Origin of the sequence: Mucilaginibacter terrae, assembly GCF_031951985.1 — a bacterium.
GTDB lineage: Bacteria > Bacteroidota > Bacteroidia > Sphingobacteriales > Sphingobacteriaceae > Mucilaginibacter > Mucilaginibacter terrae_A.
Map to the genome: position 1 here is coordinate 4,555,430 of NZ_JAVLVU010000001.1, position 56,043 is coordinate 4,611,472.

The following is a 56,043-nucleotide window of genomic DNA, read 5'->3' on the forward strand; positions in this document are numbered from 1 at the left end:
AGGTAAGCAAACAAGCCAAGGCTAAAAGATTAGAAGCAAAGCGTATGCAATCAGTGAAGAAGCAGTTACGTAAGGGCGGTATAGGCCATGAGTAAACAAAAAGGCTTACTTTAAGAGTAAGCCTTTCTATAAAATCAATAAATACTGAAATTAAATTTTTTCGGTAATGCTCCAGTCGGCAGGGTATAGCCAGTACACTTGTCCGTTAACTGAAACTGCAAATTTTATATCGAAGTAAAACTGAATATAACCTTCAAAGTTAAATTCGGTACCGTTGTAGGTACCATTAGCTTTGTAAGGTATTTGTGCCGATTGAATGCCCGTAGGTGTATAATAAAGGTCTTTCAGAGTAAAGTCGTTATACTGATCTATCACCTTTTGATCTCCGGTTTTACTGTTGTATTGAACGTGCGAAGTTTGCTTACCGTTAATAGTTACCACGCCAAAGCTACCCATGGCCACATAATCTTCTTTAACGGTCATTTCTTCGCGGGCTGCTGCGGTTTCTTTAACGGTGTGTATGCTATCTTTTAAAGCATAGCCGTTAAACACGTTGTTGCCGCCGCATAAATAGGTAAGTTTTAAAAAGCCCTTAACAGTTTGGGTAAGTCCATTTGCCGATATATAGCTGTTAATTATCGAGTCGGTAGTGGCGCCGCAAGCCGGGGGGACAGTACGTTCGGCATATGATAGGTTACCTTTAGTTGCAGTTACGGTTTTAGCACTGCCTTGTTTAAAGTTTTGGTATAAGCTTTTGCCTAATTGTAAAGCAAATTCTTTTTGGCTGAGCGTTGTTTTTTCGTTAGCCTGGTCGCCCTTTTTGCACGAAAAGTTAAATGAGATTATACCAGCAAGTACTGCTGTAAAGAGAAGTTTTTTTGTAATGTTGTACATGTTTGTGATAAGCAACAATTTGTGGTATAAAAATATAAAATAATATTCGGATGGTAAATGGTTATGTTCATTTTGCTTAACAAAATTACCTTCACTTTAAATTAATTAATATAGATTTCATCTTGTGCTAATTGTGTTTTTGATACGGCCTTATTTTACATGTTGTGATTTCATGGTTCGTGATGTAAACCAAATTGTCCTTATTATAATTCCGAAGACTTCAAGTAATCGGGTTTAGAAGATTTTTCGACACTCCACACACTTTCCACTTTTGCCGCGTAACGAAATGAGCGGGTTTACTTTCCAAACCTATACGCCACATTAATTGATCCCCACTGGTGGGTGTTGTAACGCTGCGTTTTAACGTCTTTGCTATGCACGGCCACTTCAAAACCCAGATTAACGCGCTTGCCCGAAAAGCCTACACCTATCTGGTGACTGATCATAATGGGTTCGGGTTTGCCGGTAACTTCCATGCCGGTCGGGTCGTCTTTTTTGTTGACCAGGGCACCTTGTACCGTTGCATCATATGCTATGTAGTTAAACATAGGTTTATAGTAAAAAAATAATTCCTTTTTGTGCAGCGGGGCAATGGCGTTGCGGGTGGCTGTGCTTTGGGTACTGTATGAGTTAAACAGCTGGTTAAAGTTACCCAGTCGTACCATAGGGCCAACGGCAATGTTATTAAAGGCAGTGCCCGCATTTAACATGCCCGATGCTGTTAAATCAATCCACTCATTGCGCGCCAGCAGGCGGTTATAATCGAGCGATAAGTTGATAACCGGAGTATTGCGTATCTGGTATTCCCAGCCGCTTAGCTCATAAAAGCCAAAGGTATCGTGTATCACCTGCTGGGCTTGCTCACCCTTTGCCGAGGGCCCAATTACGCCCACTTGTACGCCTATCTTAAAATTGCTCTCGTTACGGTAAAGCAGGTTGAGTGATCCGCCTGCATACAAATACCCGGCAAAAGGACGATCGATATAAGCCGGGTTGGGTTGACCATTAACAGTGATACTGCCCGATTGAGGATTAAATATCTTTTGCCCTACCTCAATGGTTAATACTTTATTTACCAGCTTATCTATACGTTTAATATCCATACCCCGGCGGTAAAAAACAAATAATCCGTTGGTGTAATACCGGTCTGAGCCTTGAGCGAGAAAAGAATCATTATCAGACTGAAAACCAAACTCCTGGGTACGTACCTGTGCCAGCGATTGGAGTGCTGCAATACCCAGTAAAACACTGAAAGCAAATTGTTTAAAGTTCATTGGGGCCAATTAAGGCTCTAAAAATAACAAAAGCCGGATAAACTACCCGGCTTTTGTTGTTTAATATTATTTATTAAAAAGTATAACCAAAACTCAACCCGAAATAGTAGGGGATAAAGTTGTTTTTGTTAAACACAGGGTTCAAGCTGGCTCTGAAGTTAAAGCCGCCATCAACGGGTTGGTAACGGTAGCCAAAGGTCATAGTGCCAATGGTGGTATTTACATCGTCAAAAACAAAAAAATCGTCTTCTTTATTGCTGCCATTGGTACTTATAAATGTTGCGCCCAAACCAACTTCAAAGTATTTGCCTTTTTTACCTAATAAGTAATTCACCTGAACCGGTAATGTTAATATTGAATTATCATCGGCCGATACATACCCGGCACCCGCGCGACCACCCCAGCCATTGCGGGCCTTGCCAAAGCGGGTGTCGTAATTTAAAGAGAATAGCAAACCAGGGCCTAACAGTTCGGCATAAACGTTTTGTGCCCTTGGGCCTTCTTCAATTTGAGCATGTGTACGGTTGCAAAAAAAGCACAGCGTTAGCAGAGTTGCCAGAGAAATTTTGGATAAGGTTTTCATTGAGTATTATTTATGCACTAAATATACTCAATGAAACCTAATACCCAATACCTAATTAAAATTGCAGGGCCGGCTTTTCGTCGGCTTTAACGGTTAAATCAAGCGGCTCGGCTACCAGTTCGTTCAGCAGGGCGAGGTTTATTACATCCCGCATTTCTTTTACGTAATGGAAACGCAGGTCTTTAATATAGTCTTCTTTAATCTCCAGTATGTCTTTCTGGTTGCTCTGGCAAAGTATGATGTCTTTTATATTGGCGCGTTTGGCGGCCAGTATTTTCTCCTTAATACCACCCACAGGCAGTACACGGCCGCGCAGGGTAATTTCGCCCGTCATGGCCAGATTAGGTTTTACCTTACGCTGTGTAAAGGCCGAGGTGAGGGCAGTTAACATGGTTATACCAGCCGATGGGCCATCTTTAGGGGTAGCTCCGGCAGGTACATGCACGTGTATATCCCACTGTTCAAACAGCTTTTGATCGATGTTAAAGTAAGCAGCATGAGCACGCAGGTAAGCCAGCGCAATAGTGGCCGATTCTTTCATTACATCGCCCAAACTACCGGTTAAGGTTAAACGCCCTTTACCCGGACTTAAACTGGCCTCGATAAATAAAATGTCGCCGCCTACCTGTGTCCAGGCCAGGCCGGTTACCACGCCGGCAACGTTGTTATCTTCGTACAAATCTTTATCAAATATTGGAGCGCCTAAAAAGCGTTCTACATCTTTTTTGCTGATCACAGCACTAAATTCTTCTTCCATGGCAATGCTTTTGGCAACACCACGTACAATAGAGCCTACCTGTTTTTCTAAACCACGCACGCCCGATTCGCGGGTGTAATCCTCGATCACCTTTTCCATTACATCATTTTTTATGGTAACGTCTTTGGTTTTTACGCCGTGGGCTTCGCGCTGTTTAGGTAGCAGGTGTTGTTTGGCTATCTCAATTTTTTCTTCGATGGTGTAACCGTTTACCTCGATGATCTCCATACGGTCTAACAAGGCCGGTTGTATGCTGCTTAACGAGTTGGCGGTGGCTATGAACATTACGTTACTCAGGTCAAAATCCAGCTCCACATAATGGTCGTAAAAGCTGCTGTTTTGTTCAGGGTCTAACACCTCCAGTAAAGCCGATGATGGGTCGCCACGGTGATCGTTACCTACCTTATCGATCTCATCCAGTATAAACACGGGGTTGGCTGCACCGGCTTTTTTAACCGACTGGATAATGCGGCCCGGCATGGCGCCAATGTACGTTTTACGATGACCGCGTATTTCGGCCTCATCGCGCACACCACCTAAAGCCATGCGCATATATTTACGGCCCAAAGCTTTGGCTATTGATTTACCCAGCGATGTTTTACCCACACCCGGAGGGCCAACTAAACAAAGGATAGGGGCCTTCATGTTATGTTTCAGCTTTAACACGGCCAAATATTCTATAATACGGCGCTTAACCTTATCTAAACCAAAGTGGTCTTTATCCAGCACCTTTTGGGCGCGTTTAAGGTCAAAGTTGTCTTTGGTAAACTCGTTCCACGGTAAACCTAACAGTAGCTCCAGGTAATTTATCTGTACAGAATAATCGGCCGCGGCAGGATTAATGCGTTGCAGTTTTTCCAGCTCTTTGTTAAAATGGGTGCTAACCTCTTTGCCCCATTTCTTTTTAAGCGAACGTGCACGCAGGTTTTCCAGTTCTAAATCGGGCGTATTACCACCCAGTTCTTCCTGTATGGTTTTAAGTTGCTGGTTTAAAAAGTAATCGCGTTGTTGCTTATCTAAATCAGTACGTACCTTGGTTTGTATCTGGTTTTTAAGTTCCAGCATCTGCAAATCGGTGGTCAAATGCTCTAACACAATATTGGCACGGTCGCGCAGGCTCGGGGTTTCGAGCAGGCGTTGTTTGGCCTCAATATCAGCATTCATGTTAGAGGCCACAAAGTTGATGAGGAACGAGGTGCTCTCGATATTGCGAATGGCTATACCTGCCTCGCTCGGTATATTGGGCGATAGTTGTATGATGCTCATGGCCATGTCTTTAACCGAAGATACCATGGCCTTAAACTCTTTGTCCTCTTTAATAACGGTATCCTTAAAAGGTTCAATGTTAGCCTTTAAATAAGGATCGCTTTGTACTTCATCTTTTAAAATGAAACGCCTTTTACCCTGTAAAATAACCGTGGTATTTCCATCAGGCATTTGCAGCATTTTAACAATTATGGCGGTGGTACCTACGCTGTGCAGCTGGTCAAACTCAGGGTCTTCAATATTTACATCGCGCTGGGCAACCACACCAATCAGGCGGTCGCCTTTATTGGCATCACGTATAAGTTTGATAGATTTATCGCGCCCAACAGTAATAGGTATAACCACACCCGGAAACAAAACAGTATTGCGTAAAGGAAGAATAGATAAAACTTCAGGTACTTGCTCATTATTCATCTCTTCTTCATCCTCTGATGACATCAGCGGGAAGAACTCTGAATCTTCGTTTATAATTGGTAATGCATTTTTAAAATCAAACGGATCGAAACTCATCAAATACCCTTTCTATATAATGGTAGTAAAAAACGTCAAGTTGTCAGCCTGAATATGAACAGGCTGGTAGAGGCATTGCAAAAGTACGCTTTTGAGCCTTAACGAGCTAATGTGGCAATACATATGCCAATAAAGTTGAGTATGCCAATTTATAGTAGATACGTGCATAAACAACAATTTGTATTGATAATTGTAGTTGAATTACTATACTTGCCAACGGTAGTCGTGAAAAAACGTCATGCCTGTTTTAATATAAGCATTCTGCCTGTTAGAAAAAAGTTTTACACATAAGAAAAAAGCACGCAATAAATAGCTTGCTTACAAGTTATTATATTGTTAAATTGATTTAGCAGCGTAATTAAATGATGAGACTGTCCGTCATATTGTCTTTCATGATTGTTTCTATGGAAACGTCGGCCCAAAACGCCTATCTTAAATTAGGATACCAGGCATTGATGGATAAAGACTTTAAAACCGCTATTAAGCAGCTGGAAAAGGCCTGTATTGTTGACTCGAACAGCACTAATGCCTTGTGGATGCTGGGCTACTCCTACTTCCACAGCGAAAATTATAAAAAATCGATTACTGCCTACTCTAAGGTAATTGCCATTGATAAAACTAATAAAGACGCATACTATTTCCGCTCAAAGGCTAAAAGCAATTTAGCTAAAGATGTACAGCTGCCTATCCCCGAGCGCGAAAAAATGTATTTAGGCGCTATATCTGATTTGGGGAAGGCCATCATCATCAAATCCGACGATGTGTATTTCCAAAGCCGGGGCTTGGCCTATCGGGATTACGCTGTGTACAAAATGCAGACGGCCGGGTATGATAAAAACCAGGTGGTAAATGGCCTCAAAGCCGCCATAGCCGATTTTGAACACGTATTGGCTAACAACGGCAGCCGCGGTGATATTGCCTCGCTGTTAGATGTTTGCAAAGAAAAAATGGCTACGGTTACAGGGCATCGCTAATAGCTCCAATCTCAACCTAAATTCTCTCGGGAGGGAGGACTTTTAAAAAACATCCCATCAAATTCAGGTCAAAAAATTTGTTACCCTAATTTTATTCGTTGGGGTAATTTAACTTTGGCCAATTTTTACAGATACATTATGGCATTTTTAAATCCGCGGATAGCACAGTTAAAGCAACAAATAGAGCCTTTAAGGGCACAACTTATCGGTCATCAACTGTATCAGCACATACAAACCCTTGATGATTTGAATGCCTTTATGGAGCACCATGCTTTTGCCGTGTGGGATTTTATGTCGTTGCTGAAAGCCTTGCAGCAAAAGCTAACCTGCACCAACGTGCCTTGGATGCCCGTAGGCAATGCCAATACCCGTTACTTGATCAATGAAATTGTAACCGGCGAAGAAAGCGATGTGGATGAGCAAGGCAACCGCACCAGCCATTTCGAGCTTTACCTGCGGGCCATGCAGCAGGCCGGGGGAGAGGCGCATGCTATAAAAGCGTTGTTTAATGAGCTGCAAAATGGTAAAAACATTGATGAAGCCTTAATTATTGCCGATATACCTCAGGCTGCCCGCAGCTTTGTACAGCATACTTTCGAGGTAATTGATACTAATGAGCCCCATATACAGGCAGCCGTGTTTACTTTTGGCCGCGAGGATCTGATACCGGATATGTTTATCAGCATGGTAAAAGAAATTAGCAGCCAGTTCCCCGGTAAAGTTGATTTACTGCTTTACTACCTTGAGCGCCACATTGAAGTAGATGGAGACCATCACTCACAACTGGCCTACCAAATGACGGCCGAACTTTGCGGTGAAGATGAAACTAAATGGACCGAAGCCACCCAGGCCGTTAAGTCAGCCCTGCAAGCACGTATTGCTTTGTGGGATGGTATTTTAGAGAGCATTAAAGTAGGGGTGGAGTAAATAGGGGAGCTTTTTACTCGTTGTCATTTCGAACGATATAGAGAAATCTTATACGTGTGTAAACTTATCGCACGTATAGGATTCCTCCTTAGGTCGGAATGACAGGTGGTGAATATATTATTAAAGAGTACAGCGTCTTGATTCCTGACTCTGTACTCTTTAATCTAAAATTAGATTTTCTCCAGTTCGCTTTTCACAAATTCAGCCAGATCTTTTACATACCCGGCACTGAAATCAAATTTCACACCTGCCGTTTCGTAAATCTCTTTAATGGTTTTGGTGTAGCCTAATTTCAGTGCATCAAGGTATTGCTGCAAGCCTTTCTCCGGGTTTTCTTTATAGTTTTTCCATACCGCAATAGCGCCTAACTGGGCCATGCCATACTCAATGTAATAAAACGGCACCTCAAATATGTGCAACTGCTTTTGCCAAAGGTTTTCTTCTGCCTCGGGGTGTTCGCTCCAATCAATAAAACCTGCGCCAAAGCGTTCATAAATTTGTGTCCAGGCTTCGGTGCGCTGGGCATCGGTATGATCGGGATTTGTGTATAGCCAGTGCTGAAACTGGTCTACCACGGCTACCCAAGGCAGGGTTTTCAGTACGTCGATAAGCTGGTCGCGTTTGGCGCGTTTCAGTTCTTCTTCGTTGCTGAAGTACACATCCCAGTTATCCATCGAGATCAGCTCCATCGACATAGAAGCCAATTCGGCTACCTCGCTTGGGCAATGCTTAAAATCGTTCAATTCCAATCCGGCGGTAAGGAAAGTATGCACAGCATGGCCGCCCTCGTGCACCATGGTGGTTAGATCGCGGAAGGTATTCGCCGAGTTCATGAAGATAAACGGTGCACCGGTTTCGGCCAGTGGGTAATTGTAACCACCCGGAGCCTTGCCTTTGCGGCTTTCTACATCAAACAAGCCATTGGCTTTCATGATCTCCAAACGTTCGCCCAAATATGGGTCGATATTATTAAAGCATTGAATTGATTTGTTCACCAGATCCTCGCCATTGGCAAATGGTTTTAAAGCTGGTTTACCGGTAATATCTACATCCATATCCCACGGTTTCAGTGCATCCAAATCTAAAGCTTCTTTACGCTTGTGGGCTTGCTCGCGCAAAATGGGCACCATCTCGGTTTCAATAGCGGCATGAAAATCGTAGCAATCCTGCGGGGTGTAATCAAATCTGCCCAGTGCCTGAAACATGTAATCTCTAAAATTTTCGAAACCTGCGTTTAAAGAAACCTTGTGACGAAGCACCATCAATAAATCAAAAAGCTCATTTAATGGCTTTTTATCCTGTAACCTGCGGGTAGTTATCTTTTCCCAGGCTTCCTGGCGTTTGGCGCGGTCGGTATCTTTTAAAATGGCGGCGGCTTGCTCCAAGGTAAATTCCTTACCCCCAATTTCAACCGACATGGCACCGGTTATTGATTGGTATTTCTGCTGCTCAAGCTGTATCTCGGTTTGCACCGGAATATTTTCCTCACGGAACAACTCCAATGATTTTTTAATGCTGCGCAAGTATACAAAATATTTGTCGTGGTCAAGCTGATCTATGAATTCACTATCAACCAGTTTTTTGTTCAACTCATTATTGTAAGGCGCAATTTTAGGTTCAATCTCCGTGGCAAAATACTGGAATTTTTGCAGAAGGTCTTCGTCGGCCGTGTTGCAGGTCATGCGTATGTAGCGCCATGCAAAATCCTCTTCCAGGGCAGCTTCCAGCTCGCTGCGGTCGCGCAACCATTGTTCCAATTCTTCAACCGAATTAATGTTGCGTGAGCTTAATTCTTTGTAAAGCGGTTCGAGGTTTTCCCATTTTATTTCTAATTGTGCGGGAATGTATGTTCTTTCTTTAGCGTTTATCATTTTCAAATATGCGTATGTGCAAATGTGCATATGTGCCGATGATAAAGCAAGTGTTGAGGTAAGAATTTACATAAAGCCGTATGTTGAACAAATTCAAGTCCGCTCACTAAACTTTTATTCAGTTAAACGATCTTCGAACTATATTTGGGAGTTCCCCTTTGGGTCGGGCTTTCCGTTGCAAGTCCTCGTTTCGCTACGCTGCACTCCGGGCTTTCCACTGCAATTCCTAACTCATTATTGCTTAAACAAAGTTTGCGACAGATGTTTTATGCCATCCTCGTAGCTTGTAGGCTTCACATTAAACGCCCGCTCAAACTTATCCGAATTAAAAATATAGTCATGGTCATACTGGTAATACATTTCAACCGTGCCCTGTATGGTTTTTTTGAAAAGGCCCAGGAGTTGCAGCATGAACTTATTCACCGCCGTGTAACCGGGTTTGGTATTAAACACCCGGGCCGCCAGCTCAATAAACTGTTTGCCTTGTAGTGGTGCAGCGGTAGGCAAATGCCATATTTGATTATCATGTTCGGGGTGCTGGCCTAACAAATACATGGCTTCGCCAGCATCGGGCACATAGGTAAAACTGTGTAAGGTTTGAGCGTTGCCCATCCACATGGCTTTTTCCTTTTTGGCATATTTGTCAAGCACCATCATGTCAAAAAAGCTGTTCATGCTTTCGGCACCATAAAAATCGGCAGCACGGGCAATAGAAGCCTGCAGATTACCGGTACTGACCTCGCTCATCAATTGTTCGGCTACCTTAGCCCTCACTTCTCCTTTTACGCTAATGGGGTTATAAGGCGTGGTTTCAAGCATAGGGCCGTTAACCAACCCGTACATGTATACATTATCAAAAAATATGAGTCGGGCATTGGCATTGTTTGCAGCATTAATGATGTTTTGCATAATTATGGGCCACTGCTGTTTCCAAACGTCTTTATCGTACACCAAACCGGCACACATGTAAATTACGGTTGCGCCTTTGGTTGCTTCTATAACTTCGGCTTGCCGGGTAAGGTCGGCCTTTTGCCAGGTAACGTTAGGGTTATTAAAATTCACCTCACTGCGGCTCACCAGCTTTACCGGCAAATTAGCTTGTATGAATTGTTTGGTAAGCGCGTTAGCCACCGGGCCGCCTGCTCCTAATATAATATGCATAGTTTTGAGTATTTGATAAGCCAAAGGTAGACCTGCGCTGATGCTCAAAACGTTAACAAAAGATAAGAATTTGGTTGAGTGGTGAGTAGTTGAATGGTGAGTGGGCAATTGTGAGTGGTGAGAGAGTGGTGTAGATTGGTGTTTTTTTAGAATTGAATTACTCATTAATCCAGGAGTGATAAATTCTGCAGTTCAATAAAATTCTTATAATTCCGGTTCAAAGAGATTTTTCGCCAACCAATATACGCTTGCGTATGCGCGATAACGACACATGGGTTACACCCAAAAAATGTGCAATATAATGTTGAGGAATGCGCTGTATAATATCCTTACCAGTACTGAGGAGCTTTAAATAACGCTCCTCTGGCGTTTGGGTAACAAAGGAGGCAATACGGTCTTCATAGCAGCAAAGGTAATGCTCGGCCAGCAGGCGGCCAAAGCGTTCCATTTTGTAAGCCAGTTGCGGGTTAGCCAAAAGTGTTTCCCACTGCTTGCGGGTAACTACAATCAGATCGGTATCTTCCAGAGCTTGAATGTAATTAATGCCAGGTTCGTGCTTCAAAAAACTTTTATAAGAACTTATAAATTCATGGTCGAAACAAAAATAGCCTGTAAACTCAGTGCCATCCTTAATGTAAAAAAACCTTACAGAGCCATTTATAATAAATCCCAAACGGTCTTCGATCTTTTCGGCAACGGTAAAATATTCTTTCTTTTTGAGAGTGAGATAACCAACATGTTGAGAGCATATCTGCCATTCTTCGTCGGTAAAATCAACAAAGCGCGCCATACCGGCCCTGAACTTTTGATTGGCTATCTGTGTATCCACAACCTGTCAATTAAAAAGAATACAGCAAATACTACACTGGCAATGCCGTTAGTAGTCATGAAGGCGAAGTTTACGCGGCTTAAATCATTTGGTTTAACCAAACGGTGCTGATATACCAGCATGCTGCAATAGACCGCAATGCCAATATAATAGGCAAAGCTAAACTCGTAAAAAACAGCCGGCAAAATGATAAATATGGCCGAGAGTACATGCAAAAAAGTAGACAAGTTTAAGGCCCTTACCGTACCTAAGGCACTCGGTATTGAGTGCAGGTTATTGCTGCGGTCAAAGTCTTCATCTTGCAGGGCGTAAATAATATCAAACCCGCTTACCCAGCACACCACCGCTAACGAAAAGAATACCGGCAGCATAGCAAACTCTCCGGTTACTACCAGGTAGGCACCAATGGGTGCCAATGATAACCCTAAGCCCAACACCAAATGGCAAAGCGCCGTAAACCGTTTAGTTGCGCTGTAACCCAGCACCACCAGCAATGCCACCGGCGACAGGTAAAAGCACAGTTTGTTAATAAATAAAGTAGTGATGATGAACAAACTGCAATTAACCAGCGTGAATATCAACGCGCTTGAAGGAGTGATTCGCCCCGCAGGAATATCACGCACTTTGGTGCGGGGATTCATCGCATCAATATCGCGGTCGAGGTAGCGGTTAAAGGCCATGGCCGAGTTACGGGCAAATACCATACACAATAGCATCAACAGTAGTTTTACCCAGTTAAAAGTATGCTCAGTTGTAGATACCGCCAAAAAAAAGCCAATAAAGGCAAACGGCATAGCAAATATGGTATGCGAAAACGTAACTAAGGAAAAGTATTTTTTCATTTTTATCAATCAATCTTTTTCCCCTCTTGAGAGGGGTAGGGGTGTGTCATGTACACATGCAAATCTCCCAACATGTTTCCCCTCTTGAGAGGGGTTAGGGGTGTGTCATTACATATACAAATCAAACCCTGCTTTTAAACTCTTCTAAATATGCTTCCAGCGTTTTCAAAACATTGAACATGTCATTTATTACTTCAAACTCACTAAATCTAATTACAGTCAAATTGTAAATACCTAACTCTGCATCACGTTGAGCATCTGCTTCGCTAATGCCCTCATGATAACGTCCGTCTATTTCAATCACCAAATCTAACTCAGCGCAGTAAAAATCGACAATATAATTCAGCAAGGGCTTTTGTCGTTGGAAATCATAGTTGTGAAACTGTTTGTTCCGCAACTCTTGCCAAAGTTTTATTTCTGCGGGAGTACTATTGTTTCTTAACTGCCTTGCAAGTTCCTTTAGGTGTGCTTTGTAGGGGATTATTTTGCGTGGCATTTTATATGCTAAATTAATTAATCACTTCGAGAAGACGCACTCTTAGTTTGTTAGCTGCTCGCTTTGAAGGACACACCCCTGCCCCTCTCAAGAGGGGAAAACTTCAGGCATACTGAAAAAATTAAAACTCACTAATCAAACCTCTTATAATCAGGCTTAACAAACGTTTTATTTATCTCATCAATAAAGCCCAGCACTTCATCTTTACCTAATTTATTTTCAGATGATGTGATGAAAAACGGAGGTGCTTCTTCAAAAGTTTCCAGTAACGCTTTACGGAAAAGTGCAACATTCTGGTCGGTTTTTAGTCCAGACTGTTTATCGGCCTTGGTAAATACCACCACAAACGACAAGCCCTTTTCGCCAAGCCAATTGCAAAACTCCACGTCTATTTTTTGCGGTTCCAGGCGGCTATCAATCAGTACCAGCACGCATTGCAAACTCTCCCGTTTATCAAGGTAGGTGCGGATAAATTTGTTCCAATCCTCTTTTTTGGTTTTTGATATACGGGCATAGCCGTAGCCGGGTAAATCAACCAGGTACCAATGCTCATTAATGTAAAAATGATTTATGAGCTGGGTTTTACCAGGCGTTTGCGACGTTTTGGCCAACCCTTTTTTATTGGTCAGCATATTAATCAACGAAGATTTACCTACATTGGAGCGACCAATGAAAGCGTACTCCGGTTTTTCGGGAGGGGGTAGTTTTGATATTTGCGTGTTACTGCAAATAAATTCAGCAGATTTGACAATCATGGTACAAAGGTAACAGTTGTATATCTTAAATTTGATGTTTAAACATATAATTACATGAGCTACACAATTCCTGCACAAACCCGTATTGGTCATGTGCATTTAAAAGTAAGTGATCTGCAACGCTCCATTGCTTTTTACTGCGGCCTGTTAGGTTTTGAACTGGTAATGAAATATGGCGAGCAGGCCGCTTTTATTTCGGCAGGGGGCTATCATCATCATATTGGGTTGAACACCTGGCACAGCTTAGGCTCCGAACCTGCACCTGATCGCTATCCCGGCCTGTATCATACCGCAATTTTATATCCCGAGCGCAAAGACCTTGCTGCTATAATGCAACGTTTAATTGATGTTAAGTACCAGCATATTACCGGCGCGTCAGACCATGGCGTATCAGAAGCTATTTACCTGAACGACCCCGATCTTAACGGTGTAGAACTTTACTGGGACCGCCCCAAAGAGCTATGGCCGCAAGATGAAGCCGGTAACTTAACCATGTTTACCCGCCGTTTAGACATTGATAACCTGCTGGCCGAACTGAAGTAATACCTAAAAAAACTTTTCGAGCTTAAGGCCGTAGGTAAGCAGCGTATTCTCGGCCTTGGTACGGGTAATTCTGTTGTAGGTTAACGAACTGTTTAGCGCCAGCCAGTTGGTGATCTTAAAACCTAAGGCAAAATTTGTGCGTATGATGTGATCATTTTTGCGGGTTAATGATGGTTGCCAAAAGTTGCCGCTATCAATGGTAATTAAATTATTAAATACAAAATGCATTTGCAGCCTTAATGAGTTTCGGTAGGTGTAATATAACTCGCGCGTGGTATCGCTGGTATTAATATCACTAAGGTCATAAAGTATACCATCGCTTAAATTAAGGTAAGCGTTGGGTTTATCTAAAATACTGTAAGCAATACCACCACCGGCCAGCAATTGGTTGTTTATTTTAAGCGAGTAGCTGGTATTATAATTAGCCAGCCCCCAATAATAAGCATGAGGTATGGCTTTGTACAAGTTAAAGTCTACCGATGAAGAATAATCATTATTGGTTAGCGCGCCGTTTGATTTGCCATACACCCAGGTGTTGGTAGCGTTAAGGGCGATGCTCTCCTTTTTCATTTCAAACCTTAGTCCGTTATTGAGCAAATAAGTATTGCCCTCGGGCGCCCGGTTGGCGGTTCCGGTGCCGTTAAAAACAACATGGTAGTTTGTAGTGTCGTTAAACTGAGCTCGGGCCGTAAACCCCGCCAGCAGTAAGAGTGGTATAATTATAAAAGTTTTTTGCATTCAAAAGCAGTTTTCAAACAACCGCTTTTAAAAGAATGGTGCTGTGGGTTGTGCGCTTCCCCTCTTGAGAGGGTGGAGGGGTGTGTCATTTTTAACCTGAAAAGTTTAAATGACACACCCCTGCCAATACTCAACCTTGCCCACCCCCTCTCAAGAGGGGAATACTTTAAAAGCGGTTTGGTAATCATTTAACCGACAACCAAACCGCCCTATTGTTTGCCTAACAAAAACCTTATGCTTATCCCAACATCAATGTATCATCGTCATCGGTAAGGCTCAATTGTATGTTCTCGCTACCGGCAATACCCTCAATGGAGCCCTGTATGTGTACCGCGCTTAATAATACTTTTTCCAGTTGCTTTTCGCGCACCTTCCATAGTTTTTCCATGGCTTCGCGCTCACGCTGAATAGACAGGCGCATACTGCCAAAACCCTCGCGCAGGGCTTTCCATTGCTCGTTAAATTCGCTGCTGGTGAGGTAATCGTACAGCAGGTGCATTTTATCGCCTTTACCCTCCTGTGCCTTTATAATGGCCGAAGTTTTCATTACGCCCTGGCGTAACACGTACGATACCGCCTTTACCTCGCTGAACGAACATATCCAAACGCCGTCTTTCTCGCCAAAGCATTCCATATCCTTAGGGTAGCATTGGGTAACAATAACGGCAATATCGGCACCCATGGCGCGCATATCTTTTTTTAGCTTCTCTATCCAGTCGCCGCCAAACTCTTTGGTGCGTTTGCTTTCATAGATGATTTTGCCGCATTCCTGCCCAAACTGGTTGCGCACGGTTTGTATACAATCGGCCCCGCGTATACCTTTGCCCACCTCGCTCACCATATCAAACGGAAAGTAACTGCGTAGCTGTTCTTCCAGCATCAGCTCCTGCACTTCGCCCTGCAACTGCATCGAGCCTTGCTCGGCTTTGCGCTTCATTTCTTCGGCCAGCTTTTTTTGGTCGTCCAGTTGCTTTTCCAATTCTTTTACCTTAAACTGGTATTCGTTATCGCGCAGGGAGAATTTTTCGGCTTCCTGCTTGCGTATCTGCTCGGCCAGGGCTTCTCGCTGTTCCTGTAATTTACGCTCGGTCACCAGTTCCAGTTCTTCTTCGCGCTGTTTTAAGCCTTGCTCTTTTTGTAAAAATTCCAGCTCTTTTTGGCGCGATGCACGCAGCTTTTCGTCCTGCTCCTTCAGGGAGTTTTCGAGCATGTGCATTTGGTTTTCCATATCGGCCTGAATGGTACGGCGAAGCGTTTGCTCCATATCCTGTTGCAATTCGCGCTTTTCTTCTACCAAACGTTGCTCAAACTGCTGTTGCTGCTGGCGCTGCTTAATGGCGTACTCCTCATCCTTTTTCTTATACTCATCTTCCTTTTGCTGGGTATACTGCTGCATTTTGTTACGAAGCTGCTTTTTATACTCCTCGGTCATTACCTCCTCAATTGGAAAGCTGTGACTGCAATTAGGACATTTTACTTCTGTGGCCATACCTTTTAATTACAGCATAAAGGTAACGGTAATTTTGCTAATTTTTTAAGCAAAGGTTTAAAGAGTGGAGGTGCTGGCTTTTAGGGGGGATGGTGCGATTCCCCTCTTGAGAGGGGTGGAGGGGTGTGTCATGTTATAGGATAGGTTTTTTCATGCAAGCGTACTGACACACCCCTGCCTCGCGCAATCCAACCCGCCCCCTCTCAAGAGGGGAATTTTGAAACTTCAATCCTTTTTTCAAATTATTTGTAATTTCATCATCAACAAAGCATCTAACTAACAAACACTAAAACACCATGCAAAACCACGAAATTGACTACCGCATTTTTGGCGAAGAAATGCAATACGTAGAAGTTGAGCTCGACCCGAGCGAAACCGCCATTGCCGAATCGGGCGCGTTTATGATGATGGACGAAGGCATACAAATGCAAACCATTTTTGGCGATGGCAGCCAGCAGCAAGGTGGCGGCTTAATGGGCAAACTGTTTAGTGCCGGTAAACGCTTACTGGTTGGCGAAAGTTTGTTCATGACCGCGTTTACCAACATCGGGCATGGTAAAAAACGCGTGAGCTTTGCATCTCCTTATCCGGGTAAAATTATCCCTTTAAATTTATCGCAATTAGGCGGATCGGTTATTTGCCAAAAGGATGCCTTTTTATGCGCGGCCAAGGGAGTAGCTATCAATATCGAGTTTCAGCGTAAACTGGGCACCGGCTTGTTTGGCGGCGAGGGTTTTATTATGGAACGTTTGCAAGGCGATGGTATGGCCTTTATGCATGCAGGCGGCCACGTGTTTGAACGCACTTTGCAACCCGGCGAACTCATTAAAATTGATACCGGTTGTTTGGTAGGCTACACCAGCGGCGTAAATTTTGATATTGAATTTATTGGCGGTATACGCAACAAAATATTTGGTGGTGAGGGTATATTTTTTGCAACCCTGCGTGGCCCGGGTAAAGTGTGGATACAAACCCTGCCGGTTAGCCGTTTGGCCAGCCGTATACTCAGTTATGGCGTTGGTGCACGTAAAGAGGAGGGCAGTATTTTAGGAGGATTGGGTAATTTGCTTGATGGGGATTAATGTTTTAAGTTCATAGTTGATGGTTCATAGTTCATAGCCGGAATTTGGCAGCTACCATGAACCATCATCTATGAACCATGAACTAACTATCTTCCCTTCAATTGTCGTATCTCTAACCGCAGTTCTTCTATGCTCTGTTTTATCTGGCGGTTTTCGAGGTAATAGTATATGGCAAAACCCAAAAATATTTTCCCTAACAAAAATACAGCGCCAAATATCCAACGCCATATTTTGTGTATGCGCATGTGGCTGGATGCACCTTCAACCTCAATATAGTCAGAGCCTTTTTTTGCTCTGCCATTTCCACTATAATTTTCATCCTGGCCGGGTGTATCGGGCAAATGCCGCGCGGTAACGGTCAAACCGTTTATTTCACTTTCAATCCGATCCCATATTTGTGGTGGCGGCGGTACGGCCATACGTTGTGCCAACTGCTCCAAATCACTTTCAATCTCACTTAAAGCTTCTTTTACAGCCGGAAACTGCTGTTTCATTTCCAGTACTTTACGCTCCTCAGCATCAGAGGTGGCACCGGTAATAAACGCTTCGAGGATGCCGCTTTCAATAAAATCGTGTACCCTCTTATCCATTTTTAATCATTGTAAAAGCTTCTTTTAATAGTCTTTTCACGTCGGTATCGGCTATATTCAATTCCTGCGCAAGGGTTGAAGTTGATTTTTGATAATAATAAACACCGCAAAACACAATTTGTTGCTCAATAGTTAAATTGCTCACAAAGCCGTCAAACTTTATGCGTTCGCTCGACATTATATCTTTGTTAGTATTGCGCACACGCACTCCACGTAGTTTGCTTTGGGCCAGTTTTCGTAAATTTTTCCATCTCAGGGTATCTGGCCCGTCAAAATCTTCCAGGTGTTTGGGTACTTCTTTAAAAATATCAACCAAATATTGCTCGGCAATATCCTTGTCCTTCACCAATTCAATTAAATATCCCAATAACCAGCTACTGTAACGGTAATACAGCGCCCTTGTTATTAAAACCTCATTGTTACTCAGGTTCCGGGTTTGTTCAATATTTAAACTCACACTAATTAGGGGGTAATTAATTTATAAAATTAATATAAAAAAGATACTTACATCGTATGTTATTGTATTTTTTTCAAATCTTTTAACAAAGTCAAATTTGTGTAACATTGGGTGTAAATCTCAATCTTATATATGCTTACACGCCGAGGTTTTTCATGATGCCTGTAAGCTTCGTCCCCGAGCCCGCACCTTAAGGGCCCCTTCAAAAACAATCAAAAATTTATTTATTACGAAAATGGAAAATTTATTCCTTTCTATGTGGTGGGTGCTGCCCGTTATTGCAGCCCTTGTTATGTACAAATTTGTACTTCAGGTATTTTTTGGGATGATCATAGTACCCGATAACCGGATTGGGTTGGTGGTTAAAAAATTTGCCCTCTTTGGTGCTGATCAGCGCCTGCCCGATGGCCGCATTATTGCCACCCGCGGCGAAGCTGGTATGCAAGCCAAGCCACTTGCCCCCGGTTTGTACTGGCGCTTATGGCCGTGGCAGTACAGCATTACCATGGAGCCCTTTACCATTATTGAGCAGGATAAGCTGGGACTGGTAAAGGCCAAAGACGGCGCACCGCTTGATACCGGCCGTGTGCTTGGCCGCCCGGTGGAGTGCGACAAGTTTCAGGATGCGCAAACGTTTTTAGATACCGGTGGACAAAAAGGTCCGCAGGCTGCATTTTTAACGCCGGGCAGTTACCGTATTAACACCTTTTTGTTTGAGATAGAAAAAGTGCCTATTACCCAGGTACACGAAAACAAGGTGGGCATTATTACCACTTTAGACGGAGAGCCTTTGGAAAAAGGCGAAATAGCAGGCGGTTCGGTTAATGGTCACCGCAACTTTCAGGACCCCATGGCCTTTATACATGCCGGCGGCAAAAAAGGCTTGCAGGAAGATGTAATACTGGCCGGTACTTACTACCTCAACCCCTGGTTTGCTATTTTAGAACAGGTGGAGATGATGCATATTCCCATTGGCTACGTGGGCGTGGTAAACTCCTTTGTTGGCCCCGAAGGTAAAGACACCAGCGGCGATAACTTTAAACATGGCAACATAGTGCACAAGGGCCAAAAAGGTGTGTGGGAAGATCCACTCGACCCTGGTAAGCACCCGGTAAATATTTATACCCACAGTGTGGAAGTAGTGCCAACTACCAATACCGTACTCAACTGGGCTAACAGCCGCAGTGAGGCGCATGAACTGGATAAGAACCTAAGCACCATTAACGTGCGCTCTTTCGATGGCTTTACGTTTAACCTGGATGTATCGCAGATCATCCATATACCGCGCAACGAAGCCCCAAAGGTGATAGCCCGTTTTGGTAAAATGAAAAACCTCATATCGCAGGTACTGGAGCCTACCATTGCCAACTATTTCCGCAACGCGGCGCAAAAGAGTGATGTGATAGGCTTTTTAACCAACCGTTCGCAACGTCAGGACGATGCCAAGGGCCACATTAGCCAGGTGCTGGCTGATTACAACGTGGTGGGTGTGGACACCCTTATAGGCGACATAAAGCCGCCCGAAGCCCTCATGAAAACCATGACCGACCGTAAACTGGCCGAAGAGGAACGCCATACCTACGAGGTGCAGCGCAGCGCCCAATTGGAACGTAAGGAGTTTGAAAGCGCCAAAGCCGGTGCCGACATGCAGCCCGAGGTGGTAAAATCAACCCGCCAGGTGGAAATCAACACCCAGATGGCCGCCGCCAAGGTTGCAGGCGCCAAAGGTGATGCCGAATCGCGCGTGATAAATGCCAAGGCCGATGCCGAGAACCGCACCATTAACGCCCGCGCCGATGCTGAAGCTAAAACCATCATAGCCAAAGCCGATGCCAGCGCCACCGAATTGAACGGTGCTGCCGATGCCGGCAAAATTAAAGCAATAGGTTTGGCCGAAGCCGAGGTAACCAAGCAAAAAACCGAAGCCATGGGTACCGAGCAGTACGCCATAGTGCGCGTAGCCGAGGCATTAGCCAGCAACGGTGTTAAACTTGTTCCTGAAATATTGGTGAACGGCAAAGACGGTGGTAATGGCGGTATGATTGATGCTTTAATAGGTAGCGAAATGCTGAAGAAGTTGCAGAAAGAGAATGAAGGATAGTTAGGCGTTTTAAAGGTTAGCGGTTGGTGACGAGGCCAGCCGCTATTAAAGGAAAAGCCTTCTAACTTGTCGCTTCGGTAGCGCTCATTGCCGCGCAGGCTATTTCTTTTGTCATAGCCACAAAAGAAACAAAAAGGCCTATCCACAACAATCCCTTCCACCCCACAGGCCAGCTCCCGGCCGGGTGTTGTGGCGGGCCACCGCTCTTTTAAACAGTACAGATGCCTGAAGTTGCAAAGCAAGTTCAGGCATTTGTGTTTAGCTTTTTACCGTTAGCCCTTCGCCCTTAACCTTTCACCTTTGGCCTCACAGTTCCCTTTTTTCCGTCGCCTCCCAGCTTCGGGGCGAAAGCGGGGCAGCACATGGTGGCTTGTGCGGTAGAAAAGGGCTTTTTGGATTTTGCTGAAGCGCGGGGTAAGCGGGAACGAAGTTGGGCAAAAGCTAAGCAGCCCGTGGTGCTGCCCGGCTTTGCAGGGATGGCCTTGTGCGGCAAACGAAGCATAGGGAGGTGACTTGATTTTGGTTCTTTCATCAAGGAAAGAACAAAGAGCCTCCGCGGCTCAGAAGCGGTAGAAAGGCGATTTGTTAACGAATCTGTTAGAGATTGCCACGCTATCGCTCGCAATGACACATTTATTATTATTACCTACTTCATCACCCCTTTAACCACATACCTATTACTACCCAACAACTTCACCTCCTGTAATTTATCGATCAGATAAACCGAATCGGGGTAGTAAACCAAGTGTTCGGTAGTTTGGTAAAGCAGGTTTTTAGTAAAGTTTTCGATGTGGATTTTTTTGACCGCTTTGTCGTTTTGTTGTATTACCATACGGCGGGTTACCAGGTCGGGCATCAACGCGGTGTACACTACCGAATCGGCTTCCTGTTTAACGGAATAGCCATCGCGCCAGGCGGGTTTGTTAATGTCGGATGCGGAGAAGGCGCTTAGCTCTTGTCCCCAGTTGGTTATGGTAACCGGTTTGGTTTGGGCAACGTCGTTGTTGTGCGCAACAGTTTTAGTAACCGTAATATGTGCGCGGTTTAAGCGTGCCGAATCGGCATTAATAAAACCTTTAAGGTCGAAGAATCGCTTATCGCCTGCGCTTTCATGCACATCCGGTCGGCACGAGGCCAGCGCAGATATGCATAATAAAGCACTGCAAAGCAGTTTATAATTTCTAATCAATTGTTTACACCAATACATTGCCGGTCATGGCCTCGGGTATAGCAACACCCAGCATCTTTAAAACGGTTGGGGCAATATCGCCCAGTTTACCGTCGGCTATTTGTTTATAGTCGTTATCTATTAAAATACAAGGCACCAGGTTAGTGGTGTGAGCAGTATTTGGCGAGCCGTCGTCGTTTATCATGTAATCGGCGTTACCGTGGTCGGCAATGATGATGAACGAATAGCCGTTTCGGGTGCCGGTTTCAACCAGTGTTTTTACGCAGCTGTCAACGGTTTCGGCGGCTTTAACTACGGCTTCAAAAACGCCGGTGTGGCCAACCATATCGGTATTAGCAAAGTTAAGGCATATAAAATCGGCCCAGCCACTTTGCAGTTCAGGTAAAATAGCATCGCGTATACCCTCGGCGCTCATTTCGGGTTGCAAATCATAAGTAGCCACCTTAGGCGATGGGATCATAATGCGCTTCTCATTTTCAAACTCGCGCTCACGACCTCCCGAAAAGAAGAAAGTAACGTGTGGATATTTCTCGGTTTCGGCAATACGGATCTGGTTTTTACCGGCATCCTGCAATACCTCACCCAGGGTTTGGGTTAAATCATCCTTGGTGAAAATTACGTTCACGTTTTTAAACGTTTCGTCGTAAGTGGTCATGGTAACATAGTGCAGGTTGAGTGCATGCATGTTTTGCTCCGGGAAATCCTTTTGGCTCAAAGCCTGTGTAATTTCGCGGCCACGATCGGTACGGAAGTTAAAGCAGATCACCACGTCGCCGTCTTTTATCTGGGCAACAGGTTTACCTTCGCCGTCAACCATCACGATGGGTTTCACAAACTCATCGGTAACACCATCTCTGTACGATTCTTTAATAGCGTCTACCAGGTTAGTGGCAGGCGTGCCAGTAGCATTTACCATCAGGTCGTAAGCCAGTTTAACGCGTTCCCAACGGTTATCGCGGTCCATAGCATAATAACGACCAATGGCTGATGCCAGTTTAACCGGTTGCTCGGCTATCGACAGTTCGAAATCAGTTATATACCCAATGCCCGAATTAGGGTCGGTATCACGGCCATCTAAAAAGGCGTGTACATATACTTTTTGCAAGCCAAATTTAGTTGCTGCATCGCAAAGGCCTTTTACGTGGCGGGTATGTGCGTGTACGCCTCCATCAGACAGTAAGCCTATAAAGTGTACATCTTTATTGTTTTGTTTGGCATACTCAAAAGCATTAACTACTACGCTGTTAACTGAAAACTCCTGGTCTTCGCAAGCTTTGTGTATGCGGCCCAGCTCCTGGTAAACCACGCGGCCTGCGCCCAGGTTCATGTGACCCACTTCCGAGTTGCCCATCTGCCCATCGGGCAAACCCACATCCATACCCGAAGTAACGAGTTTGGCGTTAGGATACTTTTGCAGCATCTCATCAAAAAACGGCGTATTGGCCATATAAATGGCGTTCGATTGATCGTGACGGCCGTAACCCCAGCCATCAAGAATTAGTAAGGCTACTTTTTTGTTTTCCACGTTGCAAATATAGGTTTTGTGTTCATTAGTTCATCAGTTCAGTGGTTCATTGGTGTAAAGTTTACAATAACTTAAATGTTGTCTTGAACCGCAATTTGAAGAATTTATTGAATTGACAGAAATCTTTGCTTTAACAAACAGTTGTAGAATTTGCTGAATACTATAATTGTTTGCAAATTGTAGATAGTTTACAACTCACCATGAAGCGCATTACCTGGCCAGCCTTACTGCAATACATATTGCCGCTAACCTTAACGCTGTTTATGCAGGTAACTGTTAGATGGGTTGTTACTGAAACCGATGGAGGCTACGACAGGTTATGGGGATTTCCCTTTGGATTCATCTCTGGTAATTTAGGTTGTACCGGGTGTTATGAGATTTATATTACAGCTATGTTCTGCGACTTGCTACTTAAATTTACAGTGGCGCTAATCCTATTCAACCTCATTGAAAGATCAGGATTAAAACTTAAAACGCATTGGCTTGGAATTATAATAGGATGCCTGGTGATGTCTTTTTGGGTATTTATGTTTTGCTTATTAACTTTTGATAGCCATTTTAAATGGGTGAATGAAATAAACTACAAGGTGGTTAGCTGGAATTTTTGTTGGGGGTTACATAGTGGATGGTAAGTAAAACCTGATCAAGCAGTCCATCATACTCACAACCGTGTTAGGGATATGACAGAAATTCTGTTAATTCTACAAATTCTTGAAATTCCGGTTCAGACCCCCCAACGTAACAATCAAAATCAAAAAACTAAATCCCCGGTATTTGTTTTACTTTTGAACCCATAAATACCTATTGTTTTGGACAAACAACTTGTTGATGATTTTATAAATCGCGCGTTGGCCGAGGATGTTGGCGACGGCGACCACACTTCGATAGCCACCATACCAGATGGCACGCAGGGTAAAGCCCGTTTATTGGTGAAAGATACCGGCGTATTGGCCGGCGTTGAACTGGCCCAGGAGATATTTTATATTGTAAACCCAGATTTAAAGGTAACCGTGTTTATAAACGATGGTGCCGAAATTAAACCCAAAGACGTAGTGCTGGAGGTGGAGGGCAGTGTACATTGTATTTTACGTGCCGAACGTTTGGTGCTTAACTGCATGCAACGCATGAGCGCTATTGCCACCAAAACCCGCCACATAACCGATTTGCTTAAAGGTACCGATACCAAAGTATTAGACACCCGCAAAACTACTCCGGGCTTCCGTTACCTCGAAAAATGGGCTGTGCAAATAGGCGGGGGCGTGAATCATCGTTTTGGTTTGTATGATATGATCTTGATCAAGGATAATCATGTAGACTATTCGGGCGGCATACGCGAAGCCTTGTATAATACACATGAATACCTGAAAGCTGAAAACAAAAAACTCCCCATTGAAATTGAGGTGCGTAACCTCGACGAACTGGAGCAAGTACTTGAAGTAGGTGGCATTGATCGTATCATGCTCGATAATTTCAGCATACCCGATTTGAGGGAAGCTGTAAATATTGTATCGGGGCGTTACGCTACCGAGGCATCGGGTGGTATTACCGAAGATAACATACGCGATTATGCTGCTTGCGGGGTCGACTATATATCGGTAGGCGCTTTAACCCATTCAGTTAAGAGTTTGGACTTGAGTTTAAAGGCTGTAAAGCAGTAAATATTGAGTCGATTTAGTATTATTGTGGCAAAATGGTAACAGTTTACTCCGTTTTAGTGCTCATACTGGCCTATATGTTTGGCTCTATACCAACCGCGGTATGGATAGGCCAGGCTTTTTACGGAATAGATGTAAGAGAGTACGGTAGCGGCAACGCCGGTGCCACCAATACCTTCAGGGTGTTGGGCAAGCAGGCCGGTATACCGGTTATGCTTATTGATATTTTAAAAGGGTGGACGGCCACCAACCTTGCTTACCTGTTAGGTGTAACGGCCATAGGACATCATGATTCCATAGCATTTATTAACTACCAGTTGGCCTTAGGCATTGCTGCCGTAATGGGGCATTTGTTCCCGGTGTTTGCAGGTTTTAGGGGTGGAAAAGGTGTGGCCACATTGTTTGGAATGGTTTTGGCTATAAACCTGCACGCCGCCTTGCTTTGTGTGTTGGTTTTTATTGTGGTGTTGCTGGTAACCAAATATGTGTCGCTCAGTTCAATTATAGGAGGTTTTACCTATTTGGCAGGAGTAACGGTCATATTTCCGGTGTATATAAAATCGGTCGTTATATACAGTATGTGTATATGTATACTGATACTGGTAACCCATCAAAAAAATATTGAGCGGTTGTTGAAAGGCAAGGAGTCGAAGGTAAACCTTTTTAAAAGTAAAGTAGCTTAAAACAACAACACCTATGAAAATTTCAAAACCTATTTTGGCCATTATTGCGGCCATTGTGTTCTTCTCGTGTTCTACTGTCCCGCTAACCGGGCGTAAACAATTTTTAGCCGTAAACGATTCCGAGATCAACCAGTCGGCCGCGGCCAGTTATCAGCAGTTACTGTCTGATCCTAAAACCAAGGTAATTACCGGTAGTGCCGATGCACAACGCGTAAAACGTGTAGGTAATCAATTAGCGGCTGCCATACAACAGTACCTCAGCCAAAATGGTTACGGCGATCAGTACAAATTCAACTGGGAATTCAACCTCATTCAAAGCAACGAAATTAATGCTTGGTGTATGCCCGGCGGTAAAGTAGCTGTGTATAGCGGCATATTGCCTATTACCCAGGACGATGCCGGTTTGGCAACCGTTATGGGTCACGAAATTGGCCATGCCATTGCCAAGCATTCGGCCGAGCGTATTTCGCAGGAATATGTGGCACAGGGTTTAGGTGCTGCCGTAGGTGTGGCATCAAACACATCAAATTCAGCCGGTTTAAAAATTGTGAATGCCCTGTATGGTACAGGTAGCCAACTGGCGCTATTACATTACAGCCGTTCGCAAGAAACTGAGGCCGACCGCCTGGGCTTAACTTTTATGGCTATGGCAGGCTACAATCCTAACGCAGCTGTTGGTTTCTGGCAACGCATGTCGGCCAAAGCAGGTGGTAATGCTCCACCTGAGTTTTTAAGCACCCACCCTTCGGATGCGTCCCGTATACGCGAGATACAAAACCGCATCCCCGAAGCAATGAAATATTATAAAGGCAAGTAATTGCCACACCCTAACCCTCCCCGTGAGGGAGGGGGCTTTATATTTATTATTGTAAAAGTCCTTCCTATTGGGTAGGACTTTTTTATTTTTTATGTTTTTAATACTCCCTCCTTTGGAAGAAGTGCTTTTTTAAGCCCTCCCTCCCGGGGAGGGTTGGGAGGGGCTACTTTATGTCAATCAAATTCCTAAGTGCCGAATGGCGCAACCTGCTCATGCTTAATTACGAGGTTGACCCGAATGTGCTGAAACCTTACCTGCCCGCCTATACCGAGCTGGACTTATGGGAGGGCAAGGCATTGGTGAGTATGGTTGGGTTTATGTTTATGAATACCAGTGTTATGGGCGTAAAATGGCCGGGACATGTAAACTTTGAAGAGGTTAACCTGCGTTTTTATGTTCGATACTTTAATGGTACCGAATGGAAGCGCGGTGCGGTATTCATTAGCGAAATTGTGCCTAAACGCATTATTCCCATCGTAGCTAATAACCTGTATAACGAACATTACAAAGCCATGCCCATGCGGCATTCGGTTATACCAACGGCCGATGGACGAACTGAATATAATTACGAATGGAAATTGAATGGCCGCTGGAATAAATTGGGCGCCATGGTAAACAATCCCTTTGTACCTATTGAACCCGGCAGCCCCGAAGAGTTTATATTTGAACATTACTGGGGATATAACCTCATCAGTCCAACCACTACATTGGAGTACGCCGTAGAGCATATTCCGTGGGAGGTGGGGTTAGTAAGCAACCCTGTTTTCGATGCTGATATTGCCGCGCTGTACGGCAAGGAGTTTGAACCCTATTTAAGCAAGGAACCACTATCGGCCTTTTTTGCAAAAGGATCTGATGTTGCAGTGCGGGTAGCGCAGCGGATCAAGAAGGCGGCTTTGTGATGAATCAAATTTAGAGAGCACGGCAAACAATCGGCATAAATGATTTCTTATCATTGTGTCCGAATTACTTTTTCTTTTTATGCAGAACCTCGTTAAAGCCTGTTTTATTGCTGCACTTACTTTATTAGTAGCTTGTAACAGTCCAAATAATAATCAACAGCAATCACCCCAATATCCCGGCGAGCAAAAGGTTAAAACTGTCGAAATAGCAGAAGATTTTGAAAGCGTTACCAAGCCCTCATATGCAGCGGCACAAGTTAAACTCAAAAGTGGTTTGTGGTATTTTGAGGACGCATTGATTGCCGGTTCAAACAAAGATGCGAAGGAGGGAAGCCAATCGGTACGTATTAAAGGTAAAGGCTTATTGCGCATGGAGTTTGATTTGGATGGGGCTTCTAAAGTAACCATTAAACAAGCTGCTTATGCCGGTAATAAAACATCAGGCTGGCAGCTTAAAATGTCTGTTGATGGCGGTAAAACTTACACGCAGGTAGGGGCGGGTATGGTAGCCAATAAGGAGGAGTTACAAACGGTGACTTTCATTGTCAATCATAAAGGACCGGTTCGTTTTGAAATAAGTAAAACTTCAGGCGGCAATAACCGCATTAATATTGACGATTTTACGGTGTACAGCTTTAACCCCAGCGCTCCACCCGGCACCTCTACCCAAACAGATACAACTGCTATAACCGATAGTGCCGTTGCAGGCGATAATACCAACCTCCTTTTAGGCAACCCAAGCAATGCCACTACAAGCACAGACAATGCCGATAATTATTTAATGGAGAAGCCTTACTACACCCTCAGCTACAACCACAGCCGGGGTACGCCTAACTGGGTAAGCTGGTATGTGGGCAAAGAGTGGCTTGGTCGTACACGCCGTAGTAATGATTTCAGGTCGGATGAAAGCCTGCCCAAAGATTGGTACCGCGTGCAAAGCTTCAGTTACCAGGGAAGTGGATTTGAGCGCGGTCACAATTGCCCATCGGCCGATAGGGCAAGCTCAACCAAGGCCAACTCTGAAACTTTTTTAATGACCAATATGATACCGCAGGCTCCGGCCAATAATCAGCACACCTGGGGTAACCTCGAAGGCTATGAGCGTATGCTGGTTAACCAGGGCAATGAAGTGTATGTTGTTATGGGAAGTTATGGCATTGGCGGTTATGGTACCAGCGGTTTTCATAAAACTATTGATAAAGGACGGTTAACTGTACCTGCCTACATATGGAAGGTGATTGTAGTATTGCCCAACGGTAACAATGATTTGGCAAGAGTTAATGCAGCTACACGTTTAATTGCCGTAATTACGCCCAACAATAATGGCATAGACCCAAATTGGACAAAATATATTTGCACGGTACGCGATATTGAGAAAGCCACAGGTTATGATCTGCTATCCAAATTACCAAAGCAAATACAGGATGTAATAGAGGCTCGTAAGGACAAAGGTGTATCGGCTGATGATGGCTATATCATGCGCATATAGATTTTAGTTGTACGTAATGTCAAACAAATGTAAACTCCATGCCGTTAATTACTTATATTGTGATAAGTTATTGCTATGGTTAAAAAGTTTGCATCGGTTACTCTATTCTTTTGCCTGCTTTCGGTTACACTGAATGCACATAAAAATGCTGTGGAGCCATGTGATATGATCTGCGGCAAATGGCAATCTGAAAAAAAAAGAATTGTATTGTAGAAGTTAGCCATGAGGGCGATGATTACGTAGCCCGACTGGTTTGGTTTGATGATTCGGATGATCCATCCAAGCCTATGGAAACACGTATTGATTATAATAATCCCGACAAAAAGCTGCGTAACCGCAAGCTGATAGGCATGAGTGTAATGGAAGACCTCGAGTACAAACCCAAAACCAACAGTTGGGAAAACGGCCGTATTTACGACGCGCAAACCGGCAAAAAATGGAATGCAGCAGCCTCGCTCGTTTCAGCTGGAAAATTAAAAGTTACCGGATATTGGCACTTTAAATTTATTGGCCGCAGCATGATTTTTAACCGGGTATCATCATAACACCTCCGCACTATTTACACAAACTGCTCAATTATTTGCTTTAACTGCCCGGCCTGTACTACGCCGCTTTGACGCCATTTATTTTCTCCGTTTTTAAATAAGATTAGGGTAGGTACGCCCTGCACATTGTACGCACTGGCTACCGATGGATTTTTATCCACGTCTATCTTTACAATTTTTACGTTATCGCCCAACTCATCTTTAACCTGTTTTAAAATAGGAGCCATTGCCTTACAAGGCCCGCACCACTCGGCCGAAAAATCAACGAGTACGGGCTGTGGTGTGTTTATAATATCTGAAAACGTTGCCATAATTGTAGATGTTTAGTAATATTAACAGTTTTTGCAATAATACGTTTTGGTGATGATGCTTTTTAGGCAAGCCCGGTTTTAACGCAATGTTTATATTTACAGTTTAAAAAACAAACACCAGCATGGATACATCAATCTTTAAAAAATTTAGCGACATCGAACCCAAACAAATGTCGCCCGGATATATGGCTCAATTAATACACACCGAGGTAAATACCCTAAACTTTTTAGAGGTTGAAGCCGGAGCCGAATCGGCTATACATACGCATCCACACCACCAGTGCGCTTTTGTGCTCGAAGGACAGTTTGAGCTGACCGTGAACGGCGTGCCGCAAATTTTAGATACCAATACCTTCGCCGTAATTCCGCCCAATGTACCTCATGGGGGCCGGGCCATTACCAAATGTAAACTGCTCGATATTTTTAACCCCATACGCGAGGATTTGAGAGCTTTATAACAATTTAAAATAGCTGGTTAAACTTACCGGCTGTTTTGCATTCATACCTAAACACAACCTTAGCACTTATGAAAAAATTATTTCTCTTAGCATCATTCGTTCTCTTAACCCATTTTGTAAAAGCCCAGGGCAATATAGATGCCGAGGTATTTATCGAGTTTAGTGACGAAGGCCGGTATACCGTATCCATCGACGATCAGGCTTTAACCTCATCACGCAGCAGGTTCCGGTTTTTTGAAGTGAGGCCAGGTAATGCGGCTATAAGTGTCAGCAGTGGTAACAAGCAGCTTATAAACAGTACCGTTGCAATTGCACCAGCCAGGCGCAGCATATTTACTTTTTCAAAACGTTTAGGCTTAAAATTGCAGGCGCAAATTCCGCTTTACAATAACGGGCAGTACAGGCTCGATGATTGGGATAACTCAAGTGTGCGCTCAAATCAAGCGCCGTCGTTCCCGCGCAGGCGGATGCCGCAACCTATGGACGAGCAGGCGTTTTCGGCATTGTTAAAAAGTGTAAAAAGTCAGGGCTTTGATAGCGATAAAAAGAACGTTTTTACCGCTGCTATCCGGAATAATGCCCTAACAGTCAGCCAACTTAAAGATGCGCTTAAAGCATTTTCTTTTGATGATGAAAAATTGAAGGCGGCTTTGTTTGCTTACGATTACGTGGTTGATCCCGGTAATTTTTTCCAAGTACGCGAGTTGTTCGTGTTTCAATCTAACAAGGATAAAATAGACCAGTTTTTGCAAAAGCAATAGGCATGTCCATAAGTAATGCTCAGGGAATTGTAATTAATTGACGTTGATATTTGGAGGTAATACATCTTTTTGTCTAACTTAAGTTCACCTTAATAATTTAACTGAAGAGATGAAACAGAACCCAAACACTTCATTGGGCTTTTACAGTGCCGATGGATTTTTTCAACCCTTAAAAGGACTTACCACCAATAACCTCGAGTTTGTTAGCCGCTCGTTATACGAGTTAGAAATGATGCTTGATGAACATGTGCGCTCAGAGCAGTATGAAAAATGTGCTCAAATACGCGATGAAATCATCAGGCGGGCAATAAGTCGTGCATAAATTTTATAAGTGAGGCTTACAGGCGGTATAAAAGTACTTAGTTTTGCAGGCCTCAAATTTTATGATATACCTCAATATTACAAAAGCTACTATAAGCGATGTGCCCGAGGCCGTTGCCCTGGTAAACAGTGCCTATCGTGGCGATTACTCTAAACAAGGCTGGACCAGCGAAAGCCACCTGCTGCAAGGCATACGCATTGACGAAGCTGAAATGGCAGGTTACTTTAACCGCCCCGAAATTACCCTGCTTAAATATGTTGATGATGAAGGCCGGATGATTGGCTTAGTATACCTTGAGCAGGTTACCAACAACCGCCTGTACTTAGGCATGCTTACCGTTGATCCATTGGCTCAAGCCGCAGGTATTGGTCGTAAACTATTGGAAGCAGCCGATGAATACGCCCATATTTTAGGTTGCGAAGCTATTAAAATATCGGTTATTACTACCCGTACCGAACTCATTGCCTGGTACCAACGCCGCGGCTACACCGCCACCGGTGAAACGTATCCTTTAGTAACCGACAAAAGCGTATCTGCTGAACCGGTTACGTTGATGGTGATGGAGAAAGGAATAGAGTAAAGAGTACAGAGTCAAGAATACAGATAGAAATTAACAATTTTTTCCTCTCTGTATTCTTGACTCTATATTCTTGATTCTCCAGCCAGTGCTTGATAAATCTCCGCACTTAGCAAGCCGCTACCTCCGCCGTAGTGCTGTATAATTTTGGTATGGGGGCGATGGGCAGTAAAGTAGGCCCGCAGGTTTTCTTCCGATTCGGGTTCGATGCCGCTGCATAGCATGATGAGGTCAAATACTTCATGGTCAAAAGCCTGTACGGCATCTTTGTCGGTTACGGCACCAGCACCCTCCCACTCAGCATTATTATTAATGAGGCGTACTACGGTTTGCAGTATGTCTTCATTGCGGCCTATGGCCAGTATTTTAACCTTATCGCTCATGGTGTTTTAAAATATCATGGGTACTTCCATCAGTAAAAATTCGGCATCGGTATCGGCTGTTATGCTTATACTGTCAACACCCCAAATGCCAAAGCCATCGCGGGTATTTAACTGCTGGCAGTTAATACTTACGTCTCCCTTTAATACAAAAGCGTATACACCATTGTTTTTGCCGCCTTTAATAGCATAATCGGTACTTACGCCTTTATCAAATTTACCCATGTGAAACCATGCATTTTGATAGATCCATATACCTGCATCATCTTTATTAGGTGATAATACTTGTTGCAAGCGGTTATGGCGGTCTTCCAAATTCAGCGTCAATTGGTCATACCTTGGTTCTACGTTTTTTTGATTAGGATAGATCCATATTTGCAAAAACTTAACCGCCTGGTTTTCGTGGGCGTTTTGCTCACTATGGTATATACCGGTACCGGCACTCATAGCCTGTATATCCCCCTCACGAATAATGGCGGTATTGCCCATACTGTCCTTGTGCTCCAGATCGCCTTCCAGCGGAATAGAGATGATCTCCATATTATCGTGCGGGTGACGACCAAAGCCCATGCCGCCGCTTACCACATCATCATTTAAAACGCGCAATGCGCCAAAATTCATAGCATTAGGGTTATAATAACCGCCAAAGCTAAAAGTGTGATGACTATTTAACCAGCCATGATTAGCATGGCCACGTTCATTTGCTTTATGTAATACAGTGTTTGACATTGTTGTTGTGATTTGATAAACAAAGATACCCCGTGGGTACTGTCGCGCACTTAATGTAGGTTAAGTTTTTTGGTGAGTGGTTGAATATGAGTGGTGAAGGGTTGGAAAGGAGGGATAGCGGCAGAATAAAACTCCTTGTCATTTCGAACGATAGAGAGAAATCTTATGCTCCTTATAAGCTCATCACGCGTATAAGATTCCTCCTTGAGTCGGAATGTCAGGGCGGGACAAAGTTATAACAACAACTTAATAACCTAATTACTAATCCCCACTAATAAATACTTCCACCAACGGTCGAAATTTTACTTTTAACTTCAGTGTAGCTTTCCTTAACAGTTACGTACGATTCTTTATCGCCGATAACGTAAACGTGCACTTCTTCGTGTGGGGTGTTGTAAACCACTACCGAAGTAATGTTGCTAACGTTGATGAGTACAGGGCGGTCGTTTTTATCGGTTAATTCTACAAATGGAATAATCATAATTCAGCAAGTTTTAGATGGTTGCCAATATAATTATTTATCTGATGGGTTTTTCTTGCCGTTCAGGAGTTTGTCAACCATTTTGGCCAGCCGTTCGGTACGGGTTTTTTCCTGTTTGGCTGTTACTATCCACAGCACGTATTCCTTACGGTTGCTGTACGATAGTTTATCGTAATTGGTGAGTGCCAGCGGGTGCTGTTGTAAGGCAGCTTCGGCATCAGGAGGGAGGGTAACGGTTTTGTTTACCACATCAACCCAGGCGGAGTATTGGTTATTTTCCAATTCGGCATTGCGGGTGTCGGATAGTTTGGTTCGCTCCTGCGGACGAAAACGCAACGCAGTCCACGTAGCATCAATGGCGGCAGCGGCTACAGCGTTCAAGCCATATTTAGTTGGTTCTTCCCAACTACTCATCATTTCCAGGTCGGTTGCAATGCCCGAGCTTTTCTTTGGATAGATGATCCATAAAACGGTATCAGGCTTTAATACCGGCTGAATATGCTTGAGCGATGTTGCCAGTTCGGCACTGTTGAGCACAAATAATTGGATGCCAGAGAAGTCGCCTTTTGCCTCGTGACTTGTTTTTAGTCCATTCGGCAGCGGGTCGAGAACCGAAAGGTAAGCATTGGGCGCGTTGAACAGCAGCCAGTGCTGACCCGGTTTCATCAAAAGTTTTTTGGCTATGGCGTTCATTAGCCTAAGTTAGCTCGATAATTTCATCTTGGCAAAAAAATCCCACAACACAATACCGGCCGATACCACAATATTGAACGAGTGCTTGGTGCCAAATTGAGGGATCTCCAAACAGGTATCAATTTTAGCCATTACCTCATCACTAACGCCATTTACCTCATTGCCAAAAATGAGGGCATACTTTTGATGGGCCTGAGGCTTAAACTCATTCAGCATAACGCTGTTTTCGGCCTGTTCAACCGCTACTATGATATAGCCTAAATTACGCAATTCATCAACGGCTTCCACCGCATCAGCATGGTAACTCCAGTCAACCGACTGCGTGGCACCCAAGGCTGTTTTCTCGATCTCGCGGTGCGGTGGCTGCGCTGTTATACCGCACAAGCAAACATGCTCAACCGCAAACCCATCCCCTGTACGGAAAATCGACCCAACATTATGCATACTGCGCACACTATCCAGCACAATTACTACGGGCAATTTCTCCTGCTCCTTAAACTCTTCTACCGATACCCGGTTCAGTTCATCTAACTTTAGTTTGCGCATGTGGCAAAATTGCTATAAAATAAAAAGAGACACAAGGCTATTCGTGTCTCTTTTTATTTTATTTGGATGGAGACACAAGTATTGTGTCTCTACGGTATGTAAGGGAACTCAACTACTCACCATTCAACCACTCACTACTCACCAACAAGCTCATGCACCCCATTGCTAATGTTGGTAGCGTAAACAGAAGGTGCATAACCTATTTTGGCGGTGTAATATTCGATCAGGTTTTTGCGGTATTCTTCAAAGGCCTCTGCATTTACAATGGCAATGGCACAACCGCCAAAACCGGCACCGGTCATACGCGCGCCAATTACATTATTGTCGGTTTTGCTATATTCAACGGCAGTATCCAGTTCAACGCCACTTACCTCATAATCGTGTTGCAAAGAGTGGTGCGATGCATACATCAGGCGACCAAACTCGGCTAAATCATGGCTGGCTAATGCCTTGGCAGCCAGTTTAACGCGGTCGTTCTCTTCAATTACGTGGCGGGCGCGTTTAAGTACAGTGGCATCGGTAATTAAGTGCTTGTACTTGGCAAAAGTATCAGCATCAATATCGCACAGGTAGCTAATCTTGAGTTCCTGCTGCAGGGCTTTCAGGGCTTGCTGGCACTCTTCAACACGCTCGTTGTATTTGCTTTCGGCCAGTTTACGTGGTTTGTTGGTGTTTATAACGGCCAGTACATTGTTGCCTAAGTGCGCATCAACGGCCTGGTACTCTAAAGTATCGCAATTTAGCATCAGGGCTTTATCAGCCTCACCAAAGGCTACTGCAAACTGGTCCATTATACCGCTGCTCAAACCAATAAAGTTGTTTTCAACCGATTTTGCCATTTTCACCAGTTCCAGCTTGCTGTAACCGGTTTTAAAATACTGGTTAAACGCAAAGGCCGTAGCAATTTCAATTGAAGCCGATGATGACAGGCCCGAACCAATGGGCACGTTGCCAAAGTACAGTACATCAAGTCCCTTTACCTGCTTACCATCAATTACAAAATGGTGCAGCACACCCAGCGGGTAGTTATACCAATCGCGGCCGGTTTTTTCGTAAGAGGTTTGTACGCCAATATCGTAGGTCTCCTCAAAGTTTACACTCCTGAAACGGAATACATTGTCTTCGTTTGGGGCCAGCAACATCCAGGTGCCAAAGTTAATGGCGCAAGGCATTACCAGGCCACCGTTATAATCTATATGTTCGCCAATAAGGTTAACACGGCCGGGGCAAAAATAGCTCTCTAATGCCTGCTGGTTAAACGCCGATTCGAATTGTTGTTTGAGTTGGTCTAAAGTCATGGTGAGGCAAAATTAAAAAAGCTAAGCACATTTGCCGCTTTATTTTGGTGGTTTTTAATGCTTAGTTATTAGGTTTACAGCCAAATAGCCAATAAAATCGATTGTGTGTACTTTTTACACACGAAAAATAATTTCGTTTATGAAGCAATATGTGATTACAGCCCATGATTTTACCGATGCAGAGGCCCTGCAACGCCGCATAAATATGCGCCCTGCACACCTCGAAGGCGTAAAAATTTTAAAGTCCAATAATAATTATGTTGTAGGCGGAGCCATTTTAAATGATGCCGAACAAATGATAGGCTCGGTAATGATCGTGCAGTTTGAAACCGATGAACAAATGCAAAAATGGATGAATAACGATCCCTATGTAACCGGAAAGGTTTGGGATAAGATTGATGTGAAGCCGTTCAGGCAAGCGGTAATTTGATGTGCAGATTAGTAGATGTGCAAATGTGCACATGAATTAACAAGGTACAGGTGCGTAAATGTGCAGATGTATATAAGATAATTTTTATCATTTGCACATCTGCACATCCTCGCATCTGCATATTTTTTAGCTCCAGCCGGTACCTTTTTTGGCGTTACCGTTTTTGATGTGTTCTTCGGCGGTAGCTTTGCTCATAATGGCAGCCATTTTGTTGCCGTCGGCATCTTTACCAGTTGCTATATAGCGACCCGATTTTACGTCGATAACCGGATCGACCATTGGTACGTTTTTAGTTTTCGTCTTAACCGAATAAGCAGTGATTGCTCCCGCATCTGCTTTTGTATCTTTTCCTTTTGCCATAACAGTTTATTGTTTAAGTTTTATGCTAAACTAACAGTGCTGGTAATTGTTTTGTACATGGGCTAAAATGTGTGAAAAAAACTTACTTAAAAGCACTATTAATGGAGTTAAGAAAGGAATTGCTGAAGATCTTGAATAAAATATATGCACCTGAAACCATGGTGGAAATGCCTTTTAAGCGCTATGATCTGGCCTTTAAAACAGACCAGGCCGGCAGGCCTGTACTATTATTTATGGGTACAAAAGATGAAAAAGGAAATATTAAGGGCGAGCGTTTTGCACGTACACTAAAGTATGATGCAGCTGGCATCGTAATTAAAGATCACTGGGAAAATAAAGGGTCTGCAACCTAAGCTATTGCCACGCACCTAAAATAGCACCCATAATTATAAGAGATATAAAGCTGTAGCAGCCATTAATTAAAATCAGTTTCCAGCCCTTTAATTCAAACAGGCTGTGAATGGCTATGGCACTGAATGTAAGTAGCCCGGCATGGAAACCAATACCCGCACCCCATGCAGCATTGCCATGATTAACAAATAATGCCAATACAAAAGCCATAATTAAAAACAGGATGAACGTTGATCCGAAAATTTTGGCCTTGTTGCCTTTAGCAACCTCATCGTTAGTAAGGCCGGCACCTTTTAGCCAGGCATTGGCAAATAAAAGAGGGGAGTACCATACTGCACCCAGTAAAAAGCCCGAAAGCGCGGCAACAACTATGGCCGGATAGTTTAAGGTTGAGGCATCCATTGCGTTAAAATTTATGGATTAAATTATATAAGTTAATTATACTGATTTTTTGAAGCGCAAACAAAGCTTTTTTAAAAATACGCCGATTTTATAAGCTGGTTTACAATAACTTAATAATGCATTTTGCAGAGGAGGAGATTGTTAAATTGTGGATAAAGTTTACCTGCTAACTAAATTTTATAATACTACAAGTTAATAAAATTGCCTTTAGGGGTCTTAAATTCTGTTTTTTAGTGTGTATATCATGCATTTTTAACAGCAAGGTTAAATGTGGATAACTTACTGTAAATCTGTTCATAAAGTGTGGAAAGTAATTTACCCTAAAATGCTGATGTGGCTTCAATATTGCTGATTTTCAGGTAAATAAACTAATATATAATATATGAATGCATTTTATGAAAGGCTATCGCACTTTGCAGAGCTTGTAAAAGATGCGAGCAAGCAGGAAAGACACAACTACGCCAATTACTTTAAGGTACAACACCCTCCGCATCCGGTGGTAAGTTCAACGCGTAGCTTAATGCCAAAATTGGTGTTTGAAGAAAACTGTCCAACCGAGTTAAGGCTAAAAATCAGGTACATGCTTAAAAAGTCGTTTAACCGTATACGTAACAAGGAATAGTTACTACTTTTAAGCATGCCCGAATTACCAGATCTGCAAGCTTTCAGCCATAACCTTACCAAGGTTTTAAAAGGTCGCAAGCTGCTTAAACTTAATGTTGTTCAGTCGAAAAAACTGAATGTGAGTGCCGATGAACTTGTACTGGCCCTGCAAGGGCAGGTGCTTAATAAGGTTGTGCGCGAAGGAAAAACATTGCAACTTAAATTCAGCAATAATCAAACACTGGGGCTGCATTTGATGCTACACGGAGCTCTGCGCTGGTTTGATAGTGAGAACACGCACAAGTTTACCATACTCGAACTTTATTTTGATGGTGATAAAAGCTTGGCACTAACCGATTTTCAAAAGGCGGCCACCCCAACGCTCAACCCCAAAAAGGCCGATGCGCCCGATGCTTTGGATAAGGAGGTAGACGAAAAGTTCTGGAAACAGAAGTTTGTCAAAAGCAAAAAGCCGGTAAAAGCCATTCTAATGGATCAAAAAGTGGTTCGCGGGATAGGTAATGCTTATGCTGATGAGATATTTTACGATGCAGGCTTGTCGCCATTTTCCATTGCTTCAAAAATTCCTGATGATGAAATTAAAGTATTATCCAAATCAATAAGGAAAGTACTGGAGGATGCCGAAAAACAGATATTTAAAGTTGAGCCCGATATTATTAATGGTGAGGTGCGCGACTTTTTTAACGTTCATCGCCCTAAACAAAAGACTACTCCCAGGGGCGAAACCATATTGCAGGAAGAGCTTTCATCGCGCAAAACATATTATGTAAAAGATCAAAAACTGTTTGATTAATAAATTTGAATTTTCGGGGCTTAAAATTAAATGCTAAATAATGATATTGTTACTAAAAGTTAAGTTTTAATGTCAAAATAATAAAAAATAAAAAACTTTGATAAAATATTTGCAAGATATTGAGACTTGCTTTATATTTGTATCAACAAAGAGAAAATAAATATCCTGTAGGATGGTGAAATTTGGCAGACACACCTCCTTGTCGCGGTGGCGGAGAGTTTGGGAAACCTTAGCAATAAGATAACTACTCCGTGAAGGTTCGACTCCTTCTCCTACAGCTCTTCTCATAATTTAGGTTTATAATTGGTTAGTAAAAGTCCCCTGCCCATCAGGGGGCTTTGCTGTTTTATAGGGGTTTGTAAATGTATATACATATATTGTGTCTTAAACTATATGTCGCAGGCAGCCGTTTCAAAATACTTCCAAAAATCTTCATCTTTTAAAGTAAATCGCAGTTCACTGTTTGTATTTGTTTTTGCAGCGTTTATAGCGTGGGAAATAAATATTATCGGGCAAATGGTATTTCCTTCTCATCACCTCATTTTTTTCCTCACCCGCATAACTATCAATTTTATATGTGATTTTGCTTTGTTATACGTAAGCTACACTTTGTTAAAACGAAATAATATTCCTTTTTCAGCTTTAGGTTTGTGTTTGTCGAAAAGCACTGCAATAAATGTTTTAGCGGGAATATTAATTGGTGTGATGACTGTTTTATCAACAGCATGTATACTTCAGCTTTTAGTGCCTTATCATTTTGAATACAGGTTACTAAGTGGACCGAGGGTTTTAAGCGAGGCCTTTTCCTATTTACCCGGAGCTTTTTTGGAGGAACTAATCTTCAGGGGATTTTTGTTAGTTGTTTTTAGTCAACTGTTAGGTTGGCGCTTAAGCCTGTTAATTATAGCTTTACCATTTGGGTTATTCCATTTGCAAGGGGGAAATGGCGGGTATAGTATTGTGATAAGTACTACCATGTGCTCTTTTATATTCGGCCTCTCGTTTATACTCACACGCTCCATGTGGACTTCCATAGCTTCTCATGCTACGGCAAATATATTTTTGCACGTGATTACCGGGTTAGATGGTGCAGGTACATCTGTTTACAAACCCGTTTTTGAGCAAGCCTGGCCCAAACAATATGATGCCGGGTTATTATGTATGGTAGCCGGGGCAATTATAGTTACTGCTTTGCTGTATATACTTACCCTGAAAAAAATTAATTCTGTTAATCTGAACGCTTAAACAAGGGTAGATTAATAATCAGGACTTAAACATAATATCTTCTTCACGACAATGGCTCGGGCCTTGGCGGTCCGGCCGGGCGCCCGTAATCCTGAGGCAGCGGAATAAATTCATGATTATCATTAGGCGGTAGTATGATGCGGCCCTGTTTCCAATCCTCTTTAGCCTGCTCAATGCGCTCCTTACGAGACGATACAAAGTTCCACCATATGTAGCGCTCCCCCAAAGGCTCGCCACCCAAAATCATCAAGGAGGTGTGCTCTTTGGCCACAATAAGTGGGTCCATTTCTTTGGTAAATACCAGCATATGACCACTGGAGTAGGTATGGCCCGATATTTCGATGCGGCCTTTAACAATGTACAGTGCGCGTTCAGTATGTTCCTGGGGTAGGGCAAAAGGAGTGTGGGGCTGTAACACTACGTGCAGGTAAAACAGCGGGGAGTTGGTTTTTACATGGTTACTTAAGCCGTAAGCATTACCGGCTATAAGGCGCATCCATACGCCTTTGTCGGTAAATACGGGTAGCTGGTTAACCGTATAATTATTGAAAGCAGGGTTGGTTTCTTCGTCCTTTTCGGGGAGGGCAACCCAGGTTTGTATCATTTCAAGGCCGCCGTTTAAGGCCGATGGGTCTTCAAACCTTTCAGAGTGAGCTATGCCTTTACCGGCCGTCATCCAGTTAACCTCACCGGGGCGGATGATCTGCTCAACGCCCAAACTATCGCGGTGGGTTACTTGTCCGCCAAATAAGTAGCTCACGGTTGACAGGCCAATATGCGGATGCGGCAGCACGTCCATGTCTGACGGTTGTGCCGGTATGTTGGCAATAGGCCCTGCATGATCCATAAAAACAAACGGACCAACCATACGGCGCAGCCTGAATGGCAGTATGCGTTTAACCTCAATGGCCTCGCTTATGGCTGCTTTGCGGGCTTCTATTACAATGTCGAGCATAAAATGAACAGAATTTTGGTTGCTTAAAGATACTTATCTGTAAGCAAATTTATCCGGCAATTTTATTTAGCATGCCCTTAAAAATAAAATAGTGAAACGGCAGCATCGACACCCAATACAACCTGCCCCACAAACCCAATGGACGAAACGTTGCGGTTTGCTTGACGCAATTGTCATTATCTATCTTAAACTCCAACCAGGCCTCGCCGGGCAGCTTCATTTCGGCATACAGCAGCAAACGTTTTTCTTCTTTGTTAGAATAAATTACCCGCCAAAAATCTAAAGTATCGCCGGGCGAAAGGTCGGCCGGGTTTCTTCGGCCCCGGCGCAAGCCAACACCGCCAAAAAGCTTGTCGAAAAACCCCCTGAAACCCCATAGCCAGTTGGCGTAGTACCAACCGTTTTTACCACCAATGGCAAAAATGCGTTCTAATGCCTTAATCGGGTCTTTAGCTTTTTGTGATTGTTTATCGGTAAATATGCCAAACTGCGGAACCTCAATATGCTTGGATAGCCCTTTTTCAAAAACATTGGTAGACACGGTATCGTACCAGGTAGAGATTACCATATTTTGCTCAATCTTATCAAAGGCAATTTTAATAGCTTCCTTGTACGGAATAAGGCCAACGTGCAGCCTTTCGGGCAGTTCGTTCTTTTTGCCAATTACGTCAACCTTCATACTTTCTACCAGGTTTTTGGCCAGCGAGTAGGAGGTAGAGGTAACAAAATATAACCAGTAGGATGACAAGCGCGGTGTCATGATGGGTACGGTAAATATGCGCCGCTTTAGCTTGCGCACCTCGGCAAATTGCAGCAGCATTTGCTTGTAAGTGAGTGTGTCGGGGCCGTAAATATCAAAATGTTTGCCGTAAGTAAACTCCTGGTGCAGTACGCCGGCCAGCATTTCGACCACGTTACGGATAGATATAGGCTGGCATTTAGTGTTGAGCCATTTGGGGGCAACCATTACCGGCAATTTCTCCACCAAATCGCGTATAATTTCGAACGATGCACTGCCCGAACCCACAATAATCCCCGCTCTTAAAGCCGTAACCGGAACCCTGCTTTTGCGCAACTCATCTTCGACCGCCTTGCGCGAAGACAGGTGTTTGGACAGCTGTTCTTCGTTGGTTATACCGCCCAGATATATTATTTGCTTAGCCTGGGTGGTGTTTATGTATCCTACAAAATTTTGCGCCGATTCTTTTTCGGTATTACTAAAATCCCCGCCGCTCATGCTCATAGAATGTACCAGGTAATAGGCAGCATCAATATCTTTTGGGATATTATCGAGCGTGTCTTTTCTGGTTAAATCTCCCTCAACGGCAGATATTTTACCAGATTTGTAGGGCTTTAGGTCAAAACGGTTTTTGTCTCTAACCATACAAACTACCTCGTAGCCATTTTCTATAAGCACGGGCAATAACCTCCTACCAATATAACCCGTGGCACCGGTGAGTAATATCTTCATGGTATTTTTTAAAAATTACGGTCATCGGCCGATGGGCCGTATATACAGGGTACGGGTATATCATTCAACCGCAGGTATACGGTGAGTTGCCCTCGGTGATGGATCATGTGGTTAATTGTCGACTCAATACTCTTTCGCTTGGTAGTAGTGAACATGACCTGTCCGTTAGCCTTAAGGTCGAATTTAAATTCAAGTTCACCGTTTTCTACACCTACCAACGCTTTGCGTGCGCCTTTTACGTTTTCCTCAAAGTGCGCCACCAGTTCTTCTGTGCCCGAGGGCTTTAAATGCTCAAACGTGGCGTAATCAATGTAATCGTATTTGATCATATGCGTAATCCACAGCGGAATTTCGGCTATTAGCAGCGCCAGGTAACCCAGCTCCATTGATTTGGGATGCGGTTTCCAGTCAAAGAGTTCAACCGGTACACGCTCGAGACATTTACGTGTTGAGTGCGTTTCGGCTTCTAATTCAGTAACAAAGGCTTGTGCAAATGTTATATCGTTCATTACAGATATTATTTAAGTTGAAACAAGGCGATGAGGTAATGGTTTTTTTAGATATGATGGATTGGGGGCTGGACTGTGTGCTCTAATTGATGGCTTCCCAATCTATACATTTGCACAACTAAGTATCTCAACATCCAACAATGAAAATATCCTATGATACCATGCAGGCCGAATTTAAACGCGTACTGCTTACACTCAATTTTACTGATGAAAAAGCTGATAAAATAGCCCACATATTTACCCAAAACAGTCGCGATGGCATTTACACCCACGGGTTGAACCGTTTCCCGGTTTTTGTGAAGTATGTAAAGGAAGGCTATGTAAAACCCGATGCCGAACCGCAACCCGAAGATGCTATGGGTGCTATTGAACGCTGGAACGGTAACTACGCACCGGGCATGCTGAATGCCGGGCAATGTATGGATAGGGCAATTGAATTGGCTAATGAACATGGTATTGGTTGTGTGGCCATTCGTGATACCAACCACTGGATGCGCGGCGGAACTTACGGCTGGCAGGCTGCCGATGCCGGTTGCATAGGCATATGCTTTACCAATACCATTGCCAATGTACCACCCTGGGGCGGGGTCGATCCGCGTTTAGGAAATAACCCGCTGGTAATTGCCGTGCCACGCGAGGGTGGTCATGTGGTGCTGGATATGGCTGTTTCACAATACTCGTTTGGCAAGCTGCAACAATACAATGCAGCAGGCGAGGAGTTGCCATTTCCCGGTGGTTACGATAAAGAAGGCAAGCTAACCACCAAGGCCGGAGATATTATGGAAACCTGGCGTTTGCTGCCCATTGGTTTTTGGAAAGGTTCGGGACTATCGCTTATGCTCGATCTGCTGGTAACCGTACTTAGCCAGGGCCGCTCCACGGCCGAAATTTCCAAGGGCAAAGCCGAATACGGCGTATCGCAGGTGTTCATCTGCATTAAGCCATCGGGCAACGAGCAAGCCGCTCAGCTCATTGAGCAAATTATCGAATACACCAAAACCAGTGGACTGGAAAATCCTGATAACGGCATCCGCTATCCCGGGGAAAGTACATTACGTACCCGCCATAAAAATCAAGAAGAGGGAATCCCTGTGGATGAGGAGATTTGGGAGAAAGTTAAGGAGCTTTAAAAAGAGAATCAAGAATACAGAGTCAAGAATCAAGAGATATAAAGCAAAGGGGCATTCGATTAGCGAATGCCCCTTTGCTTAGTTCCAAAGTCTTGATTCCTGACTCTGTATTCTTGATTCTTTCCTTTATTTTTTCATTACCACTTCAGCATCCATATCCTGCACCAGGTGGTCAAACTTTTCCCAAAAGCCATCTTTAGGCAGTGGGGCTATAATATCAATAGGTTCTTTTTTAACAGGATGAATAAATTGCAGGCGACGCGCATGCAGGCAAATGCTCTTTTTTAAACTTCCGCGAGGGTAGCCATACTTGTTATCGCCCACAATGGGGCAATTTAAGGTAGATAGCTGCACCCGTATCTGATGCGGACGGCCCGTTATGGGGTTAACCTGTATGAGGTAATAGCCATTTAACTCGCCGGCCAGGCGGTAATGCAACTCGGAGCGTAGGCTGCCTTTAACCTCATGGTCGTGCGCCTTGGTCACATTTTTTTGCGGATTTTTTACCAGCCAGTGCACCAAATCGCCATATGGCGGGTTAGGGCGGTTACGTACCACGGCATAGTAGGTTTTGCGCATATTGCGCGTTTTAAACATCTCGTTTAACCGCTCCAAAGCCTTACTGGTTTTGGCAAATAGAATTACGCCACTCACCGGCCTGTCCAGGCGGTGCACCACGCCTAAAAAGGCACCATTAGGTTTGCTGTATTTAGCGGCTATGTACCGTTTTACTTTTTCGTCAAGGGGCTCATCGCCTGTATCATCAACCTGTACAATATCACCCGCCCGCTTGTTAATGGCAATGATGTGGTTGTCTTCATACAAAACATCCGCATCTAAAATATTAGGTTGTGGGGTACTGGTGTCAATTTTAGCCATAGTTTTAGTTAGATTGAGGCGGGGGTTTAGTTACAATACGATTTATCAAACAGAAAGTTTTTTACAGCGCAGGGTCCTCTTCGAGAGACCCTGCTGAAACGTTAAGTTTTTTCACAGCGCGGGCTACTCTTCGGGAGACCCTGCTGAAACGTTAAAGGAAAACACGTCATTGCGAGGAACGAAGCAATCTCTGCGGAGGCAAGGCGTTCATGCATAGCTCAGAGATTGCTTCGTTCCTCGCAATGACGGATATTTATCATTAGGGCAAAAAAGTCTTGATTCCTGATTCTTTACTCTTGATTCTCTCTATCTAATACTGCTCTTTCTCGCTCGGGAAATCTTTAGCCTTAACGTCACCCACGTATCCTTTCACGGCATCATTCATTACATCATACAATGATGCATACTGGCGTAAAAAACGCGGACGGAAGCCTTTGTTCATGCCCAGCATATCATGTATTACGAGTACTTGTCCGTCGCAATACTGGCCGGCACCTATGCCAATGGTTGGTATTTGCAGGCTTTCGGTAACTTCTTTAGCCAGTTGGGCCGGTATTTTTTCCAGCACTACAGCAAAGCAGCCGAGTTCCTGCAGCTTTAAGGCATCATCGCGCAATTTTTGTGCTTCGGCTTCTTCTTTGGCGCGAACGGTGTAGGTGCCAAATTTATAAATTGATTGTGGAGTTAAGCCCAAATGGCCCATAACCGGTATACCTGCCGTTAAAATACGACTAACCGATTCGGCAATTTCAATACCACCTTCCAGCTTTACGGCATGCGCACCCGATTCTTTCATAATGCGGATGGCCGAGCTCAAAGCTTCCTTAGAGTTGCCCTGGTACGAGCCAAAAGGCAGATCGACCACCACCAATGAGCGCGATGCTGCCCGTACAACCGATGATGCATGATAGATCATCTGATCTAAGGTAATAGGCAGCGTGGTTTCGTGCCCTGCCATTACGTTAGAGGCCGAATCGCCAACGAGGATCACGTCCATACCGGCGTCATCAACAATTTTGGCCATGGTATAATCATACGCCGTAAGCATGGCAATTTTTTCGCCATTGGCTTTCATGGCCTGAATGCTGTGGGTGGTAACGCGCTTAATTTCTTTATTTACTGACATCGATAATAGAATCAAGAATATAGAGTCAAGAGTACAGACAGAACAGGTAAGATCCAAACTATTATATAATCAAATGTCTTGATTCCTGACTCTGTATTCTATACTCTCTTCGCAAAGGCAAAGTTAGAAACTCCGCTTCAATTAATTATTTAAAATTTACTTAGTGTAAACATTAAAATTACTTACCTTTGCGGCGTGAATACAGAAGCGCCATTTATGCTGCATACTTACTGCTTTCACGGAGCTGCTCATCAGGCCAACCGGCTTATTTTCCATTCTTTTAATTTTTTTGTAAAATGACCAACTACACCAAGCTTCCGGCTATCTTGTTACTGGCTGACGGTACCGTTTTTCATGGCAAAGCTGCCGGTAAAATAGGCACCACCACAGGCGAAATTTGCTTTAACACCGGTATGACGGGCTATCAGGAAATTTTTACCGATCCATCGTATTTTGGCCAGATCATGGTAACCACCAATGCGCACATTGGCAACTATGGTATCAGTAACGAGGAAGTAGAATCGGGCAGGATACAAATTGCCGGTTTGGTTTGTAAAAACTACAACATTGCCTACAGCCGCAAACAAGCCGACGAGTCTATTCAGGATTATTTCCAGGAACAAAACATTACCTGTATATCAGACATTGATACCCGCCAGTTGGTACGCCACATACGCGATAAAGGTGCCATGAACGCCATTATATCTTCGGAAATACTGGACATTGAGGAACTGAAAGCCCGATTAGCCGGTGTGCCTTCAATGGACGGCTTGGAGCTATCATCGCAGGTATCAACTACCGAAACTTATACTTTTGGTAAAGAAGATGCTACTTACCGTGTAGCAGTGCTGGATTTAGGTGTAAAAAAGAATATTCTGCGCAACTTTAGCGAGCGTGATGTTTATGCCAAGGTTTACCCGGCCAAAACATCATTTGCCGAAATGGAAGCCGATTTTAAACCAAATGGTTACTTCATCTCAAATGGCCCCGGCGATCCATCGGCCATGCCTTACGCTGTTGCTACCGTTAAAGAAATATTGGCTGCCGATAAACCCATGTTTGGTATTTGCTTAGGCCACCAGTTACTGGCTTTGGCTAACGATATACCTACCAAGAAAATGTTTAACGGTCACCGCGGCTTAAACCACCCGGTTAAAAACATTATTAAAGACCATTGCGAAGTAACCTCGCAAAACCACGGTTTTGGCGTAGTGCCTGATGCTGTGCGTGCATCAGACAAAGTAGAAATTACACACGTTAATCTTAACGACCAATCGATTGAAGGTATACGTGTAAAAGATAAAAAAGCTTTCTCGGTACAGTACCACCCCGAATCATCACCAGGCCCGCATGATAGCCGCTACCTGTTTGATGATTTTGTGGAACTGATGAAATAAGCGTTCAACAATTAATTATATAAAAGCGAAGAGCCGGTGTTGCATAAGCACCGGCTTCTTTTTTTAATGATATTCTTATCCGGAATGTCAGGCCACGGCAACTTTAATGATACAAACAGCAGGTTTAACTTTTCCTTATTGATAATTTAATAAATAAGAAATAGCTTTGTGAACAATTAAACCTGATTGATTCCGTTTAGTGTACTTTACAACTAACTGTTCAAGAGTCAACCGTTTTGAACTATGAAGAAAATTTTATCTGTATCATCCTTAATCCTAATGCTTGCAGCTGCTTCTTGCCAGAAGTCGGAGCTAAAGGAAGTGGTTAATACCGATAATTTTAAAGAGCTTAGACAGGCCTCCATAGCAGGCGTTAACGGTCCAACTGCTGCTACCATAAATCAGGAGCTTACTTTTACCGTATCATGGCCACATAGTGGCAACTGCGAAAAATTCAGCACTTTTAAGGTAGATACACTACGTGATACCACGCGTGTGCAATTGTTTACCACCACCAACCCGTTAGAAGATTGCACAGGTAAAGAAGTAGAACACTCTAAAGAGTTTAAATTTACCCCCGTAAAAAGTGGTACTTACTTTCTTAAATTTATTGGCCCTAACGGGGCAAAAGCTATTGTAGATACATTGAGGGTAGAGTAATTATTATTCTACATCAACCCTTAGCTATCTTCGTGCTGCTTACTTAACAGCCTTTACTATAAAATTCTCAAACACCACCGGAAAACTCTTTTTACCCGGTGCGGCTGCAACAACACCTATCTGTGCTTTTACTTTAGGCGGGAAATAAGCTAAACGCAGCATTTTAAAGGTTTTGCTGTCGAAAGAGTATTCTATTTGCACGTAATCGCCTTTGCGCAATAGTTTAAGCCATATTGATTTTGGGCTATCGGTACGCGGCACAACCGACCAGTCCGAAACTTCGCGCGTAACCACGGCACTTACATTTTGTACGCCATCAACATACTCAATACCGGTTTTAATCCAGTTCTTATTGTCGATACGTACCATTAATCCGGCTTGGTGAAACAACTCTTGGTAGCTGCCGGTCACTTTAACGGTGGCTTCAAAATCACCCTCCATTTCCTGGAAATAAAACGGCCCCGAATCGCGGATGAAACCATAATGGGTTATGCGCCAGTAATCGGTACCGGGGTCAACCGTAAAGGTTAGCTTTTGGGCGTTACCGCTCCATTGTTTGGGTTGATTAAACCATTTCATGGGCTTAGTTTGGGCATTGGCAAGAAAGGACATTATTACAAGACAAAGTACCGGGACAAGTTTTTTCATAATTGGTTAATGTATGATAAAGCTAAGTAAGGAATTTTAGGTGAGATTTAGCATAGATAGATCAATCTCAAAATTAATTTGTCATCTCGAACGATAGTGAGAGAACTTTTCGAACTGATTAGCTGGTCGCTTCGAAAAGATTTCTCGTTATCACTCGAAATGACAGGGTGGGATTAAAGTTTATTCTTCCTCCTTAAAATAAACCTTGTAATAATTCATAGCTTTGGCATCATCAAAACCTTTTTCAATCAGGTCTTTATCGCCATGAATGTAAATGTGGAAGTTGCGGTCGAGCTTTAGTACGCTTTTGTACACGCGGGCCTGCTTTTTAACCGCATTGTCTGATATTTCGAACGTGTCGGGTATCTTGGTATCGTATTCCTGCTCGTACTGGTTTTTATAGGTTTTGAATGATTCGATTGCCTCGTTATTGCCCAGTACCTCGCCCGTAAATTCGTCCATTTCAAAAGTGTCTTTTTCTTTAAAGTACTTCATAGAGCGGTTGAGCAGGTCAATCTTATCGGCTTTGCTCATTTCAAACTCATCGTCGAGCTTTTGGGTAACAAAGTTTTTGTAGATGCTGAGCGTATTGTTGGTTTGATTAAAGTTATCGTTACGCACTTTAAGTTTTAAAAACTCATCCTTCCAATACACGGCTTCGTTGCTGCCGTTGGTTTTATCAATAACCACCACTTTGTAGCCATCAATTTTGTGGGTGTTAAATATCAGGCAGCCTTTATCCAGCTTGTTAATGTTAATGGCGTTCTCTTCATAATCCAAACCAAAACCACCTTCTTGCGGGTAAACTTTCAAAAAGGTTTCCTTATTTTCTGATTTAAATATACCTACCACATCAACTTGTTCGCCTTCTAACTGTACGCCGCTAAAATGACCAATGTATACTTCGCCCGCCTTAATTTTGGCATGCCCCGATACGCTGTACAAATGCTTGGCTATTTTTTCAGATACTTCGTGAAACTTGCTTTCATCATCAAAAATAGTGGTGCAGTAGTGAAATATTTCGTTCAGCTCCAGGTCGCCGCCCGGGTGCATTAAATGGTAAACCTCGTTGGTTTTTTCAAACGGGGTTAAAAAATACTGCATCAGTAAACGCGGAATGATCTCGTCTTTTAAAGAGATAGGAGCGTCTGACAGTGCATAGCGTTCATCCTGCAGCGGGTTGCCTACATGATGCACCGAAATTGTTTGGAGCGAAGCCTCGAATGAAGTTACCATAGAGGCGGCAAATTAACGAATAATTTATGACAGGGGAGGGTTATCCTGCTTGTTGTTCATGGGGGGCTTTCTGTGTGCGCAGTTCATTCAATTGAATTTCATAAGTACGCATACGGGCATGAAGTATGTCTACCTCGGTACGCAGCATTTGTATTTCGGTAATGAGTTTGGGCGATTCTGTTTTGATTATTTTCTTTTCGCCGCTGCCCAAAATAAGCCACTCGGGCGAGTATTTAAGCTGAAAGCATAGCTTGCGGATGAGGTAATAGCTAATTTCCTGTTTACGGTTAATAACTTTACTAATAAAGCCCTGGTCAACCTCAATGGCCTTAGCCAGGCCTAACTGGCCGCCATGTTCTTTTACAATAACCTTCAGTCGCTTAATAATGGCGTCGTCCGACATAAAAAATGCTTTTTCTGCAATAATAAATTTTTATTGCAGAAAAAGCATGTTAAAAAGTAAGTATAACTTAAATTACTTCTTTTCGGTGTTTAACTGTTTCATCAGCTGGTCTAAACCATGGTTGTATTTTTTAATACAAATATCTTCGTTTTTAAATTGGCATACCAAATCATCAAGCTTGGTTTTAATGTGCTCATGCTCGGGATGTGAAGAATGAGGCATTTTAGACCTGATAGTATTAAACTTGTGCTGGGTTGATTTTTGCAGGAGTAGCGGTGCTACGTTTTTATTTTGTTTCATAATACCGTTTACCTTGTTGTGCTGGCGGCTCATGATGTAAGTAATTAAAATAATACAGGCTAATCCTACTCCGAAAAATGCGATGATAATATTGTTAACTGCGAACATTTTGAGGTTGAAACTATGTGATAAATAGATGTTTATATATCCCTTTAGACGGCAAATGTATTGCGAAGGTTACAATTAATTAATATATTTTTTAAAATATATTTACACAATAATATTGTAATGTTGCATGCAAGATGAGCGGAATTATAATTAAATTAACTTGTGTTTGGGTTAAACTAATTTGTTAAAAATAAGTCGTACAACACATATGTTTAAACTTGTGATTAAATATTTTTTAATTGTGGGTGTAGCTTTTACCCTGCTTTCGAGTACTTTGTGGGTTGCTGATGTTGAGGATAATAACGCCTTTAGTACTGAGTTTTTAAAGCGCATAAATGAGGTGCGGCAACAGGGGTGTAAATGCGGTACAACTTACATGCCGCCAGTGCCTCCGTTGGTTTGGAATAATCAACTTGAGCGTGCCGCCAAAGCACATGCGCAGGACATGAGTAAGCGAAGCTATTTTAACCACACCAGTAAAGATGGGCGTAGTATACAAAACCGTATTATGGCTGCCGGATATACTTATGATGGCTATAAAAGTTTTGCCATTGGCGAAAACATAGCACAGGGGCAAGAAAGCATATCCGAGGTAAGCAACGGCTGGTTTAAAAGTCCGCGCCATTGTATGAATCTCATGAACCGCGATTTTACCGAAGTTGGCATAGCCGAAGTTAACCGCTACTGGGTACAGGATTTTGGCGGCCGCGAACCATTTACAGAGCGTGAAAAGGAACTTATTAAAAGCGGCAGATTAAAAATACGTAAGGTTAACTAATATAGTTTATGGTTTAACCAAATATTGCTCAATAGCATAAACCGCATTTTTAACCCCGTCTTGCTGGTTAATGTTTTTTGCTGCTTGCTTTGCCTCGTTTTGCATTTGGGCATCGGCTGTTTTATTAATGGCGTTAAGGAGTTTTACCGCAGTTAGTTTGCGCCATGGAATATGTAGTCCGTTTTTCTTTTTAGCTATTATTTTGCCCCACAGGGGTTGGTCTACAAATATGGAGACTATAATAACCGGTATGCCTGCCTTTAAAACAGCGGCCAGCGTGCCAACCCCTCCGTGTATAACTGCGGTTTTACACTGTGGCAATAACCATTGATGGTTAACTTGTGATATTACCATCAAGTTTGTATGCTGCGGCAAATTAGGTACATGCGACCAGCCTGTGCAAAATATAATGCGATGGTTGGTGGCCGTTAAAAGTTGCTCAATAATACCACGAAGCTTTTCAGGATCGGGTACCGGTATGCTGCCAAAGCCTATGTAAATGGGTTTATCTCCACGGGTAAGCCAGCTAACAAGTTCGGCCTGGGCAGTGTAGTTATTTTGTATGATCTGTTGGGGCAGGGTTAAAAAACCAGTAACCACGTGCTGCTCCTGCCAATCGGCCGGGCGTTTAATCAGCTCGGTGCTAAAGGCATGTATCACCGGAATTTTGTCTTCAATGTATTGCTTAAATACAGATTGCTTTAAAGGCGGAAGCTGCAACAGGTTTCTGAAAGTGTAAGTTGTTTTTTTAGCGAGTTTCCATAATACAGCGTTGGCAATGCTGTAAGTTAATTGGTTGTACCAGCTCATGTTAAACCAATCCAAACCAGGCATGGCAAATTCGCGGGTTGTAATATTGGGTGGGTTAAGCTGAACAATCATCATTTTTTTGCCCAGTTTTTCGGCAACGGCACCGTAAATATCCGAGCCTAAATTATTTACAATAAAGGCATCAACCTTGTGGCCGCAACTAAGCATGCTCTCTAACAAGGGCTCCTTCATGTTGCTAAGCATAGAAAACAGGTGCTTTAAAAAAGCCACATCATTACCCGAATTAATTACCTGTAAACATTCGGGCGAGTAAATGAGTTCTTCGGCATTGCCGTGCAAAGGGTGAAAACTTATGCCATAGCCTTCAATTAAATTTTTAAAGTTTTGGGGAGCTGCAAGGGTTACCTGGTGCCCATGGTGCATTAGCCCGAGGGCAAGTGCCATATAAGGCTGAACATCGCCCCGCGAACCATAAGTAAATAAACCAAAGTGCATTACTGAAATTCTAATTTTACTATCACCGGGAAATGGTCTGAAAAAAACTTACCATGGTTGCTATCCGTTAAAATGCCCCATCGCGTTACTTTAAAACCCGGGGTGGTAAATATATGGTCAATAATTTTGTTACCCGATAGATCTTTTCCAAAATTATTGAACGGTCCGTATCGTTCAGTTGGTTCTCTAAACCTTCCTGTGTTTCAAACCATCAAATCATGAAAGCGGATCTAATGGGCAATCATAGGAACACGGTCTTTCTATAGATTGCCGGTATCGGTTTTATCATTATTAAAAGTGTTTCAAAATTTAGCTAATTGTTATGATGGTTACAGCGCGTGCTTAAACTTAACCTAAATTTAATATTAATTGGGTACCTTTGCTGATGACCGAAAAAACTAATTCTAAGCATTCTACCCCGGTTATAAAGTTAAATCAACCCAACGATAGCTATAAATTCCGGCCGCTACCTGCTCCTACGGGCAATTATCCATACCATTTAAATTTAGCCAATGTGGTGCAGCCTGCATCAATCCAAAAGCTGGTTTTTCATATGGTAGGCGATACAGGCAGTGTGCGTAATCCCAATTTTCAGCGGGAGGTGGTTGAGGAAATGGTTTCGCAGTTCGAAGATGCTCAAACTCCGGCCGATATACCGCAGTTCCTTTTTCATTTGGGCGATGTGGTTTACCATCATGGAGAAGCCGACCGGTACTATACACAGTTTTTTAACCCGTATCGCCATTATCCTGCCCCAGTATTTGCCATTGCCGGCAATCACGATACCGATGTAAACCCCGAAAGCGAGCCGCAATACCAAACCCTTGATGCTTTTAAGGCTGTATTTTGCGCTGCAGGCAAACAAACGGTACCGTTTAGCGGCGATGTTAACTGGCAAAGCAATATTCAACCTAATATATACTGGACGTTACAAACACCGCTGGCCAACATTATTGGCTTGCACAGTAACGTGCCTAAATTTGGCGTTATTACCGATGAACAGCGCGCCTGGTTTATTGAAGAGTTAAAAATTGCCGGTGCCCAACGCCCCGACAAGGCTTTGATTATTTGTATTCACCACGCCCCATACTCTGCCGATGTAAACCATGGTGCAAGTTTAGCCATGATTGGGTTTTTACAAGCAGCTTTTGAAGAAACCGGCGTACGGCCTGATATTGTTTTTAGCGGGCACGTGCATAATTACCAGCGCTTTAGCAAACGTTATGCCGATGGTAAGGTAATACCCTTTATAGTGGCCGGTTCGGGCGGGTTTGATGAACTGCATGCCGTTGCTTCCGTTGATGATGAGCGCTTTACGGCCGAAAGCGTTTTGTTTAAAGATGTTAAATTAGAGAAGTATTGCGACGACAGGCATGGCTTTCTCAAAATAACGTTAGAAAGAACAGGCGAAGGCTTAACCCTATCAGGACAATATTATAGTCTTCCGCATAAAGTAGGAGAGATTAAGGAGCCTGCATCGTTAGATGATGAGTTTAGTGTGTTAATTGCTTAACATTACAAGAATCACACTAAAGAGATCAAAAAATACTTGGATAAATTTGAAATAAAAAACGCCAAACTAAACAGTTTGGCGTTTTTTATTTCAATCGGCTAATTAACATTTTATGGTTGGATTATCTGCACCCCAAACATTATTAACAGTTACTGTAGCACTTGAAGCTGGGTCGCTAAAAAGTTTACCAGATAAAATTGTGCGGGTGTTTTTGGTTACAGTAACATTTTGAATTGTTTTTGAAGTTGCTACCCCTCCAAAACTTGTTACAGTTACATTAAATGGTGAAACAGTATTTAATACCAACATGGAAATTTTATAATTGCTTTTTGGTAATCCGGATTCGTCGAGCTGAAAAACATTAGAGCGTTTATAGTCATCTTCCGGGACATTGGTATTAACTCTGAAGTTTTGCTTTTCTCCCATTATCTCTACTGTTATTGAGCGTACATTAGCTGGTATAATATATTCAAAGGCAATCTCTACTTTGCCAACTATCCTATCCATGGTAATAGATTGTATAGGTGCTCCAGCAACAACATTAAGCTCTCCTTTATAATAAAAAACATCATCAGTGTAATTGTATAGGAGAGGGGAAAACTTTGCATCAGTCAGCGTTTTAGGCGTAAGTTGATCAGTACTGCCAATAGAAGAATTTAGTGAAGATAGCCCTCCGCCACCTGTTGCCAATACAGTGTATTTTCCGGCTTTAAGTGTATCTGTTAAAGTTCCAAAAGCATTCGAACTATTCATTAGTACACGTTTACCATTTTTAATGCGGTAAAGTTTATTAACATCGGTTTTAAATTGTTCTAAACGGCTTACCTGGTTGCCATCGCTATCAAATACAACAAACATTAGCTTGGTGAAATTTACCTCAGAAACCGGAGCAGATGCTAAAGTATTTTTTTGCGAAGGCGACTTAACGGAAAATGGGGCTTGTGTTTGATTAAATGTTGTAACCGCGAAAGATAAAGGGACTTTGTCAACCTCTTTGATTTCGGTTTGGATAGAGTTGTTATCTTTTTTACAAGCAATTAACATCAGTCACGATGATGTCAGGAGTAGAATTATTTTTCACCAGATAAAGTGTGTTGTTGAGTGGAGGATGAAGATAACTAATGAAACTCAAATTAAAGTTCGGTAAAGCTACAGGGAATATGAATAATCGGCGCTTAGGTGTGGTATATGCTTAATATACAAGGCAATTACGCCGCATTGCGTTATCAATATAATTCAGTTAAGCACCGGTTTAAACGGGCGCTTAACTGAATTTGAGGAATTGAAATTTAATTAGCTTCAGTATATTTTTTAAAGTTATTTAAAATAGCTTGCCAGCCACCGCGCTGCATTTCAACAGGGTTGGTGGTTTCCGGGTCAAATGTTTCGGTTACCTTGGTAGTATCTCCATCGGCCTCAAATAATATAATCACTTTGCGGCCATCTTCCATGCCATAGGCAATTACGCGGTGCTCAGTTACTTCGCTGTAAACGCCGCCAAAATCAAAACTAAAACTACCGTCTTTAGCTGCCATGGTAGTTTTAAATTTGCCGCCCGTGCGCAGGTCGTTATCGGCATAGGGAGCATGCCAGTCGTCTGATGCGAAAGTCCATTTAGTTATATGCTCCGGATTAGTCCAGTAATCCCATACTTTTTCAATAGGTGCATTAACGGTAGTTTCAACGGTAATGGTATTTGTGCTTGTAGGTTTCATGGTGTTAATTGGATGTTATGATCAATATCATAAAGGTATAACAAGCTTTGCAATCAGGTGCTGGCCAATTGCGACAATTGTAGGGTATTTAATGAATAGTTATGCGAAAAGAGGGCTACTTGCCTATGTGGAAAGTTTTATCGTTAATTATTGGGAGATATGCGGAGTTTGGCAACAGGATAGTAACAAAAAAGTCGTCATTGTTTGTTATGCTGTTGACAGGGTTTAGAAAATTTGGCAATAT

General features: G+C 43.2%; 64 protein-coding genes (1 of these 64 running past the window's edge). 27 read left to right on the top strand and 37 right to left on the bottom strand.

Annotation, left to right across the window (positions count from 1 at the left end):
- Positions 1 to 95, top strand: the final stretch of a protein-coding gene (arfB, locus tag QE417_RS19495) for an alternative ribosome rescue aminoacyl-tRNA hydrolase ArfB (protein ID WP_311952625.1). The gene continues 319 nt to the left of window position 1, outside the view; 95 of the gene's 414 nt are visible here — the last part of the coding sequence; its start codon lies off the left edge, out of view; the stop codon is at positions 93 to 95.
- 55 nt (positions 96 to 150) lie between these two features.
- On the opposite strand, the gene QE417_RS19500 is transcribed toward arfB, so the two are convergent.
- From QE417_RS19500 to lon, 4 genes are all read right to left on the bottom strand, one after another.
- A complete protein-coding gene (locus tag QE417_RS19500; RefSeq protein WP_311952627.1) occupies positions 151 to 894 on the bottom strand; it encodes a hypothetical protein in 744 nt (247 codons plus the stop codon).
- Between the two features lie 296 nt (positions 895 to 1,190).
- Complete coding sequence (locus QE417_RS19505) at positions 1,191 to 2,168, bottom strand: lipid A deacylase LpxR family protein (protein WP_311952630.1); 978 nt, start codon at positions 2,166 to 2,168, stop codon at positions 1,191 to 1,193.
- Positions 2,169 to 2,241: 73 nt separating this feature from the next.
- Entirely contained in the window at positions 2,242 to 2,751 is a 510-nt protein-coding gene (locus tag QE417_RS19510; protein WP_311952632.1) for a hypothetical protein, read from the bottom strand.
- Positions 2,752 to 2,806: 55 nt separating this feature from the next.
- Entirely contained in the window at positions 2,807 to 5,284 is a 2,478-nt protein-coding gene (lon, locus tag QE417_RS19515; RefSeq protein ID WP_311952634.1) for an endopeptidase La, read from the bottom strand.
- A 404-nt stretch (positions 5,285 to 5,688) separates the two neighbouring features.
- Here lon and QE417_RS19520 point away from each other — a divergent pair, with 404 nt between their 5' ends.
- Entirely contained in the window at positions 5,689 to 6,258 is a 570-nt protein-coding gene (locus QE417_RS19520; protein ID WP_311952636.1) for a tetratricopeptide repeat protein, read from the top strand.
- A gap of 138 nt (positions 6,259 to 6,396) precedes the next feature.
- Positions 6,397 to 7,185, top strand: coding sequence for a DUF3050 domain-containing protein (locus QE417_RS19525; RefSeq protein ID WP_311952638.1), 789 nt, complete (start codon positions 6,397 to 6,399; stop codon positions 7,183 to 7,185).
- A gap of 170 nt (positions 7,186 to 7,355) precedes the next feature.
- Here QE417_RS19525 and QE417_RS19530 read toward each other — a convergent pair whose 3' ends face one another.
- From QE417_RS19530 to yihA, 6 genes are all read right to left on the bottom strand, one after another.
- Positions 7,356 to 9,056: a M3 family oligoendopeptidase gene (locus QE417_RS19530; protein WP_311952640.1), complete on the bottom strand. Its 1,701-nt coding sequence runs from the start codon at positions 9,054 to 9,056 to the stop codon at positions 7,356 to 7,358.
- Positions 9,057 to 9,290: 234 nt separating this feature from the next.
- A complete protein-coding gene (locus tag QE417_RS19535) occupies positions 9,291 to 10,217 on the bottom strand; it encodes an NAD-dependent epimerase/dehydratase family protein (protein WP_311952642.1) in 927 nt (308 codons plus the stop codon).
- A 217-nt stretch (positions 10,218 to 10,434) separates the two neighbouring features.
- The gene (locus QE417_RS19540) at positions 10,435 to 11,046 is read right to left on the bottom strand and encodes a Crp/Fnr family transcriptional regulator (protein WP_311952645.1); all 612 of its coding nucleotides are present in this window, start codon (positions 11,044 to 11,046) and stop codon (positions 10,435 to 10,437) included.
- Positions 11,031 to 11,888 carry a 4-hydroxybenzoate octaprenyltransferase gene (locus QE417_RS19545; RefSeq protein ID WP_311952648.1) on the bottom strand — a complete coding sequence of 286 codons (858 nt, stop codon included), beginning with the start codon at positions 11,886 to 11,888 and terminating at the stop codon, positions 11,031 to 11,033. Before QE417_RS19545 ends, QE417_RS19540 begins: the two co-directional genes overlap by 16 nt.
- A 121-nt stretch (positions 11,889 to 12,009) precedes the next feature.
- Positions 12,010 to 12,384 carry an endonuclease domain-containing protein gene (locus QE417_RS19550; RefSeq protein WP_311952650.1) on the bottom strand — a complete coding sequence of 125 codons (375 nt, stop codon included), beginning with the start codon at positions 12,382 to 12,384 and terminating at the stop codon, positions 12,010 to 12,012.
- Between the two features lie 131 nt (positions 12,385 to 12,515).
- Positions 12,516 to 13,139: a ribosome biogenesis GTP-binding protein YihA/YsxC gene (gene yihA / locus QE417_RS19555; protein ID WP_311952653.1), complete on the bottom strand. Its 624-nt coding sequence runs from the start codon at positions 13,137 to 13,139 to the stop codon at positions 12,516 to 12,518.
- Positions 13,140 to 13,193: 54 nt separating this feature from the next.
- Here yihA and QE417_RS19560 point away from each other — a divergent pair, with 54 nt between their 5' ends.
- Positions 13,194 to 13,682 (top strand): VOC family protein, encoded by a 489-nt coding sequence (locus QE417_RS19560; protein ID WP_311952655.1) that lies wholly within the window; start codon positions 13,194 to 13,196, stop codon positions 13,680 to 13,682.
- A gap of 3 nt (positions 13,683 to 13,685) precedes the next feature.
- On the opposite strand, the gene QE417_RS19565 is transcribed toward QE417_RS19560, so the two are convergent.
- Positions 13,686 to 14,420, bottom strand: a complete 735-nt coding sequence (locus QE417_RS19565) for a DUF481 domain-containing protein (RefSeq protein WP_311952659.1) — start codon at positions 14,418 to 14,420, stop codon at positions 13,686 to 13,688.
- Between the two features lie 238 nt (positions 14,421 to 14,658).
- Positions 14,659 to 15,909: a DUF2130 domain-containing protein gene (locus QE417_RS19570; RefSeq protein WP_311952662.1), complete on the bottom strand. Its 1,251-nt coding sequence runs from the start codon at positions 15,907 to 15,909 to the stop codon at positions 14,659 to 14,661.
- A 296-nt stretch (positions 15,910 to 16,205) separates the two neighbouring features.
- On the opposite strand from QE417_RS19570, the gene QE417_RS19575 reads away from it, so the two are divergent.
- Complete coding sequence (locus QE417_RS19575) at positions 16,206 to 16,991, top strand: TIGR00266 family protein (protein ID WP_311952665.1); 786 nt, start codon at positions 16,206 to 16,208, stop codon at positions 16,989 to 16,991.
- A gap of 86 nt (positions 16,992 to 17,077) precedes the next feature.
- Here QE417_RS19575 and QE417_RS19580 read toward each other — a convergent pair whose 3' ends face one another.
- Both QE417_RS19580 and QE417_RS19585 read right to left on the bottom strand, forming a co-directional pair.
- Positions 17,078 to 17,581 carry a hypothetical protein gene (locus QE417_RS19580; RefSeq protein WP_311952668.1) on the bottom strand — a complete coding sequence of 168 codons (504 nt, stop codon included), beginning with the start codon at positions 17,579 to 17,581 and terminating at the stop codon, positions 17,078 to 17,080.
- Positions 17,574 to 18,038 carry an RNA polymerase sigma factor gene (locus QE417_RS19585; protein WP_311952671.1) on the bottom strand — a complete coding sequence of 155 codons (465 nt, stop codon included), beginning with the start codon at positions 18,036 to 18,038 and terminating at the stop codon, positions 17,574 to 17,576. The genes QE417_RS19580 and QE417_RS19585 overlap by 8 nt, the downstream gene beginning before the upstream one ends.
- Before the next feature lie 235 nt (positions 18,039 to 18,273).
- Between QE417_RS19585 and QE417_RS19590 the strand changes: the two genes are divergently transcribed.
- Positions 18,274 to 20,139, top strand: a complete 1,866-nt coding sequence (locus QE417_RS19590) for an SPFH domain-containing protein (RefSeq protein ID WP_311952674.1) — start codon at positions 18,274 to 18,276, stop codon at positions 20,137 to 20,139.
- 646 nt (positions 20,140 to 20,785) lie between these two features.
- Here the strand turns inward: QE417_RS19590 and QE417_RS19595 are convergent.
- Complete coding sequence (locus tag QE417_RS19595) at positions 20,786 to 21,328, bottom strand: hypothetical protein (protein WP_311952677.1); 543 nt, start codon at positions 21,326 to 21,328, stop codon at positions 20,786 to 20,788.
- A gap of 4 nt (positions 21,329 to 21,332) precedes the next feature.
- Positions 21,333 to 22,853 (bottom strand): 2,3-bisphosphoglycerate-independent phosphoglycerate mutase, encoded by a 1,521-nt coding sequence (gene gpmI / locus QE417_RS19600; protein ID WP_311952679.1) that lies wholly within the window; start codon positions 22,851 to 22,853, stop codon positions 21,333 to 21,335.
- Between the two features lie 200 nt (positions 22,854 to 23,053).
- Here gpmI and QE417_RS19605 point away from each other — a divergent pair, with 200 nt between their 5' ends.
- From QE417_RS19605 to QE417_RS19635, 7 genes are all read left to right on the top strand, one after another.
- Positions 23,054 to 23,485, top strand: a complete 432-nt coding sequence (locus QE417_RS19605; RefSeq protein WP_311952681.1) for a hypothetical protein — start codon at positions 23,054 to 23,056, stop codon at positions 23,483 to 23,485.
- Positions 23,486 to 23,662: 177 nt separating this feature from the next.
- Positions 23,663 to 24,511: a carboxylating nicotinate-nucleotide diphosphorylase gene (gene nadC, locus QE417_RS19610; protein WP_311952684.1), complete on the top strand. Its 849-nt coding sequence runs from the start codon at positions 23,663 to 23,665 to the stop codon at positions 24,509 to 24,511.
- 32 nt (positions 24,512 to 24,543) lie between these two features.
- Positions 24,544 to 25,191, top strand: a complete 648-nt coding sequence (plsY, locus tag QE417_RS19615) for a glycerol-3-phosphate 1-O-acyltransferase PlsY (RefSeq protein ID WP_311952686.1) — start codon at positions 24,544 to 24,546, stop codon at positions 25,189 to 25,191.
- A gap of 13 nt (positions 25,192 to 25,204) precedes the next feature.
- A complete protein-coding gene (locus QE417_RS19620) occupies positions 25,205 to 26,008 on the top strand; it encodes a M48 family metallopeptidase (RefSeq protein ID WP_311952687.1) in 804 nt (267 codons plus the stop codon).
- A gap of 170 nt (positions 26,009 to 26,178) precedes the next feature.
- Positions 26,179 to 26,910 carry a YqjF family protein gene (locus tag QE417_RS19625; RefSeq protein WP_311952690.1) on the top strand — a complete coding sequence of 244 codons (732 nt, stop codon included), beginning with the start codon at positions 26,179 to 26,181 and terminating at the stop codon, positions 26,908 to 26,910.
- 79 nt (positions 26,911 to 26,989) lie between these two features.
- Positions 26,990 to 28,399, top strand: coding sequence for a DNA/RNA non-specific endonuclease (locus QE417_RS19630; protein ID WP_311952692.1), 1,410 nt, complete (start codon positions 26,990 to 26,992; stop codon positions 28,397 to 28,399).
- A 248-nt stretch (positions 28,400 to 28,647) separates the two neighbouring features.
- Positions 28,648 to 28,944 carry a DUF2147 domain-containing protein gene (locus tag QE417_RS19635; protein ID WP_376717554.1) on the top strand — a complete coding sequence of 99 codons (297 nt, stop codon included), beginning with the start codon at positions 28,648 to 28,650 and terminating at the stop codon, positions 28,942 to 28,944.
- 14 nt (positions 28,945 to 28,958) lie between these two features.
- Here QE417_RS19635 and trxA read toward each other — a convergent pair whose 3' ends face one another.
- Entirely contained in the window at positions 28,959 to 29,255 is a 297-nt protein-coding gene (gene trxA, locus QE417_RS19640) for a thioredoxin (protein ID WP_311952694.1), read from the bottom strand.
- Positions 29,256 to 29,377: 122 nt separating this feature from the next.
- Between trxA and QE417_RS19645 the strand changes: the two genes are divergently transcribed.
- From QE417_RS19645 to QE417_RS19660, 4 genes are all read left to right on the top strand, one after another.
- A complete protein-coding gene (locus QE417_RS19645; RefSeq protein WP_311952696.1) occupies positions 29,378 to 29,713 on the top strand; it encodes a cupin domain-containing protein in 336 nt (111 codons plus the stop codon).
- A 68-nt stretch (positions 29,714 to 29,781) separates the two neighbouring features.
- The gene (locus QE417_RS19650) at positions 29,782 to 30,474 is read left to right on the top strand and encodes a DUF4476 domain-containing protein (RefSeq protein ID WP_311952699.1); all 693 of its coding nucleotides are present in this window, start codon (positions 29,782 to 29,784) and stop codon (positions 30,472 to 30,474) included.
- A 109-nt stretch (positions 30,475 to 30,583) separates the two neighbouring features.
- Complete coding sequence (locus QE417_RS19655) at positions 30,584 to 30,796, top strand: hypothetical protein (protein ID WP_311952701.1); 213 nt, start codon at positions 30,584 to 30,586, stop codon at positions 30,794 to 30,796.
- 61 nt (positions 30,797 to 30,857) lie between these two features.
- Positions 30,858 to 31,376, top strand: a complete 519-nt coding sequence (locus QE417_RS19660; RefSeq protein ID WP_311952703.1) for a GNAT family N-acetyltransferase — start codon at positions 30,858 to 30,860, stop codon at positions 31,374 to 31,376.
- Between the two features lie 62 nt (positions 31,377 to 31,438).
- Here the strand turns inward: QE417_RS19660 and QE417_RS19665 are convergent, their stop codons facing one another.
- From QE417_RS19665 to QE417_RS19690, 6 genes are all read right to left on the bottom strand, one after another.
- Positions 31,439 to 31,756 (bottom strand): hypothetical protein, encoded by a 318-nt coding sequence (locus QE417_RS19665; RefSeq protein WP_311952706.1) that lies wholly within the window; start codon positions 31,754 to 31,756, stop codon positions 31,439 to 31,441.
- Between the two features lie 6 nt (positions 31,757 to 31,762).
- Entirely contained in the window at positions 31,763 to 32,482 is a 720-nt protein-coding gene (locus tag QE417_RS19670; protein ID WP_311952709.1) for a pirin family protein, read from the bottom strand.
- A gap of 271 nt (positions 32,483 to 32,753) precedes the next feature.
- On the bottom strand, positions 32,754 to 32,963 hold the full coding sequence (locus QE417_RS19675; protein ID WP_311952712.1) for a hypothetical protein: 210 nt from the start codon (positions 32,961 to 32,963) through the stop codon (positions 32,754 to 32,756).
- Between the two features lie 33 nt (positions 32,964 to 32,996).
- Positions 32,997 to 33,656 (bottom strand): YdeI/OmpD-associated family protein, encoded by a 660-nt coding sequence (locus QE417_RS19680; protein ID WP_311952715.1) that lies wholly within the window; start codon positions 33,654 to 33,656, stop codon positions 32,997 to 32,999.
- Between the two features lie 9 nt (positions 33,657 to 33,665).
- Positions 33,666 to 34,202 (bottom strand): RNA methyltransferase, encoded by a 537-nt coding sequence (locus tag QE417_RS19685; protein ID WP_311952718.1) that lies wholly within the window; start codon positions 34,200 to 34,202, stop codon positions 33,666 to 33,668.
- A gap of 134 nt (positions 34,203 to 34,336) precedes the next feature.
- Positions 34,337 to 35,500: a galactokinase gene (locus QE417_RS19690; protein ID WP_311952721.1), complete on the bottom strand. Its 1,164-nt coding sequence runs from the start codon at positions 35,498 to 35,500 to the stop codon at positions 34,337 to 34,339.
- Between the two features lie 139 nt (positions 35,501 to 35,639).
- On the opposite strand from QE417_RS19690, the gene QE417_RS19695 reads away from it, so the two are divergent.
- A complete protein-coding gene (locus QE417_RS19695; protein WP_311952723.1) occupies positions 35,640 to 35,930 on the top strand; it encodes a YciI family protein in 291 nt (96 codons plus the stop codon).
- 126 nt (positions 35,931 to 36,056) lie between these two features.
- Here the strand turns inward: QE417_RS19695 and QE417_RS19700 are convergent, their stop codons facing one another.
- Positions 36,057 to 36,290, bottom strand: coding sequence for a hypothetical protein (locus QE417_RS19700; RefSeq protein ID WP_311952727.1), 234 nt, complete (start codon positions 36,288 to 36,290; stop codon positions 36,057 to 36,059).
- 101 nt (positions 36,291 to 36,391) lie between these two features.
- Between QE417_RS19700 and QE417_RS19705 the strand changes: the two genes are divergently transcribed.
- Positions 36,392 to 36,643, top strand: a complete 252-nt coding sequence (locus QE417_RS19705) for a hypothetical protein (protein WP_311952731.1) — start codon at positions 36,392 to 36,394, stop codon at positions 36,641 to 36,643.
- Position 36,644: 1 nt separating this feature from the next.
- Here the strand turns inward: QE417_RS19705 and QE417_RS19710 are convergent, their stop codons facing one another.
- Complete coding sequence (locus QE417_RS19710) at positions 36,645 to 37,043, bottom strand: DUF1761 domain-containing protein (RefSeq protein ID WP_311952734.1); 399 nt, start codon at positions 37,041 to 37,043, stop codon at positions 36,645 to 36,647.
- Positions 37,044 to 37,425: 382 nt separating this feature from the next.
- Here QE417_RS19710 and QE417_RS19715 point away from each other — a divergent pair, with 382 nt between their 5' ends.
- From QE417_RS19715 to QE417_RS19725, 3 genes are all read left to right on the top strand, one after another.
- On the top strand, positions 37,426 to 37,665 hold the full coding sequence (locus QE417_RS19715) for a hypothetical protein (RefSeq protein WP_311952737.1): 240 nt from the start codon (positions 37,426 to 37,428) through the stop codon (positions 37,663 to 37,665).
- A 15-nt stretch (positions 37,666 to 37,680) separates the two neighbouring features.
- Positions 37,681 to 38,460 (top strand): DNA-formamidopyrimidine glycosylase family protein, encoded by a 780-nt coding sequence (locus tag QE417_RS19720; protein ID WP_311952739.1) that lies wholly within the window; start codon positions 37,681 to 37,683, stop codon positions 38,458 to 38,460.
- A 705-nt stretch (positions 38,461 to 39,165) separates the two neighbouring features.
- The gene (locus tag QE417_RS19725; RefSeq protein ID WP_311952743.1) at positions 39,166 to 39,705 is read left to right on the top strand and encodes a CPBP family intramembrane glutamic endopeptidase; all 540 of its coding nucleotides are present in this window, start codon (positions 39,166 to 39,168) and stop codon (positions 39,703 to 39,705) included.
- 43 nt (positions 39,706 to 39,748) lie between these two features.
- On the opposite strand, the gene QE417_RS19730 is transcribed toward QE417_RS19725, so the two are convergent.
- Genes QE417_RS19730 through QE417_RS19740 form a run of 3 tightly spaced genes read right to left on the bottom strand, consistent with a single transcriptional unit; the run spans position 39,749 to position 42,640 of the window.
- Entirely contained in the window at positions 39,749 to 40,660 is a 912-nt protein-coding gene (locus QE417_RS19730; RefSeq protein WP_311952746.1) for a pirin family protein, read from the bottom strand.
- Positions 40,661 to 40,709: 49 nt separating this feature from the next.
- On the bottom strand, positions 40,710 to 42,131 hold the full coding sequence (locus QE417_RS19735; protein ID WP_311952749.1) for an SDR family oxidoreductase: 1,422 nt from the start codon (positions 42,129 to 42,131) through the stop codon (positions 40,710 to 40,712).
- Positions 42,132 to 42,139: 8 nt separating this feature from the next.
- Entirely contained in the window at positions 42,140 to 42,640 is a 501-nt protein-coding gene (locus QE417_RS19740; protein WP_311952751.1) for a DinB family protein, read from the bottom strand.
- Positions 42,641 to 42,780: 140 nt separating this feature from the next.
- Here QE417_RS19740 and yiaK point away from each other — a divergent pair, with 140 nt between their 5' ends.
- The gene (gene yiaK / locus QE417_RS19745) at positions 42,781 to 43,770 is read left to right on the top strand and encodes a 3-dehydro-L-gulonate 2-dehydrogenase (protein WP_311952753.1); all 990 of its coding nucleotides are present in this window, start codon (positions 42,781 to 42,783) and stop codon (positions 43,768 to 43,770) included.
- Positions 43,771 to 43,896: 126 nt separating this feature from the next.
- Here the strand turns inward: yiaK and QE417_RS19750 are convergent, their stop codons facing one another.
- Positions 43,897 to 44,649, bottom strand: a complete 753-nt coding sequence (locus QE417_RS19750) for an RluA family pseudouridine synthase (RefSeq protein WP_311952755.1) — start codon at positions 44,647 to 44,649, stop codon at positions 43,897 to 43,899.
- 310 nt (positions 44,650 to 44,959) lie between these two features.
- Complete coding sequence (panB, locus tag QE417_RS19755) at positions 44,960 to 45,775, bottom strand: 3-methyl-2-oxobutanoate hydroxymethyltransferase (RefSeq protein WP_311952758.1); 816 nt, start codon at positions 45,773 to 45,775, stop codon at positions 44,960 to 44,962.
- 296 nt (positions 45,776 to 46,071) lie between these two features.
- Here panB and carA point away from each other — a divergent pair, with 296 nt between their 5' ends.
- Both carA and QE417_RS19765 read left to right on the top strand, forming a co-directional pair.
- Positions 46,072 to 47,172, top strand: coding sequence for a glutamine-hydrolyzing carbamoyl-phosphate synthase small subunit (carA, locus tag QE417_RS19760; protein ID WP_311952761.1), 1,101 nt, complete (start codon positions 46,072 to 46,074; stop codon positions 47,170 to 47,172).
- Between the two features lie 243 nt (positions 47,173 to 47,415).
- The gene (locus tag QE417_RS19765; RefSeq protein WP_311952764.1) at positions 47,416 to 47,832 is read left to right on the top strand and encodes a hypothetical protein; all 417 of its coding nucleotides are present in this window, start codon (positions 47,416 to 47,418) and stop codon (positions 47,830 to 47,832) included.
- Positions 47,833 to 47,871: 39 nt separating this feature from the next.
- On the opposite strand, the gene QE417_RS19770 is transcribed toward QE417_RS19765, so the two are convergent.
- From QE417_RS19770 to QE417_RS19785, 4 genes are all read right to left on the bottom strand, one after another.
- Positions 47,872 to 48,480, bottom strand: coding sequence for a DUF1349 domain-containing protein (locus QE417_RS19770; RefSeq protein ID WP_311952767.1), 609 nt, complete (start codon positions 48,478 to 48,480; stop codon positions 47,872 to 47,874).
- Between the two features lie 180 nt (positions 48,481 to 48,660).
- A complete protein-coding gene (locus QE417_RS19775) occupies positions 48,661 to 49,716 on the bottom strand; it encodes a nucleoid-associated protein (protein ID WP_311952770.1) in 1,056 nt (351 codons plus the stop codon).
- A gap of 40 nt (positions 49,717 to 49,756) precedes the next feature.
- The gene (locus QE417_RS19780) at positions 49,757 to 50,119 is read right to left on the bottom strand and encodes a hypothetical protein (protein WP_311952774.1); all 363 of its coding nucleotides are present in this window, start codon (positions 50,117 to 50,119) and stop codon (positions 49,757 to 49,759) included.
- A 72-nt stretch (positions 50,120 to 50,191) separates the two neighbouring features.
- Positions 50,192 to 50,452 carry a hypothetical protein gene (locus QE417_RS19785; RefSeq protein ID WP_311952777.1) on the bottom strand — a complete coding sequence of 87 codons (261 nt, stop codon included), beginning with the start codon at positions 50,450 to 50,452 and terminating at the stop codon, positions 50,192 to 50,194.
- A 283-nt stretch (positions 50,453 to 50,735) separates the two neighbouring features.
- On the opposite strand from QE417_RS19785, the gene QE417_RS19790 reads away from it, so the two are divergent.
- Positions 50,736 to 51,305, top strand: a complete 570-nt coding sequence (locus QE417_RS19790) for a CAP domain-containing protein (RefSeq protein ID WP_311952780.1) — start codon at positions 50,736 to 50,738, stop codon at positions 51,303 to 51,305.
- A gap of 6 nt (positions 51,306 to 51,311) precedes the next feature.
- On the opposite strand, the gene QE417_RS19795 is transcribed toward QE417_RS19790, so the two are convergent.
- On the bottom strand, positions 51,312 to 52,571 hold the full coding sequence (locus QE417_RS19795) for a glycosyltransferase (RefSeq protein WP_311952782.1): 1,260 nt from the start codon (positions 52,569 to 52,571) through the stop codon (positions 51,312 to 51,314).
- A 385-nt stretch (positions 52,572 to 52,956) separates the two neighbouring features.
- On the opposite strand from QE417_RS19795, the gene QE417_RS19800 reads away from it, so the two are divergent.
- Complete coding sequence (locus tag QE417_RS19800; protein WP_311952784.1) at positions 52,957 to 54,084, top strand: metallophosphoesterase family protein; 1,128 nt, start codon at positions 52,957 to 52,959, stop codon at positions 54,082 to 54,084.
- Between the two features lie 102 nt (positions 54,085 to 54,186).
- On the opposite strand, the gene QE417_RS19805 is transcribed toward QE417_RS19800, so the two are convergent.
- Positions 54,187 to 55,128, bottom strand: a complete 942-nt coding sequence (locus QE417_RS19805; protein WP_311952785.1) for a hypothetical protein — start codon at positions 55,126 to 55,128, stop codon at positions 54,187 to 54,189.
- A gap of 245 nt (positions 55,129 to 55,373) precedes the next feature.
- Positions 55,374 to 55,799: an SRPBCC family protein gene (locus QE417_RS19810; RefSeq protein ID WP_311952786.1), complete on the bottom strand. Its 426-nt coding sequence runs from the start codon at positions 55,797 to 55,799 to the stop codon at positions 55,374 to 55,376.
- Positions 55,800 to 56,043: the final 244 nt, after the last annotated feature.

Coding starts and splice junctions, on each gene's coding strand:
- QE417_RS19770 (WP_311952767.1), bottom strand. CDS start 48,480: ATGAAAAAACTTGTCCCGGTACTTTGTCTTGTAATAATGTCCTTTCTT.
- QE417_RS19680 (WP_311952715.1), bottom strand. CDS start 33,656: ATGAACGCCATAGCCAAAAAACTTTTGATGAAACCGGGTCAGCACTGG.
- QE417_RS19525 (WP_311952638.1), top strand. CDS start 6,397: ATGGCATTTTTAAATCCGCGGATAGCACAGTTAAAGCAACAAATAGAG.
- QE417_RS19645 (WP_311952696.1), top strand. CDS start 29,378: ATGGATACATCAATCTTTAAAAAATTTAGCGACATCGAACCCAAACAA.
- QE417_RS19520 (WP_311952636.1), top strand. CDS start 5,689: ATGGAAACGTCGGCCCAAAACGCCTATCTTAAATTAGGATACCAGGCA.
- QE417_RS19715 (WP_311952737.1), top strand. CDS start 37,426: ATGAATGCATTTTATGAAAGGCTATCGCACTTTGCAGAGCTTGTAAAA.
- QE417_RS19510 (WP_311952632.1), bottom strand. CDS start 2,751: ATGAAAACCTTATCCAAAATTTCTCTGGCAACTCTGCTAACGCTGTGC.
- QE417_RS19505 (WP_311952630.1), bottom strand. CDS start 2,168: ATGAACTTTAAACAATTTGCTTTCAGTGTTTTACTGGGTATTGCAGCA.
- yiaK (WP_311952753.1), top strand. CDS start 42,781: ATGAAAATATCCTATGATACCATGCAGGCCGAATTTAAACGCGTACTG.
- QE417_RS19580 (WP_311952668.1), bottom strand. CDS start 17,581: ATGGATAAGAGGGTACACGATTTTATTGAAAGCGGCATCCTCGAAGCG.
- QE417_RS19805 (WP_311952785.1), bottom strand. CDS start 55,128: ATGTTAATTGCTTGTAAAAAAGATAACAACTCTATCCAAACCGAAATC.
- trxA (WP_311952694.1), bottom strand. CDS start 29,255: ATGGCAACGTTTTCAGATATTATAAACACACCACAGCCCGTACTCGTT.
- QE417_RS19545 (WP_311952648.1), bottom strand. CDS start 11,888: ATGAAAAAATACTTTTCCTTAGTTACGTTTTCGCATACCATATTTGCT.
- QE417_RS19700 (WP_311952727.1), bottom strand. CDS start 36,290: ATGGCAAAAGGAAAAGATACAAAAGCAGATGCGGGAGCAATCACTGCT.
- QE417_RS19630 (WP_311952692.1), top strand. CDS start 26,990: ATGCAGAACCTCGTTAAAGCCTGTTTTATTGCTGCACTTACTTTATTA.
- QE417_RS19705 (WP_311952731.1), top strand. CDS start 36,392: ATGGAGTTAAGAAAGGAATTGCTGAAGATCTTGAATAAAATATATGCA.
- QE417_RS19730 (WP_311952746.1), bottom strand. CDS start 40,660: ATGCTCGACATTGTAATAGAAGCCCGCAAAGCAGCCATAAGCGAGGCC.
- QE417_RS19720 (WP_311952739.1), top strand. CDS start 37,681: ATGCCCGAATTACCAGATCTGCAAGCTTTCAGCCATAACCTTACCAAG.
- QE417_RS19800 (WP_311952784.1), top strand. CDS start 52,957: ATGACCGAAAAAACTAATTCTAAGCATTCTACCCCGGTTATAAAGTTA.
- QE417_RS19590 (WP_311952674.1), top strand. CDS start 18,274: ATGGAAAATTTATTCCTTTCTATGTGGTGGGTGCTGCCCGTTATTGCA.
- QE417_RS19660 (WP_311952703.1), top strand. CDS start 30,858: ATGATATACCTCAATATTACAAAAGCTACTATAAGCGATGTGCCCGAG.
- QE417_RS19500 (WP_311952627.1), bottom strand. CDS start 894: ATGTACAACATTACAAAAAAACTTCTCTTTACAGCAGTACTTGCTGGT.
- QE417_RS19810 (WP_311952786.1), bottom strand. CDS start 55,799: ATGAAACCTACAAGCACAAATACCATTACCGTTGAAACTACCGTTAAT.
- QE417_RS19780 (WP_311952774.1), bottom strand. CDS start 50,119: ATGTCGGACGACGCCATTATTAAGCGACTGAAGGTTATTGTAAAAGAA.
- QE417_RS19735 (WP_311952749.1), bottom strand. CDS start 42,131: ATGAAGATATTACTCACCGGTGCCACGGGTTATATTGGTAGGAGGTTA.
- plsY (WP_311952686.1), top strand. CDS start 24,544: ATGGTAACAGTTTACTCCGTTTTAGTGCTCATACTGGCCTATATGTTT.
- QE417_RS19685 (WP_311952718.1), bottom strand. CDS start 34,202: ATGCGCAAACTAAAGTTAGATGAACTGAACCGGGTATCGGTAGAAGAG.
- QE417_RS19535 (WP_311952642.1), bottom strand. CDS start 10,217: ATGCATATTATATTAGGAGCAGGCGGCCCGGTGGCTAACGCGCTTACC.
- panB (WP_311952758.1), bottom strand. CDS start 45,775: ATGTCAGTAAATAAAGAAATTAAGCGCGTTACCACCCACAGCATTCAG.
- QE417_RS19795 (WP_311952782.1), bottom strand. CDS start 52,571: ATGCACTTTGGTTTATTTACTTATGGTTCGCGGGGCGATGTTCAGCCT.
- QE417_RS19565 (WP_311952659.1), bottom strand. CDS start 14,420: ATGCAAAAAACTTTTATAATTATACCACTCTTACTGCTGGCGGGGTTT.
- QE417_RS19690 (WP_311952721.1), bottom strand. CDS start 35,500: ATGACTTTAGACCAACTCAAACAACAATTCGAATCGGCGTTTAACCAG.
- QE417_RS19530 (WP_311952640.1), bottom strand. CDS start 9,056: ATGATAAACGCTAAAGAAAGAACATACATTCCCGCACAATTAGAAATA.
- QE417_RS19790 (WP_311952780.1), top strand. CDS start 50,736: ATGTTTAAACTTGTGATTAAATATTTTTTAATTGTGGGTGTAGCTTTT.
- QE417_RS19650 (WP_311952699.1), top strand. CDS start 29,782: ATGAAAAAATTATTTCTCTTAGCATCATTCGTTCTCTTAACCCATTTT.
- QE417_RS19725 (WP_311952743.1), top strand. CDS start 39,166: ATGACTGTTTTATCAACAGCATGTATACTTCAGCTTTTAGTGCCTTAT.
- QE417_RS19710 (WP_311952734.1), bottom strand. CDS start 37,043: ATGGATGCCTCAACCTTAAACTATCCGGCCATAGTTGTTGCCGCGCTT.
- QE417_RS19670 (WP_311952709.1), bottom strand. CDS start 32,482: ATGTCAAACACTGTATTACATAAAGCAAATGAACGTGGCCATGCTAAT.
- carA (WP_311952761.1), top strand. CDS start 46,072: ATGACCAACTACACCAAGCTTCCGGCTATCTTGTTACTGGCTGACGGT.
- QE417_RS19785 (WP_311952777.1), bottom strand. CDS start 50,452: ATGAGCCGCCAGCACAACAAGGTAAACGGTATTATGAAACAAAATAAA.
- QE417_RS19765 (WP_311952764.1), top strand. CDS start 47,416: ATGAAGAAAATTTTATCTGTATCATCCTTAATCCTAATGCTTGCAGCT.
- QE417_RS19620 (WP_311952687.1), top strand. CDS start 25,205: ATGAAAATTTCAAAACCTATTTTGGCCATTATTGCGGCCATTGTGTTC.
- QE417_RS19570 (WP_311952662.1), bottom strand. CDS start 15,909: ATGGCCACAGAAGTAAAATGTCCTAATTGCAGTCACAGCTTTCCAATT.
- QE417_RS19675 (WP_311952712.1), bottom strand. CDS start 32,963: ATGATTATTCCATTTGTAGAATTAACCGATAAAAACGACCGCCCTGTA.
- QE417_RS19605 (WP_311952681.1), top strand. CDS start 23,054: ATGAAGCGCATTACCTGGCCAGCCTTACTGCAATACATATTGCCGCTA.
- QE417_RS19625 (WP_311952690.1), top strand. CDS start 26,179: ATGTCAATCAAATTCCTAAGTGCCGAATGGCGCAACCTGCTCATGCTT.
- yihA (WP_311952653.1), bottom strand. CDS start 13,139: ATGATTGTCAAATCTGCTGAATTTATTTGCAGTAACACGCAAATATCA.
- lon (WP_311952634.1), bottom strand. CDS start 5,284: ATGAGTTTCGATCCGTTTGATTTTAAAAATGCATTACCAATTATAAAC.
- QE417_RS19695 (WP_311952723.1), top strand. CDS start 35,640: ATGAAGCAATATGTGATTACAGCCCATGATTTTACCGATGCAGAGGCC.
- QE417_RS19750 (WP_311952755.1), bottom strand. CDS start 44,649: ATGGCTAAAATTGACACCAGTACCCCACAACCTAATATTTTAGATGCG.
- QE417_RS19560 (WP_311952655.1), top strand. CDS start 13,194: ATGAGCTACACAATTCCTGCACAAACCCGTATTGGTCATGTGCATTTA.
- QE417_RS19740 (WP_311952751.1), bottom strand. CDS start 42,640: ATGAACGATATAACATTTGCACAAGCCTTTGTTACTGAATTAGAAGCC.
- QE417_RS19575 (WP_311952665.1), top strand. CDS start 16,206: ATGCAAAACCACGAAATTGACTACCGCATTTTTGGCGAAGAAATGCAA.
- QE417_RS19655 (WP_311952701.1), top strand. CDS start 30,584: ATGAAACAGAACCCAAACACTTCATTGGGCTTTTACAGTGCCGATGGA.
- QE417_RS19775 (WP_311952770.1), bottom strand. CDS start 49,716: ATGGTAACTTCATTCGAGGCTTCGCTCCAAACAATTTCGGTGCATCAT.
- QE417_RS19550 (WP_311952650.1), bottom strand. CDS start 12,384: ATGCCACGCAAAATAATCCCCTACAAAGCACACCTAAAGGAACTTGCA.
- QE417_RS19665 (WP_311952706.1), bottom strand. CDS start 31,756: ATGAGCGATAAGGTTAAAATACTGGCCATAGGCCGCAATGAAGACATA.